We start from the raw sequence: 56,445 nt of genomic DNA on the forward strand, positions 1-56,445 counted from the left end.
TCCATATGAGCGTTCGATGTCAGGAAAATAGCCCCACCCGCACACGATGTGGCGATGGGGCAGGAAGGCATCTGCTCTGGCACGAGGAAGATGCAGTGCGACGTGAAGCGGCGACGCAGCATGGTCAAATACAGAGCCATAGCGGTGAGCATTGCGCGCGATTGCTTCCATTTCGGATGCATTCGCGAGCCGGCCCCGCGGCAATGGCCGCCGCCGATACGCACGGATGTACTGCGAAGCCCGCGACAGCGGGCTTTTTTTTTATCCGTGCGTCCGATCGTCGTCCGATCAGGCTTCGGCGGGCTGGCCGAGCGGGCCGGTCGCGTCGCTGCCGAGGGCCTGCCGCGCATCGACCAGCCCCTTCGCGAGTTCCAGCGCCTGCCGCTCGAACAGCCGGCGATAGATGCCGCCGTCGATCCGGATCAGCGCGTCGTGGTCGCCTTCCTCGATCACCTTGCCGCGATCGAGCACCAGCAGCCGGTCGAGCGAGCGTACCGTCGACAGCCGGTGCGCGACCACGAGCGTGGTACGGCCGACCATCAGCCGTTCCATCGCCTGCTGGATCAGCACCTCGCTTTCGCTGTCGAGGCTCGACGTCGCTTCGTCGAGGATCAGGATCGGCGCATCGGCGAGGAACGCGCGCGCGATCGCGACGCGCTGGCGCTCGCCGCCCGACAGCTTGATCCCGCGTTCGCCGACGAGCGTGTCATAGCCGTCCGGCAGCGCGGCGATGAAGTCGTGCGCGCTGGCCAGACGCGCGGCGCGCTCGATCTCGGCGCGGCTCGCGCCGGGGCGCGCATACGCGATGTTCTCCGCGAGCGTGCGGTGGAACAGCACGGGCTCCTGCTGGACGATCGCGATCTGGCTGCGCAGCGAATCCTGCCGCACCTGCGCGATGTCCTGGCCGTCGATCGTGATGCGGCCGCCCGACACGTCGTACAGGCGCTGGATCAGCTTGATGAACGTCGTCTTGCCCGAGCCCGAATGGCCGACGAGGCCCACGCGTTCGCCCGGCGCGATCCGCATCGAGAAATCCTCGTACAGCGACACCGGATGGTTGCCGTAGCGGAACGTCACGTGCTCGAAGCGGATCTCGCCTTGCCGGATCCGGATGGCCGGCGCGCCGGGGCGATCGTCGATGCCGAGCGGCTGGCGTTCGAGCGCGACGAGTTCTTCCATGTCGTTCACCGAGCGCTGCAGGTTGCGGATGTGCATGCCGACGTCGCGCAGATAGCCCTGCAGCATGAAGAACATCGTCAGCGCGAACGCGATGTCGCCGACGCTCGCTTCGTCATTCACCCACAGCCGCAGCGCGACGCCGATCATCGCGGCCTGCATCGCGACGAGCATCGCACCCTGCAGCCCGCCGTTGAACGTGCCGCGCACCCACGTGCGGCGCGTACGCTGCCGCCACTTGCCGATCACGCGCGCGAGCCGCGCTTCCTCGCGCGCTTCCGCGCCGAACGCCTTGACGACCGCGTTGCAGCTCACGGCGTCGGCGAGCGCGCCGCCCATGCGCGTATCCCACAGATTGCCGAGCCGGGCGGCCGGCGCGACGATGCCGAGCGACACCGCGACCGTCACCGCGATGTACAGCAGCGAACCCGCGCCGACGACGAGCCCCATCACGGGCCAGTGCGTGCCGAGCAGCACGGTCGCGCCGACCAGCATCGTGACCGACGGCAGCAGCGCGATCAGCACGGTGTCGTTGAGCAGGTCGAGCGCCCAGATCCCGCGCGTGATCTTGCGCACGGTCGAACCCGCGAAGCTGTTCGCGTGCCAGTCGGTCGAGAAGCGCTGCACGCGGTGGAACGACGCGGCGGCGATCTCGCTCATCATGGTCAGCGTGAGCGTGATGATGTTCAGGTAGACGCCCTGGCGCAGCACGGTCGCGCCGATGCCGAGCGCGGCGAGCGTGCCGAACGCGACGAGGGCCGAATGCCAGGCGGCCGCGCGGTCGGTCAGGCCGGCCGACAGCGCGTCGACGAGGCGGCCGGCGAACAGCGGCGTGAGGACGTCGGCGAGCGCGGCGAGCAGCGCGAAGCACGCGACCGTGGCGATGCGCGCCGGCTGCTTGCGCCAGTAACGGGAGGTGAAGCCGAAGACGGCCTGGAACGCGTGGCCGCCCGGACGGGAGGTTTTTCTGGTCATGTATCGTTGCCCGGCGCATCGCGCGACGGGACTTTCCGGTTCGGAGAACGTCGAAAACGCAACAGCCGGGCCGCGCGAAACACGCGGGCGGAACGAAACGGGCTGTCGGGAAAAGCGCGGCTGACGGGTTAGCGGAAAACTCGGGAGCCGGCGCGGACGGCGGGCTGGATCAACTGCGCCGTGAGACCACGTTCGGGAAGGTTGCTGGCATTCGGAACATCTGCACCTCCCTGAAGTGAACGGTTGAAGAAAGGACGCCGAAAAGACGTGCTGGGATTTTATCAGGACAGTCGCGCCCGCCGCAACGTCTGACGAATGCGGCGTTGCAGCGTCGATACGGTTAGTATTCAGGGTTTTGGCCCCTTTTCGCGTACGTTCCGCGACGACGGGCACGGGCCGGCGGGCGCATCGATTACACTTGCGCGTCCGCGGCGCGCGACGAAGCGGCCCGCCAGATTCACTCCGAACCATTCCCGAGGAAACGATGAGCGACGTTCAGCAAGGCATCCTGGCTCCGATCGATACGGCAGCCCGATACCTCACTTTCACGATGTCGAACGACGGCAATGCCGCGGCGGCGCTGGCCGCGCTGCGCGAGATCGTCGACGGACGCGACACGATCGTGGGTGTCGGGCACGCGTTGGCCGCCTATCTCGGGCATCCGGTGCCGGGCCTGACCGAGTATCCGGCGTTCGCGGTGAACGACCGCACGCTGCCGATGACGCCGGCCGACGTGTGGGTCTGGCTGCGCTCGGACGATCGCGGCGAGATCGTGCTGCGCGCGCGGGCGATCGAACGCGCGCTCGCGCCGGCATTCGCGCTGCAGGACGCCGTCGACGGCTTCCGCTATTCGAACGATCGCGACCTGTCCGGCTACGAGGACGGCACCGAGAACCCGGAAGGCGACGACGCGCTGGCCGCGGCGATCGTGACGGGGCAGGGCGCGGGGCTCGACGGTTCGAGCTTCGTCGCGGTGCAGCAGTGGCTGCACGACTTCGACCGGATGGAGCGCATCGCGTCGGGCGACATGGATCACATCATCGGGCGACGCCGGTCGGACAACGAGGAACTCGACGACGCGCCCGAATTCGCGCACGTGAAGCGCACCGCGCAGGAAAGCTTCGCGCCCGAGGCGTTCATGCTGCGTCGTTCGTCGCCGTGGTCGGACGCGCGCCGTGCGGGCCTCTACTTCGTCGCGTTCGGCTGCTCGTTCCGCGCGTTCGACGTGCAGATGCGCCGGATGAGCGGCGCGGAAGACGGGATCGTCGACGGCCTGTTCCGCTTCACGCGGCCGCTGACGGGCGCGTATTTCTGGTGCCCGCCGATGAAGGACGGCAAGCTGGACTTGTCCGCGCTGGGACTGTAAGCGCCGCGCGGGATCGACGAACGGGCGGGCCGCGCCGGATGCGCGGCCCGCCCGTTTCGTTTTTCAAGGGCAGACCGTACGGCTTGCCAAGTGCGTCAGTTCAACGTCGTGTCGATCCGCGTGCCGCGCTTGATGAACTGCGTCACCGGGGTTTTCTCGCAGATTTCCGCGAGACGCTGGCGCTGCGCGTCGTCGAGCGGGCCGTCGAGCGTCACGACGCGGCGCACGTATTGCACGCCTTCCCGATCGGCATGCAGCTCGGTGCGCACCGCAATGCGTACCGCCGGCCACGTCTTGCGCTGCATGTACATCCGCAGCGTCGCGGCCGTGCATTGCGCGAGCCCGGCCAGCACGAACTCGTACGGCGCCGGCCCGCGATCCTGGCCGCCTTCGCGCGGCGCTTCGTCGCCGGTCAGCGCATGCGTGCCGGCCTGCAACTGGACGACGTAGTCGGGCGCGTCGGCTTCGAGGACGGCGGCGGCGTGGATGAGCGACATGGCAGGTCTCCGGTAAGCGGGTAAAGGAAAGCGGGCGCCGCGTGGCGGCGTGCAGCCGTCAGCATACCGTCCCGGTCGCGCAAGCGTGCGCCGTGCCGCTACGCGTGGGCGACGCCGGCGCTGCTGCGCACGAGCGCGGCGATGCGCTCGCGCACCCACTGATGCGCGCGATCGGTGTCGCGCGATTCGTGCCAGTACGCGAGCAGCGGGAACGGCTTGAGCCGCAGCGGCAGCGACCGCACGGCGATCGGCAGCAGCGCGGCCATGCGCACCGCATACGTGTGCGGCAGCGTGACCAGCAGGTTGCCGGCCGCGGCGATCTGGCACGCGGCGAAATAGTGCTGGCAGGTGAGCCGGATATCGCGGAAGCGTCCGTCGTTGCCGAGCAGGACGTCGAGCGATTGCGGCTCGCCGAGCGACGACACGGCGATATGCTGCGCCGCGAAATAGTCGCTGCGTCGCAGCGGATCGTGCGCGAGCGGATGATCGCGGCGCAGCGCGACGACGAGCGAATCGTCGAGCAGGTGGTCGGTGGCGATGCGCGGGCCCGTCTGCACGCGACGGTCGACGACGAGGTCGAGGTTGCCCGACGCGAGTTCGCGTTCGATGTCCGACACCGCGACGCGGCGGCTGACGAGCCGCAGGCCCGGCGCTTCGTCGGCGAACGCGGCGACGATGCGCGGCAAGGCGATGGATTCGAGCACGTCGCGAATGCCGACCGCGATGCTCAGGTCGAGCGTCGCCGGATCGAACGCGGACGGGTCGCGCGCGGTGCCTTGCAGGCCCTTCAGGTGCAGTTGCACGTCCGCGATGATCGATCGCGTGCGCTCGGTCGGCACGACGCGGTTGCCCTGACGCACGAACAGCGGATCGTCGAAATGCGCGCGCAGCCGGTTGAGCGCATGCGTGACGGCCGGCTGCGTGAGATGCAGCGCGCGGGCGGCCGCGCCGATGCCGCCGTGCACGTAGACGGCGTCGAGCACGCGAAACAGGTTCAGGTCGAGGCGATGATCGGCGGGCACGGAGCGCGGGCGGTGTGGTGGAGGAACGGATCGATTCTAAAGGATGCGCAGGCAACGGATGCGCCGGTTGGGATGCGCGGCGATCGTGCGCGTTCGATGTATATCGATGGCGTTCGGCCGACGCGCAATGCAATCGAACACGCACGTCATGGTGCATGACGGCCGCAACAATCGGCCGCATCGCATACGCGTTTCTGTGCCGGCATACCAGCGGTGCGCGGCAGCCTGTAGTAATCCGCCATCATGCTGTCCCCGTCGGCCATTTCGCGCCAAAGGCGCTACCCGTTCGGCTAAGATGCCGTCGCTTCATATTCGGGATAGCCGTCCTGTCGCACGCATTCAAACCAAATATAAGCCTGACAGTTCGACGGTATTAGAAGAAGTCGAACAAGTCGGGGGCTTGGCCAGTGAATGCAGCAGATCAGCAGTGGGTCGTTATCTATTTGAGTACGGGGTTTTCGTTGGCCCAGGCCGCACGCCTTGGCGAAGCCTTCAACCTGGCGAATCGCCTGCATGCGTACAGCGCGGATTATCAGTTGAAGTACGTGTCCGAAAGCGGGGGGCTGTTGCAGTCGTCGTCCGGCGTGCGCATCGCGGCCGAGCCGCTCGGCGACGAACACGGCCGTCGCGCGCTCGCGTTCTTTCATCTTCATGGCGAGCGCGCGACCGTCAACTGGGACGACGCATTGCAGCGGCGCCTGGCCGACATTCGCCAGCATGCGCGCTGGATCGTCGACGCGATGGATCTGCCCGCGCTCGCCGCCGCGCGGCGGCCGTCGTCGTCGACCGACGTGCGGCCGGGCAGGGCAGGGCGCCGCGCCACCGAGACGATCGAATTGCAGGCCGGCGAGACCGACGTGTTCGCCGCCGCGCTCGACATGTTCCGTGCCGACCTCGGCGACAGTGCCGCGCAGGAAATCGCCAGCAACATGATGCGGCCGGTCGAGCAGCGCTATGCGCAGTCGATGTGGGCGTTTCGCGAACTGAGCGCGAGCCCGTCGATCCGGATGTCCGCGCAGCGGCTGCGCGCGCAGAGCGTGAACCGCATCTCGATCGCGGACGCCGCGCGGGCGGCCGCGATGAGCGAGCGCAATTTCCTGCGGCGTTTCAAGAAGGAAATCGGCGTGACGCCGACCGAGTTCGTCCAGAACGTACGGCTCGAGCGCGCGTGTCACATGCTGATCCATACGACGCTGCCGGCCGACAAGGTGGCGCGGCGCACCGGCTTCGGCAGCGGCGAACGGCTCGCGAAGCTGTTTCGCCAGCGCCTGTTGATGTCGCCGACCGAATTCCGCATGGCCGAGCGGGAAAAGATCCTCGCGCACGGCGCGGCGTCGACCGATCCGGACGAAGGGCTCGCCGCCGCATGTTGCGACGGCGACGGCGAAGATGACGGGGCGGGTTGCGACGCGTGCGTGGCCACACGCGAGAAACCGGGACGGATACCCGTAAAATCGTCATGTCGCGATCTCGATTCCCGGTTTCCATGCCCTTCCTCCCCTCTACCGCCACCGCCCCTTTCTGCCCGTCGGAAGTAAAGGGCAGCATCACGATCGACGCCGCCGCGCCGCGCTGGCAGAAGCTCAGGCGTTTCTTCGGCCCCGGCCTCCTGGTCGCGATCGGCTACATGGATCCCGGCAACTGGGCGACCGATATCCAGGCCGGCTCGCAGTTCGGCTATTCGCTGCTGTGGGTCGTCGCGTTCTCGAGCCTCGCGGCGATCTTCCTGCAGATGCTCGCGGCGCGGCTCGGCCTCGTCGCGGGCAAGGATCTCGCGCAGGCCAGCTACGACCGCTATGGCCGGTTCGGCCGCGTCGTGCAGTGGATCACCGCCGAAGTGTCGATCATCGCGTGCGACATCGCGGAAGTGCTCGGCTGCGCGCTCGCGTTCAAGCTGCTGCTCGGCGTGCCGCTCGCGTGGGGCGTCGTGCTGACCGCGCTCGACACGGTGATCGTGCTCGGCCTGCAGGGCAAGGGATTCCGGCAGATCGAGGCGATCGTGCTCGGGCTGATCGCGACGATGGCGTTCTGCTTCGTCGCGCAGGTGGCGATCACGCCGCCCGACTGGCATGCGGTGGTCGGCGGGCTCGTGCCGGGCGACCCCGGCCACGACCGCAAGGATGCGATCGTGCTCGCGCTCGGCATCGTCGGCGCGACGATCATGCCGCACAACCTGTACCTGCATTCGTCGGTCGTGCAGACGCGGCACGTGGTCGGCGGCACGCGCGGCGTGATCCGCGACACGCTGGCGCTCGTGCGCATCGATACCTGCGTGTCGCTGTTCGTCGCGATGCTCGTCAACGCGGCGATCCTCGTCGTCGCGGGCGCGGCGTTTCATGCGACGGGCCGGCACGACGTGACCGACATCGAACAGGCGTACCGGCTGATCGCGCCGATCGCGGGCGGCGCGGCCGCGCTGTTGTTCGGCATCGCGCTGCTCGCGTCGGGGCAAAGCTCGACGCTGACCGGCACAATCGCCGGCCAGGTGATCATGGACGGCTTCCTGCATACGAAGATCCCGTGCTATCAGCGCCGCCTGATCACGCGCGGGCTCGCGCTCGTGCCGGCGCTGATCGGCGTGCTGTGGCTCGGCGACGGCTCGGTCGGGCAGTTGCTCGTATGGAGCCAGGTATTGTTGAGCCTGCAGTTGCCGTTCGCGATGTGGCCCCTGATCCGCTCGGTCAGCGATCGCGGCACGATGGGCGAACATGCGATCGGGCGCGGGATGCAGGTGGCCGCGTGGGCGCTGTTCGCCGTGATCACCGGCACGAACCTGCTGTTGATTACCGGTGTCGTGGGCTGATACAGCCTGTCACAGGCTGACACAGGCACGCTGCATGCATGCGGTAAACTGCGCTCTTTCGATCGTCTCCGAAGTGCCCTATGTGGAGTGAAATCAGCAACATCGGCGATGCCGCGCTCACCCTGCCGATCGCGTTGACCTGCGCGGCGTGGTTCGCGTTGACCGACTGGCGTCTTGCCGCCCGTTGGGGCGTGCTGCTGGCCGCCGGCATGGGCGTCGTCGGCGCGACGAAGATCCTGTATGCCGGCTGCGGCATCGAGCTGCCGCAGTTCGATTTCCGCGTGATCAGCGGCCACACGATGCTGTCGACGTCCGTGTGGACGGTCGCGCTCGCGATGCTGTGGCAGGCGTTCCGGTCGGGCAAGGCGCCCGGTATCGCGGCCGGGCTGGCTGTCGGCGCGATCACGGCCGTCGCGCGCGTGTTCGATCACTCGCACACGGTGCCCGAAGTCGTCGCCGGCTGGATGCTCGGCGCGCTGGTCGCGCTGGTGTTCCTGCGCGGCTACGACGGCGCGCGGCAGCGCGCATTCTCGCCGCGCGTCGCCGCGGTCTGCCTGCTGCTCGTGTCGGGCATCGCGTACGGGCACCGTGCGCCGTTCCAGCAGATGATCGACACGCATTCGCCGCAGTTCTGCGCGTTCATGCGCGCGCCGTCGGGCGACGGCTTCTGACGGGTGCCGATGGCGGGCGCCTCGGCGCCGCCTTCTTGCCGCCGGCGCTCCTCCGGCGTGTTTCGGCGGGGGCATGATGCCACGCCGGTTCATCTTCCCGATCGCGTGATCCCCGGTGCGGAACACACCGCCCGTTATCCCGGCCATTGCCTGGCCGGCCAGCCCGCCCGACCGGCCGCGCCGGCCTGTTTGCGCGTCGGCGCCGGTACGCGCAAGTCATGAACGGCGCCTATGACCGGGCATAACGAATATTCATTTCATCGATTGGCGGCATTCGCGTACGCTGGCTGTCGTTCGAGCGCGGGCAGGCCGCTCGGCCGGTCCGGCGTGCCCCGCATTCATCTCGATATACTCCCGGAAACCGTGCGATGCGTCGTCATGTCGGCGCACCGGCAGCCGGCACACGTCGGCTGGAAGAGGCACGGCAACTCCGTCGCGGCAGCGTTCCGTGACGACGATTCACGACAGGAGCAGGTCACATGACAATCGTTTCTCCGCGCCTCGCCGGCAAGTGCGCGTACATCACGGGCGCCGCGGGCGGTCTCGGCCGCGCGATCGCGCGCCGGATGGTCGAGCAGGGCGCTCGCGTGTTCCTGACCGACGTCGCGGAAGCGGCGGTGCTCGATGCGTTCGCACAGGAACTCAACGCGGGCCACGCGACGCCGGTTGCGTTCGCCGCGACCCAGGATGTACGCGACGAAGCGCGCTGGCAGGCGCTGCTCGCGCAGGCGACCGATGCGATGGGCGGGCTGTCGGTGCTCGTCAACAACGCGGGCGTCGGCTCTATCGGCTCGCCCGCGCAAATCGAGCTGGACGAATGGCGGCGCGTGATGGCGATCAACGTCGAGAGCATCGTGCTCGGCTGCAAGCATGCGCTGTCGTATCTGGCCGAGAGCCATCCCGCGTCGATCATCAACATCTCGTCGGTCGCCGCTTTCAAGGTCGAACCGGATTTCACCGCGTACAACGCGTCGAAGGCGGCGGTCGCGTCGCTGACGAAGTCGGTCGCGATCGATTGCGCGCGCCGCGAGATCGACGTGCGCTGCAATTCGATTCACCCGGCGTTCATCCGCACGGGGATCGTCGAGCCGTTGTTCCAGTCGCTCGGCGAACGCGACGCGACGCGCAAGCTCGCGCGCGGCATTCCGCTGCGCCGGCTCGGCGAGCCGGACGACGTCGCGCACGCGGCCGTGTATCTCGCGTCCGACGAGAGCCGCTTCGTGACGGCCGCCGAACTCGTGATCGACGGCGGCATGTGCGCGGTCTGACACGGATCCCGAACCACAACGATTGGAGGAGAACAGCATGTCGACACCCGTGAACCGCCAACTGCTGCTGAAGACGCGCCCGGAAGGGCGGGTCGGCCGCGAACATTTTTCGCTCGTCGAGACGCCGGTGCCGGCGCTCGCCGACGGCGAAGTGCTCGTGCGCGTGCTGTACCTGTCGATGGACCCGACCAACCGCGTGTGGATGAGCGACGTGCCGCAGTACCTGCCGCCCGTCGCGATCGGCGAGGTGATGCGCGCGCTCGGGATCGGGCGCGTGGTCGCGTCGCGCCATGCGGGGTTCGCGGAGGGCGACCTCGTGCAGGGGCTGGTCGGCTGGCAGGACTACGCGGTCGTGCCGGCCGAGCAGGCCGCGCAGCTCGTGAAGCTGCCCGCGCAGTCGGGCCTGCCGCTGCCGACGCTGCTCGGCGCGTGCGGAATGAGCGGGCTGACCGCGTACTACGGGCTGACCGACATCGCGCCGGTGCAGCCGGGCGAAACGCTCGTCGTGTCGGCGGCGGCCGGCTCGGTCGGCTCGATCGCCGGACAGATCGGCAAGATCCACGGCGCACGCGTGGTCGGCATCGCGGGCGGCGCGGACAAGTGCCGCTACCTGACCGAGACGCTCGGCTTCGACGCGGCCGTCGACTACAAGGCCGACGATTTCCGCCAGCAACTGAAGGCGGCGACGCCGGACGGCGTGCATGTGAACTTCGAGAACGTCGGCGGGGAGGTGATGCGCGCGGTGCTGTCGCGGATGGTGATCGGCGGGCGCGTCGCGCTGTGCGGCGTGATCTCGAACTACAACAGCGCCCGCGCGGCCGACGACGTCGGCGTGCTGATCTCGAAGCGGCTGACGATGCGCGGCTTCCTGATCCTCGACTACCGCAAGAGCCGCGAAGCCGTGCAGACGCTCGCGGGCTGGCTGCGCGACGGCCGGCTCAAGGCCGAGGAAACCGTGGCAGACGGTCTCGAAAACGCCCCCGACGTGCTGAACCGCCTGTTCGACGGCGACCATCGCGGCAAGCTCGTGCTGCGGGTCGATCCGGACGCGTGACGGGCGTGCAACGCCGGTCGCAGCGGGCCGCGGGGCCGCGTCGACGGCGCTGAGTTCGATCGATCCGGCCGCAGTTTAGGACTTGTCCCATATATTGTCCGGGCCGCTCTCCCTACAGTGATGGCCAGTACACAGGCCGCGTGACCGACGCGTCGCGCCGCCTGTTTTTCTGGTGACGCGGCAGAGGAGAGGGAAACATGCGGAACAACGCGAAGCGGTCGATATCGGCAACGGCAGTGGGCGCGGGCGGCATGCGCAAGCTGGGGTTCGGGCTCGGTGTCGTACTCGCGATGTCGGCTGTCGTGTCGAACGCGATCGCGGCCGGACAGCCCGCTTCGGATGGCGTCGTGCGCTTCACCGGTTCGCTCGTCGATCTCTACGACGTGACGCTCGATGCCCCGGCGGGCGTGCGTGTCGACACGAGGGAGGCGGCCGGCGGCGGGGCAGTCGCCACGCTCCGGTTCGATGCGCACGGCCGGCACCTGCCGGGCGCGCAGGTGGCGCTGGTCGGGCCCGACGGCGCGCCGTTCGAGCCGGACGGCGGCGCGGCGGTGCGTGCAACGTGGCGCGATGCGCGCGACGGACGAAGCGTGCGGCTGGCACCCGGCCAGGTTCATCGCGTCGGCCCGCACGGCGGCGTGATGACGCTCGCGGCGGATGAAACGACGGGCGCCGCGGCGCCCGTCGTGATCCATATCCGTCATCCTTGACCGGCGCTTTCCGCACGCGTGCGGAGCGCCGGTGGCCGGACGGGCGTCATTCGCCCTGTTCGGCGCGCGCGTAGATGTCCCAGCTCGCCATGAACAGCGCGGCGACGAGCGGCCCGATCACGAAACCGTTGATGCCGAACAGCGCCATCCCGCCGAGCGTCGAGATCAGCACGACCCAGTCGGGCATCTTCGTATCCTTGCCGACGAGAATCGGGCGCAGCAGGTTGTCGACGAGGCCGATCACGCCGACGCAGAACGCGACGAGGATCACGCATTTCCAGACCGCGCCGATCATCAGGAAGTAGAGCGCGGCCGGCACCCAGACGAGGCTCGCGCCGATCGCGGGCAGCAGCGACAGGAACGCCATCAGCGCGCCCCACAGCACCACGCCCTCGATCCCGAGGATCCAGAAGATCAGGCCGCCGAGCGCACCCTGCACGAGCGCGACCGCGATGTTGCCCTTCACGGTGGCGCGCACGACCGTCGTGAATTTCGCGAGCAGCAGGTTCTTGTGCTCTTCGTCGAGCGGCAGCGCGCGGCGCACGCGGCGGCCGATCTCGCCGCCGTCGCGCAGCAGGAAGAACACCATGTACAGCATCACGCCGAAGCTCACGACGAACTGGAACGTGTTCTGGCCGATGCTGAGCGCCTGGGTGGCCGCGAACTGGCTGATCTGCGCGGCGCCGTCGGTCAGCTTCTTCTGGATGCCCGGGATGTTGGTCAGCCCGTACTTCTGCAGCAGGTTCTGGATCGACGTCGGCAGCGCGTGAATGATGTCGTGGAAATACTGCGAATAGTTCGGCTGGGCGTCCTTGAGCTCCTGGTACACGTACGCGATTTCCTGCACGAGCGTGGCCGCGACGAACACGAGCGGCAGGATCACGATCAGGATGATCAGCGACATCGTGACGAGCGCGGCGAGGTTGCGCCGCTTGCCGAAGCGTGCGGCGAGCCAGCGCTGCACGGGCTGGAACAGGATCGCGAGAATGGTGCCCCAGAAGACGGCGCCGGAGAATGGCGCGAGGATCCAGCAGAGTCCGACGGTGACCGCGAACAGCAGGAAGTAGAAGAATTTTTGGTGATCGTGTCCGCTATCCATGGGTGACATTCGCGCAGATTGATGCGTGGTTTGATTGAATCTCGTTGTCCCGTGCGCGATCGGTTCGCGAACGTCATGGGTTCGCGCCGCAACGCGCCGCCGGGCGGCCCATGCGGAGTATGCCCGCAAAGGTGCCGCCATCATAGCCGCTGCGTGAGACGCATGCGAAAACGCCGCGGCCGGGGCCGCGGCGCTGCCGGGAAGCGAACGCGGCGCGAGGCCGCGTGCCGCGTCGTCAGATGTTGAGCTTGGTGACCTTCGTGCCGTTCACCGACAGGTCGCCCATCAGGCCCGCGTTGGTCAGCACCAGCACTTCCACCGGTGCGGTAGCCGTGTTGGAGTCGACCGCGCCGTTCGCGCCGACCTTCACGACCGCGACCGATGCGTCGGCGCCGGCCGACCAGCCGTCCGACTTGCGGAACGAGTCGAGCGCATCCTGCGTCATGAACAGGAACACGATCGCCTTCGACTGCGCGCCGGCCTGCAGGCCGACCGACAGCGACGACGTGTTGTAGTAGCCGACGGTGCTGCCGCCGACGCGCAGCGCGCCGTTGCCGGACTGGCCGCCGACGATGAAGCCGGCCTGCAGCACGTTCGGGAACACGAGGACGCCGCGGGCTTTCGAGACGAGGTCGCGCGAACCCGGTACCGTCGAATACAGGCGCGACAGCGTCGCGTTCACGCTGGCGTCGATCGACTCGCGCTTCGACGCGCTGGCCGCGGCGCTATCGGGTTTGCCGGACGTGGTCGTGCAGCCGGCGAGGGCAAGGCTGCCGAGCATCACGGCAGCGGCGGCTTTCATGGCGAGGGATTTCTGCATGGCGTTTCTCCTTCGTTGTCTGGTGGATGACGGGCGGGGCGGGCGGCGGTGCATGCCGCCCCGTTCAACGGCGGGAAAGGAGCAGGCCCGCGACGAACGCGAGGCCCGCGACGACGCCGGCGGTTTGCCACGGGTTGTCGTGCACGGCCTGCGACACGCGTTCGGCCGATTCGCGCAGCCGGGCGGCCGCGCTGCCCGACGCGTAATCGAGCGCGCCGCGCGCTTCATCGAGCCGGGATTGCACGCGCTTGCGCAGCGCGGCGATATCGCCATCGCCATCGTTTTTCAGCAGATCTTCCAGTTCGTCGACCAGCCCGCGCAGATCGTCGGTCACGTCGGCATGCAGGTCGCGGGCAGCCGAGCGCGTCGTGCGGCCCACGCGCCGGCCGGTGCGACGAATGTCGGACAGGCCGCGGTCCAGCTTGTGTTCGATCGAGTCGGTAAGCGCCATGGTGTTTATCCTCCTTCGATTCCAGGCAATTTGAAGATAAGACGAGTCGCAGCAACTGATGTGATTCACTTGATCCGCTTGAGTTTCGAGACAAATTTTCAATTCGTCGGCAGGATCGCCGGGAAGTCCCGTTGCGCGGGGCGGCGCAGCGGTTGAAAAAATTTCGCGTCTCGGGGCGGTACAGCATGTCGAGCAGCGGGTCGCAGTGAAGGTCCGGTCAATATGACGTCGCGACGGGCATCAGGTAAATAGTGCCGTTGCAGGTTGGATGCTGATGCAAATGCACTACTCGACGCCCGGTCGATGCGCACGATTCGTGCCCGATGCCGATTGCGTGGCGCCGCCGTCCAGCGCGACGTCGACGACGACGGGATCGTGGTCCGACGAGCGGTACGCGTCGGGTGCGTAATAAGCCGACCGTTGCGCGGCCGTTTTGTAATCGGGCACGGATTGCAAGGCGACCGGTTCGTCCGCGTTGATGTGCCAGAACTGCACGGCCCTCACGCGTGCCGCGAGCGGCCGCGTGGCAAGCGCATGGTCGAGATTGCCGGCTTCGCCGCGAAATACGTAGCTGTACGCAGCATCGCCGACGAAGCGTGCGACCAGGTTCGCGTAGCCGCGTGCTTCCAGCATGCGAATCGGGTCTTCCTTCGCATAACTGTTCAGATCGCCGATCAGCAGTACGCCGTCGGCCGCGATGCCCGTCGGCGCAGCGGCGAGCCAGTCGGCGAGGCGCGCGGCCGCGCGCGTGCGCGCCGCATTCCAGCAACCCTGTCCGTCGGACTGGTCGAGGTTGCCGCCGCTCGCATGCGGGCAGTTCTTCGACTTCAGGTGATTGACCGCGACCGTGAACGCGCGGGCGCCGCCGATGCGCCGGAACGTCTGCGCGAGCGGCGGCCGGTGCCGACGACCGAGTGAGACCGTGGCGGCGCGCCCGACCGGTTCGACCGTGCGGCTGTCGTACAGCAGCGCGACCGCGATCGCGTCGCGGCCCAGCCGCGCGGTGCCGGGATCGACCGCGCGCCAGCCGCCGCCGAGTTGCGTGGCGAGGCGACGGATGGCGCTCGCGTCGCCGTGGCCGTTGTTCGCGATTTCCATCAGCCCGATCACGTCGGCGCGCAGCGCGCGCAACGCCGCGACGAGCTTCGCTTCCTGTCGCGCGAACGCCGCGGGTGTCTTCGCGCCGCGGTTGGCCGGCGCGTCGAATCCGCCGTCATGGCCGTCACCGTTGAAATAGTTGAAGACGTTGAACGACACGACGCGCACGTCGGCATCGGGATGCCGGGCCGGTGCCGCTGTGCGCGGGTTCGTGGCGGTATCGAATACGGGCGCCGTGCCGGCCGCCGGTTGCAGCCGCCATGTGCCGTAGCGCCACTCGAGCACGCCTTCGACGTCGCGAACCGTGTAGCCCGCGCGCAGCGTGTTGGCGGCGCTCAGCGCGGGCGGCGGATAGCGGACGGTTGCGGGGTCGCGGCGGCTCGAACCGTCGTCGAGCACGATGCGGTTCAGTGCGTTGGCCGCGGCCTGCGCGGCAGCATCGCCCGGCAGCGCGACCTGGGTCGGCGTGCGCAGCCGGCCGTTGCTCAGCACGATGCTGCCGTAGCGCCCGAGTTCATGGGTATCGCTGACCGTCAGCGTTTGCGGCAGGCGTACGCGCATGGCTTCGTGCGCGGCCAGGACGGCCGGCGACGCGACCGGCAGCGTGAGCGTCGCCGGCGTGACCGTCTGCCCGCGTGCGCAAACGGCGACGTCGCTCGTCAGCGTGAATTGCGTCCGGCCGTATTTCTCGTCGACCTTGCCGGTCAGGCGCACGAGATCGCCGGGCGTCGCTCGCGCGTTCGGCGCATGGACGAACAAGCCTTCCGGGACGCCCGCCCGGCGTTGCCGCTGCGCGTCGGCCTGCTGGACGAAGAAGCCGCCCAGGCCGTCGGCGCCGCCGAACGCCGCGGTGACGACCGCTTCGATCGACGTCGTGCGCCCGGCGAGCGGCGACGGACCGCCGGCGCGCCGGATCTCGGCAATCGGCGTGGTTGCGCCGCCGCAGCCGTTGGCGACCGGCGGCGCGCCGGCAGCCGGCCGGGCGAGGAACGCCCTGGGCAGCATGACGGACAGCACGACGAACAGCACAACGGCAAACAGGGAGAGCGGGCGTGACATGAGACGGTCCACAGGATGAGAATCCGACAGTTCGGAGCCGCATCTTGAAGGCAAAATGTCAGGCTGCGGCGGAAATGGCCGTCCGGCCAGTGCCGATTGGCCAACGATGCGGCAAGCCGCTCCGCGGCTGTTACGCTTTCGCACCGGGCATCGTGTGCCGCTCGCCCGGCGCATCCCGCCGTGCCCCGTCCCCACAGGAGAGATTCATGTCTTACATGCTGTTGATTGTCGAACCGACCGAACAGCGCGCCGAGCGCACGCTCGACGAAGGTCAGGCGCTGTATGCGCGGATGGTCGAGTTCGCCGAGTCGCTGAAGGCGCGCGGCGTGCTGCGCGGCGTCGAGTCGCTGGAGCGGTCCGAGCGCGGCACGCGCGTGCAGGTGCGCGACGGCGAGACGCGGCTGCTCGACGGCCCGTTCGCCGAAGCGAAGGAGATGGTCGGCGGCTTCTTCCTGGTCGACGTGGACACGCGCGAAGAAGCGATCGAGATCGCGCGCCAGTGCCCGGCCGCGCAATGGTGCACGGTCGAGGTGCGCGCGGTCGGCCCGTGCTTCCTGTGAGCGTCGCGACTCGGTATTTACCCTGATTTGTCGTGGCGCGTGTCGATCCGGCCGTCTTTCGTCCGTCGTCCGGATAAGGCGCCGCACGACGGGCGCCGCCTTTCCACCGACGACAAGGAGTCAAACGATGCGATTCATGATCATGATCCGGGCAAACGCCGTCAGCGAATCCGACGCGTTGCCGGACAACCGGCTGGTCGAGGCCATGACGGTCTATCACGAGGAGCTGGCGAAAGCCGGCGTGCTGCTCGACGCCAACGGCCTGAGGCCGAGCGCCCAAGGCTGGCGCGTGCGCTACACGGGCGGCAAGGGCACGGTGATCGACGGCCCGTTCGCCGAAACGAAGGAGCTGATCGCCGGCTATACGCTGATCCAGGTGCGCTCGCGCGACGAGGCGCTGGAATGGACGCGCCGGTTTCCCGCGCCGTTCGGCGCCGAGCTCGATTGCGAGATCGAGGTGCGGCCGCTGTTCGAGCTCGACGACCTCACGCCGAGCGACGCGGTCGAGCGGTTCCGCGAGCTGCACGTCGGCCGCGGCCACGCCTGAATCCAACCTCACCGGGAGCACCCGTCATGCACAAGATGGTTTTCATCAACCTGCCGGTAGCCGACCTGCCGCGCGCGAAGACGTTCTACCAGGCGCTCGGCTTCGAGGTCGTGCCGGCCTATACCAACGAGCAGGCCGCCTGTATCAAGATCAGCGACACGATCTTCGCGATGCTGCTCGTGCGGCCGTTTTTCCAGACCTTCACCGACAAGACCATCATCGATCCGGCGACGCACATCCAGGTGCTGTCGTGCCTGTCGTGCGACAGCCGCGCCGAAGTCGACGGGCTCGTCGCGAAGGCGCTGGCCGCCGGCGGGGCCGCGCCGCAGGCGCCGCGCGAATACCCGAACATGTACGGCCACGGGTTCACCGACCCGGACGGCCATACATGGGAACTGATGGCCATGCCGCTCGATGCGTCCGCCCAGGGGCAGGCGTCGTGACGCATGAGGCGACGCATCGTGCGATCGAAGCGGTCTGGCGAATCGAGGCGCCGAAGATCATCGCGCGCGCCGCGCGCGTGGTGCGCGACGTCGGCGTGGCCGAGGAGCTGGCGCAGGACACGCTCGTCGCGGCGCTCGAGCACTGGCCCGTCGACGGCGTGCCCGACAACCCGGCCGCCTGGCTGATGACGGCCGTGAAGCGTCGCGCGCTCGACCGGGTCCGGCAGGAGTCGCTGCATGCGGCGAAGCGCGACCAGCTCGGTCACGAGATGGACGCGCTCGAAGCGCACGTCGTCCCCGACATCGCGGACGCGCTCGCCGACGCGCGCGACGACGACATCGGCGACGACCTGCTGCGGCTGATCTTCACGTCGTGCCACCCGGTGCTGTCGACCGACGCGCGCGTCGCGCTGACGCTGCGGCTGCTCGGCGGGCTGACGACGGGCGAGATCGCGCGCGCGTTCCTGACGCCCGAGCCGACGATCGCGCAGCGGATCGTGCGCGCGAAGCGCACGCTCGCGGCCGCGCACGTGCCGTTCGAGGTGCCGGCTGCCGATGCGCGGCCCGCGCGGCTCGCCTCGGTGCTCGAAGTGATCTATCTCGTGTTCAACGAAGGCCATGCGGCGACGGCGGGCGACGACTGGATGCGTCCGGCGCTGTGCGACGAGGCGTTGCGGCTCGGCCGCGTGCTGGCCGGGCTCGCGCCGGACGAAAGCGAAGTGCTCGGGCTCGTCGCGCTGATGGAGCTGCAGGCGTCGCGCATGCATGCGCGCGTGGATGCGCAGGGCCGGCCCGTGCTGCTGCTCGACCAGGACCGCAGCCGCTGGGATCCGCTGCTGATCCGGCGCGGCCTCGCGGCGCTGGAACGCGCGACGAAGCTCGGCGGCGTGCGCGGGCCGTATGCGCTGCAGGCCGCGCTCGCCGCGTGCCACGCGCGTGCGCGGCAGGCGGCGGACACCGACTGGGCGCAGATCGTCGCGCTGTACGACGCGCTCGCCGAAGTCGCGCCGTCGCCGGTCGTCGAGCTCAATCGCGCGGTGGCGGTGGGGATGGCGTTCGGGCCGGCCGCGGCGCTCGAACTCGTCGACGTGCTGCGCGACGATCCGGCGCTCGCGCGCTATCACTGGCTGCCGAGCGTGCGCGGCGATCTGCTCGCGAAGCTCGGCCGCGCCGACGAGGCGAAGCTGGAGTTCCGCCGCGCGGCCGAACTGACGCGCAACGAGCGTGAGCGCGAATTGCTGCTCAAGCGCGCGATGGATGCGTGACGCCGCGGGAACATGCGGCGGCATGCAGCGGCCGTCTTCCCGGCCATCCGGCGCGCCGCCCGACGCTATCGCCCGCATTGAAAAAGCCTATTGGGTGATGCGAACGCGAGCGCCTAGATTGAAGAGCACGATGCGCGCCCGGCGCATGCATCGTTCCCCACATATCTGATCGGCCCGGCGTCGCACGCGGCCGCGCCGACTCGAACGGAGGCGCAAATGGCTCAACTCAAGGGCAGCAAGACCGAAGAGAACCTGAAGGCCGCATTCGCGGGCGAATCGCAGGCGAATCGGCGCTATCTGTATTTCGCTTCGAAGGCCGACGTCGAGGGGCAGAACGACGTCGCCGCGCTGTTCCGCTCGACCGCCGAAGGCGAAACCGGCCATGCGCACGGCCATCTGGAATACCTGGAAGCGGTCGGCGATCCGGCCACCGGCTTGCCGTTCGGCTCGTCGCGGCTGAATCTCGAATCGGCGATCGCCGGCGAAACGCACGAATACACCGACATGTATCCGGGCATGGCGAAGACCGCGCGCGACGAAGGTTTCGACGAAATCGCGAACTGGTTCGAGACGCTCGCGAAGGCCGAACGCAGCCACGCGAACCGCTACACGAAGGCGCTGGACAGTCTCGTCGACTGACGGGCCGCCCGCCGCGGGCCGCGCGGCGTCGCCGTGCGACCGGCACGCGGCCGGCGGTTCGTTCATCGCCGCCCGCACCGCGCGGGCGGTGCGCTTGCGCACATGCGCGCCACGCGGGAGCGCCCCATGCCCCACCAGGAAGGCAGTCTCGAAGCCCCGACCCGGCATCCGCTCGACTGGCAGTCCGAAGCGTTCTACGACCAGGCCGCGATCGACGCGGAAATGACGCGCGTATTCGACATCTGCGCCGGCTGCCGGCGCTGCGTGTCGCTGTGCGGCGCGTTTCCGGCGCTGTTCGACCTCGTCGACGACACGCCGATGGGCGACATCGAGGAAGTGCCGAAGGCCGCGTTCGGCAAGGTCGTCGACCAGTGCTATCTGTGCGACCTCTGCTACATGACGAAATGCCCGTACGTGCCGCCGCACGCATGGAACGTCGACTTCCCGCACCTGATGCTGCGTGCCAAGGCCGCGCGTTACAAACGCGGCGAAGCGCCGCTGCGCGACAAGGTGCTGTCGAATACCGATGCGCTCGGTCATTTCGCGGGCATTCCGGTCGTCACGCAGACGATCAACGCGGTGAACCGGACGCCGCCCGCGCGCCACGCGCTCGAAGCGGCGCTCGGCGTCGATCGCCGCGCGTGGCTGCCGGAATTCGCGCCGCGCACGTTCCGGCGTGCCGCCAGGCGCTCGGACGATCCGCCCGTGCGCGACGGCGAACGCACGCCCGGCAAGGTCGCGATCTACGCGACGTGCTACGTGAATTTCAACGAGCCGGGGATCGGCCATGACCTGCTCGCGATCCTCGCGCACAACGAGATCCCGTACGAACTCGTCACGCGCGAGGCGTGCTGCGGGATGCCGCTGCTCGAGCAGGGCAATCTCGACGGCGTCGCCGCGAAGCGGGCCGTCAACATCCCGGTGCTCGAGCGTTATGCGCGCGAAGGCTATGCGCTGATCGGCGCGATTCCGAGCTGCGTGCTGATGTACAAGAGCGAGCTGCCGCTGATGTTCCCCGGCGACGCAGCCGTGCGCGCGGTGGCCGATGCGTTCTGGGACCCGTTCGAATACGTGATCGCGCGGCATCGCGACGGGCTGCTGAAGACCGATTTCAAGTCCGGCCTCGGCACCGTGTCGTATCACGTGCCGTGCCATGCGCGCGTGCAGAACATCGGCCGCAAGACGGCCGACGTTCTGTCGCTCGTGCCGGAGACCCGCGTGAACGTCGTCGAGCGCTGCTCGGGCCACGCGGGCACGTTCGGCGTGAAGAAGGCATTTCATGCGGACGCGATGCGGATCGGCGCGCCCGTGTTCAAGGCGATGGCCGAGCCGCGGCCGGACGTCGTGTCGTCCGACTGCGCGCTCGCCGGCCATCACATCGCGCAGGGCATCGACGAGAACGGCTTGCCGCAGGCGCCGCTCGCACATCCGCTGACGCTGCTGCGCCGCGCGTACGGCATCTGAGGCGCTGGCGGCCATCCACGAGGACTTCCCATGACGCTGACCCGCGACTCCCTGCTGACGCTCGAAGCGTACGCGAAGATCCGCAAGGCCGAACACGCGCGGCTCGTGGCATACAAGCGGCGCCGCGCGGTGGCGCTCGGCAACCATCTGCGGTTCCTGTTCGAGGACGAGACGACGATTCGCTACCAGATCCAGGAGATGCTGCACATCGAGAAGATTTTCGACGAGGCCGGCATCGAAGCGGAACTCGACGCGTATCTGCCGCTGGTGCCCGACGGCACCAACCTGAAGGCGACGATGCAGATCGAGTACGAGCATGAAGCCGAACGGCGCGCGGCGCTCGCACGGCTGATCGGTGTCGAGGATCGCGTGTACCTGCAGGTCGACGGGCACGCGCGCGTCTACGCGATCGCCGACGAGGACCTCGAGCGCGACAACGCCGACAAGACGTCGGCCGTGCACTTCGTCCGCTTCGAGTTCGATGCGCCGATGCGCGCGGCGCTCAAGGGCGGGGCGGCGCTGTCGATCGGCTGCGATCACCCGGCCTATGCGATGCCGCCGCAGCGCGTCGACGCGGACGTGACCGCATCGCTCGCCCGCGATCTGCGCTAACGCCGCCGCCGCGGGCCGCGGCCGCGCACGTCGGCTTATTCCATTCGGTTCCGACCCGAAACACGCGCGCCGCACGGCGTGCGGCGCGGCCGCCTGCCGGTCGCCGCGAAGATGTAACAAGCGTGACGGATTTGCATGCGGGGACACATCGGGCGCGATGCGTCAGCGTGTTTTCATTACTCGCCGAGAAACAATAAAGAGATTGTGCATGAAGATAATTTGATTCAAGGCAAATTGAATGATTTACCGATTCGTGAATGTCTTGTTACGAATTTTTCCCTGATTTACCGATTTCGGGAGACAGTCCCCGGCGAGGTGCCGGCAGGCGCCGAAATCGCCCGAAAAAGCCGGTTTCCACGCATTCTTCAGACGCTGCGGAGCCCCGCCGGACGGGCCTTTGCAGCCGTCGGCATAAAGATCCCGCAAAAAAATTCAAGCGTAAATGGATTGCTCGCCCATGGCAGGTTGTTTCAGTGCGTAACATTAAGTCATTGTCATATTGAGATAAACCCTAAGGATGGTATGCTTCGTGCACAAAAATTCCCACATTGGAGTGAGACCGCGATTTGTGCGCCATTGCCGGGAATCGCGGCACCGTGAAAGTGCGGTGTCGCCCGGTATGCACAACGCCGGATAACCATAATGTGCAACCTGGCCGCCCCGCGACGCGATGTGTCGCGACGGCGCCGCCAATCGCAGCCCCGGCCTGGCTGCGTGGAGAGATCGACTATGTTCTTCGATGAGCTTAACGATGAAGAGTGGTTTCGCCTTTCAGCGCTGATCGCCGATGAACCGATCCGGCTGAACCGTCGTGGGCGTCCACGCGCCGAACCGCGCGTCGTCGCCAACGCGGTGCTCTGGATCCTCACGACCGGGGAAGCCTGGTCAAAGCTGCCCGGCCGCTATCCGTCGGGGCCGACGTGCCGTCGCCGCTACGAAGAATGGCTCGCGAACGGCACGCTGCTGAAGATGATCGACGTGCTGACCCAGTTCAGCGGGCGCACGTTCGCGTATATTCCGCCGCCGCCGGAGGCGGTCGTGCCGGCTCGGCGCGCGGAGCCCGCGCCCGACAACGACCGTCTGCGCGGCGTGTTCTGGCAGAACCCCGAGTCGTGGCAATTGCCGGTTGCGCAGGCAAACGTTTGGCAGGGCGAAGGTGCGTCGTCGTTGAGCGCGATGCGGGACGACCAGGTGGATGGCCGCTCCGGCGTGCCGTTCACGGTGCCCGGCGCGCCGGCCGCGGAGTTGCGCCATGCCCGGCCGTCGTCGGCGAGCTTCGCCGCGGCCGAGCCGCAGATCGACGAGTATCGCGGCTATACGATCAGCGGCATCGCGCAGCCGGTGCAGAACCTGATGTATCGCGCGTGGGCCGAGATCTCGCAGGACGACCGGCGCGTCGAACGGTCGGGCCTGATCGGCCCGCGTTTCACCGATGCCGAGGAAGCCGAACAGTACGCGCTCGACTGGGCGCGCCAGTGGATCGATCGCCACGGTGCGAGCGACGCGCCGGCGCGCGAGCCGCAAGGCGAAGTGCTGGCCGGCTTGTCGGCGCTGGCGCGCGCGGAATCGGACATCAAGCGCTTCATCGCCGAGCGCCGCGCGGGCGCGTTGTCGGAAAGCCGCAACGATCCCGTGCAGTCGGAGCGTCGCGAATACGCGTACCGCGTGGGTTGATCGTCTTTGCCGTGCAACGCGCGGGCCGTCGTGTGCCACGACACCCGCGCGGAACCGCAGTGTCTGCCTGTCTGCCTCGCCCGGGCGCCGCCGTCGAAGCGGCGCCCTTCGGTGCATGGCGTTACTGTCGGCCGTAGGTATCGTCGAAGCGGACGATGTCGTCCTCGCCGAGATACGCGCCCGACTGCACCTCGATCAGTTCGAGCGGCATCTTGCCCGGGTTCTCCAGGCGATGCGAGACGCCGAGCGGAATGTACGTCGATTCGTTTTCGGACAGCAGGAACGTTTCGTCGCCGCGCGTGATGCGCGCGGTGCCGCGCACGACGATCCAGTGTTCGGCGCGATGGTGGTGCATTTGCAGCGACAGTTGCGCGCCCGGCTTCACGACGATGCGTTTCACCTGGAAGCGCTCGCCCATGTCGACCGAGTCGTAGTGGCCCCACGGACGATGCACCTTGCGGTGATCGGTCGCTTCCGTGCCCTGTCGCGCCTTGATGTGCGCGACGATCTTCTTCACGTCCTGCACGCGCGATTTGTCCGCGACGAGCACCGCGTCGGGCGTTTCGACGACGACCAGGTTCTGCGTGCCGACGCACGCGACGAGCCGGCTTTCCGAATGCGCGAACGTCGAGTCGGCGCCTTCGAACAGCACGTGGCCGCGGCCGACGTTTCCGGCGTCGTCCTTCGGCGAGATCTGCCAGATCGCATCCCACGAGCCGACGTCCGACCAGCCCGCGTCGAGCGGCACGACGACGCTCTCGCACAGTTGCGGCTGGCTCGCGAGCGGCTCCATCACCGCGTAGTCGATCGAGTTCGACGGCGACGCGGCGAAAGCGTCGCGATCGACGCGGAAGAAATCGCCGTCGTCCCGGCCCTGTGCGACGGCCTGCTCGCAGGCCGCATGGATCGCCGGTTCGAGCTGCCGGATCGCCTTCAGCCAGACCGACGCGCGCACGATGAAGATCCCGCTGTTCCACCAGTATTCGCCCGATGCGACGTACTGCTGCGCGAGTTCGAGGTGCGGCTTCTCGACGAAACGGTCGAGGCGGCGTACGTCGAGGGCGCCCGTTCCGGCGTCGCCGAGCGGGGCGCCGACGCGGATGTAGCCGTAGCCGGTTTCCGCGCGCGTGGGCACGATGCCCATCGTCGCGATCTTGCCTTGCGCCGCGCACTGCACGCCGGCCGCGACGGCCGCGTGAAAGCGCGGCAGGTCGGCGACCGCATGGTCGGCCGGCATCACGGTCATCACCGCGTCGTTGCCGTTCGCGACGAGCCGCAGCGCGGCGAGCGTCAGCGCGGGCGCGGTGTCGCGGCCGAGCGGCTCGAGCATGATGGTCGCCCGCTTGGCCGTCAGGCGCAGTTGTTCGGCGGTCGTGAAGCGGTGATCCTCGCCGCACACGATCAGCACGTCGTCGTTCAGCGGGTGGTCGGCCGTCAGGCCATCGAGGCGCAGCGCAGTGGACTGCAGCAGCGAATGCTCGCCGAGCAGGCCGATCAGCTGCTTCGGAAAACGCTCGCGCGACATCGGCCACAGGCGCGTGCCGGAACCGCCGGCGAGAATCACGGGCTGCACGGCCAGACGTGTGCCGGCGGTGGGCGTACCGGCGGCCGGTGCGGCGGAAGAGGAATGGCGCGTTTCGGCGACCACTGCCGGAGCATTCATGATGACACTCTCCACGGTTGAAGTCAGTGCCTGTCGTTGTAGCATGAAGTAAATCGACAATAAAACCGGACCCAATGCCGGATATCCGTCGCGCATTCGTCCGGCAGAATTTTCAGCGCCCGCATCGGCCGACAATAAAAAAGTAAAAAATAATTCCGGTCGTCGGTCGGACACGACCGCCCATCAAGGGTAAGCGGAAGGCGTAAGGAAGCCGAAAAAATCCCCGTTCCCGCCCGATTCGGGAAAACCTGCCGATTTAAATAAAAAAGATCGCGGCAAGAATTTCCGATTATTTTTCGAAATACTTGTGCGCTTGAGGCGGAATTTTCTTGTCGCTTCAATAGCGTCATGCAACGTTTGATTCGAATGTGCGGCACGGGCTGCACAAGGCGCTGTTCGGCAAACGCCTGTTCAAAGAAGAGGAAACAGACATGTTGAGCGTGCTGGCGAGAGTCATCGATATCGCGATGGTCGTGACGGGCGCGTTGATCGCGGCCGCGCTGCACGACGGCAGCATCGGGCTCAGCGACCTGCAGCGCACGACGGTGCTGTTCGACTGCCTGCTGGTCGTCGTGTTCTTTCCGGCCGTCGGCATCTACCAGTCGTGGCGCGGCAAGCGTCTCGTCGGGCTGGTGGTCCGCGTGGCGTTCGCGTGGCTCGTGGTGGAGCTCGCGGGCATCCTGCTGAGCTTCAGCTTTCACCAGTCGGGCGACCTGTCGCGGCTCTGGCTGGGTTACTGGGCGCTCGTGACGATGGCGCTGCTCGCCGGCTCGAAGGCCTGCGTGCACGTGGTGCTGCGGCAGTTGCGCCGCGGCGGGTACAACCTGAAGGCGGTCGCGATCGTCGGCGGCACGCCGGCGGCGCGGCGGCTGATCGCGCAGATGCGGGCGCGGCCGGAAGCCGGCTTCAACCCGGTGTGCGTGTACGACGAAAGCGAGGCGCCGGGCGAAGTCGCGCTCGACGACGTGCGCATCGAGCGGCAGTTCGACTCGCTGGTGTGGCTGGTGCGCAGTCGTGCGATCAGCGAGCTGTGGCTCACGCTGCCGATCACGGAGGAGCGCCGGATTCACCAGATCGTGACGGTGTTCCGCCACGACTTCGTGAACATCCGCTTCATTCCGGACGTGCGCACGCTGTCGTTCTTCAACCAGGAAGTGGTCGAGGTGCTCGGCGTGCCGGCGATCAACCTCGCGGCGTCGCCGATTACCGACGTGCGGATCCTGCCGAAGTTCGTGTTCGACCGGCTGTTCGCGCTGGCGGCGCTCACCGCGCTCGCGCCGGTGATGGTGCTGATCGCGGTCCTGATCAAGCTGACCTCGCGCGGGCCGGTGTTCTTTCGGCAGAAGCGCAAGGGCATCGACGGGCACGAGTTCGAGATCTACAAGTTTCGCTCGATGAAGGTGCACCAGGAAGTGGCCGGGCAGGTCACGCAGGCGACGAAGAACGACGCGCGCGTGACGCCGGTCGGCCGGTTCCTGCGCCGCACGAGCCTCGACGAGTTGCCGCAGTTCATCAACGTGCTGAAGGGCGAGATGTCGGTGGTGGGCCCGCGCCCGCATGCGCTCGCGCACGACGACATCTACAAGGATCTGGTCAAGGGCTACATGTTCCGCTACCGGATCAAGCCCGGCATCACCGGGTGGGCGCAGATCAACGGCTATCGCGGCGAGACCGACCAGATCGAGAAGATGATGGGCCGCGTGAAGCTCGACCTGTACTACATGCAGAACTGGTCGTTCTGGCTCGACATCAAGATCGTCGTGCTGACGCTGTGGAAAGGCTTCACCGGCAGCAACGCGTACTGACACCGACGCGCCGCGTCGCGCAGGCATTCCGGTTTTCCGAATTTCGAATCATTGGTCAAGGGGTCCGACACATCATGAATCTGACTATCATCGGCAGCGGTTACGTAGGGCTCGTCACCGGCGCCTGTCTCGCCGACATCGGGCACGACGTGTTCTGTCTCGACGTCGACCAGGCAAAGATCGACATCCTGAACGCCGGCGGCGTGCCGATCCACGAGCCGGGCCTGAAGGAAGTCATCGCGCGCAACCGCTCGGCCGGCCGCCTGCGCTTCTCGACCGACGTCGAGGCCGCGGTCGCGCACGGCGACGTGCAGTTCATCGCGGTCGGCACGCCGCCCGACGAGGACGGCTCGGCCGACCTCCAGTACGTGCTCGCGGCGGCGCGCAACATCGGCCGCTACATGACGGGCTTCAAGGTGATCGTCGACAAGTCGACGGTGCCGGTCGGCACGGCCGAGCGCGTGCGCGCGGCGGTCGCCGAGGAGCTCGCGAAGCGCGGCGGCGACCAGATGTTCTCGGTCGTGTCGAACCCGGAATTCCTGAAGGAAGGCGCGGCCGTCGACGATTTCACGCGGCCGGACCGCATCGTGATCGGCTGCGACGACGACGTGCCGGGCGAGCGCGCCCGCGAGCTGATGAAGAAGCTCTACGCACCGTTCAACCGCAATCACGAGCGCACGCTGTACATGGACGTGCGCTCGGCCGAGTTCACGAAATACGCGGCGAACGCGATGCTCGCGACGCGCATCTCGTTCATGAACGAGCTGGCGAACCTCGCCGACCGCTTCGGCGCCGACATCGAGGCCGTGCGCCGCGGGATCGGCTCCGACCCGCGCATCGGCTACCACTTCCTGTACGCGGGTTGCGGCTACGGCGGCTCGTGCTTCCCGAAGGACGTCGAGGCGCTGATCCGCACGGCCGACGAGCACGGCCAGTCGCTGCAGATCCTGAAGGCCGTGTCGTCGGTCAACGCGACGCAAAAGCGCGTGCTCGCCGAGAAGATCGTCGCGCGCTTCGGCGAGGACCTGTCCGGCCGCACGTTCGCGCTGTGGGGGCTCGCGTTCAAGCCGAACACGGACGACATGCGCGAGGCGCCGAGCCGCGAGCTGATCGCCGAGCTGCTGTCGCGCGGCGCGCGCGTCGCGGCGTACGACCCGGTCGCGCAGCAGGAAGCGCGTCGCGTGCTCGCGCTCGATCTCGCCGATCACCCGAGCTGGCTCGAGCGCCTGACGTTCGTCGACGACGAGGCGCAGGCCGCGCGCGACGCCGACGCGCTCGTGATCGTCACCGAATGGAAGGCGTTCAAGAGCCCCGATTTCGTCGCGCTCGGCCGCCTGTGGAAGTCGCCCGTGATCTTCGACGGCCGCAACCTGTACGAGCCGGAGACGATGAGCGAGCAGGGCATCGAGTACCACCCGATCGGCCGGCCGGGCTCGCGCCAGGCGGTCGCCGCTCGCGTGCCGGGCGCCGCGCGCGCCAGCGCGTAACCCGTTTTCCGTCACTCGTTACGAGACGCCATGTTCCGGAACATCCTGATCGTCTGCCACGCGAACGTCTGCCGCAGCCCGGCGGCGGAAATGCTGTTCAAGTCGCACGCCGCGTCGCGCGGCGGCCCGCGTCCGACATTCCATTCGGCCGGCGTCCACGCGAACGACGGCGACGGCATCGATCCGGTGATGCGGCAACTGCTCGCCGAGCGGGGCGTCGATGCGACGACCCATCGCTCGCGGCGGCTGTCGCGCCGGATCGTGCGCGACGCCGACCTGATTCTCGTCAGCGAGCGCCGACAGATCGCGGCCGTCGAGGCGGTCGATCCGTTCGCGCGCGGCAAGGTTCACCTGCTCGGCAAGTGGGAAGGGGCCGAGATTGCGGACCCGCATGGCGGCCCCGAGGCCGACTACCGCGAGAGCTACTCACTGATCGAACGTCTGGTTCAAGGATGGCTACAGAAACTATGCTGAAACGCCCGATGCGCCCGGTGGCGCTTGCCGTCGCGCTGACGACTTTCCTGTCGGCCTGTGCGACCGCGCCCGGCAACTACCTCGATTCGTCGAACCTGAAGGACGAAGGCCGGCAGGAAGCGGCCGAAACCTATCCGGTTCATTACATCGACGCCAAAGTGGTGATGGACCAGCTGCAGAAAGCGCAGGTCGACCATCCGCTGCCGCCGGGACGTTACACCGATCCGTCGCAGTACACGTATCGCGTCGGCCCGCAGGACATCCTCGGCGTCACCGTGTGGGATCACCCGGAACTGACGACGCCGCAGGGCCAGTCGTTCTCGAGCGGCGGCAACACGACGCAATCGGTCGCGGGCGCGTTGCAGCAGCCGTATACGACCGCGCTGCCGGGCCAGGCCGATCCGTACGGCCAGACGGTCGCCGCCGACGGCACGATCTTCTTCCCGTTCGTCGGCCGCATCCGCGTGGCGGGCAAGACGGTCGCGCAGATCCGCGACGAGATGGCGTCCAGCCTCGCGCGCTACGTGAAGAATCCGCAGCTCGACGTGCGCGTGCTGTCGTTCCGCAGCCAGAAGGTGCAGGTGACGGGCGAGGTGAAGCAGCCGGGCCCGCTCGCGGTGAGCGACGTGCCGCTCACGCTCGTCGACGCGATCTCGCGCTCGGGCGGCTCGACCGCCGAGGCCGACCTGCAGCGCGTGCGCCTGACGCGCGACGGCAAGCTGTACACGCTCGATGCGAACGGCGTGCTCGATCGCGGCGAAGTGAAGCAGAACGTGATGCTGCAGCCGGGCGACATCGTCAACGTGCCGGATCGCAGCGACAGCCGCGTGTTCATCATGGGCGAGGTCAAGACGCCGGTCACGGTGCCGATGCTCAAGGGCAGGCTGACCATCGCCGATGCGCTCACCGCGGGCGGCGGGATCCTCGACACCGACGCGAACCCGCGCAAGATCTACGTGATGCGCGGAATGCGCGACAACCCGACGAAGCCTGAAGTGTTCCGTCTCGACATGACGCAGCCCGATGCGCTGATGCTGTCGAGCCGCTTCCCGCTTCAACCGCTCGACGTCGTCTACGTCAGCACGGCCAGCTCGGTGCAGTTCAACCGCGTGCTGCAGCAGGTGCTGCCGACGATCCAGACGATCTTCTACATGCGGCAAATCACGCGCTGATAGCCCGCCGGGGCGGCGTCCGCCCCCCGGCACCACTCAAGCGGGAACGAATGGTGAACACGCAAGCGAAACACTCCTACGCGGACCTGGCCGCGAAAACCGAGGAAGAGGACGTCGTTCTCGGCCAGTTGCTCCAGGTCATCATGGACGACATCTGGCTGCTGCTCGGCATCGCGGTGATGGTGGTCGCGCTCGCCGGCCTCTACTGCTTCGTCGCGAAGCCGGTCTACCAGGCGGACGTGCACGTGCGGGTCGAGGGCAACGACAACACGACGCAGGCGCTCACGCAGACGCAGACGGGCGCGATGATCAACAGCGGGCCGCAGCAGGCGCCGACCGATGCGGAAATCGAGATCATCAAGAGCCGCGGCGTCGTCGCGCCGGTCGTCGACCAGTTCAAGCTGAACTTCTCGGTCGCGCCGAAGACGCTGCCGTTGATCGGCAGCCTCGCCGCGCGCCTCGCGACGCCCGGCGAGCCGGCACGGCCGTGGCTCGGCCTGAAGTCGTATGCGTGGGGCGGCGAAATCGCCGACGTCGACTCGATCAGCGTCGTGCCGGCGCTCGAGGGCAAGAAGCTGACGTTGACGGCCGGCCCGAACGGCACCTATTCGCTGGTCGACGAGAACGGCACGCGGCTGCTGGCCGGCCGCGTCGGCGAGTCGGCGCAGGGCGGCGGCGTGACGCTGCTCGTGCAGAAGCTCGTCGCGCGACCCGGCACGCAGTTCACGGTGGTCCGATACAACGATCTCGACGCGATCACCGGCTTTCAGGCGGGCATCTAGGTGACCGAGCAGGGCAAGCAGACGGGCGTCGTGCAGATCTCGCTCGAAGGCAAGGACCCGGACCAGACGGCCGCGATCGCGAACGCGCTCGCGCAGTCGTACCTGAACCAGCACGTGGTCGCGAAGCAGGCCGAAGCGACCAAGATGCTCGACTTCCTGAAGGGCGAGGAGCCGCGCCTGAAGGCCGACCTCGAACGCGCGGAAGCCGCGCTGACGCAGTATCAGCGCACGTCGGGCTCGATCAACGCGAGCGACGAGGCGAAGGTCTATCTCGAAGGCAGCGTGCAGTACGAGCAGCAGATCGCCGCGCAGCGCCTGCAGCTCGCGTCGCTCGCGCAGCGCTTCACCGATTCGCACCCGATGGTGATCGCCGCGAAGCAGCAGCTCGCCGAGCTGCAGGGCGAGAAGGACAAGTTCAGCAACCGCTTCCGCAGCCTGCCGGCAACCGAGGTGAAGGCCGTCCAGCTGCAGCGCGACGCGAAGGTCGCCGAGGACATCTACGTGCTGCTGCTGAACCGCGTGCAGGAACTGTCGGTGCAGAAGGCCGGCACGGGCGGCAACATCCACCTAGTCGATTCGGCGCTGCGTCCGGGCGCGCCGGTCAAGCCGAAGAAGGTGCTGATCCTGTCGGCCGCCGTGTTCCTCGGGCTGATCCTCGGCACGGGCATCGTGTTCCTGCGCCGCAACTTGTTCCAGGGCATCGAGGATCCGGACCGCATCGAGCGCGCGTTCAACCTGCCGCTGTACGGGCTGGTGCCGCAAAGCGCCGAGCAGGTGAAGCTCGACGCGGCGGCGGAGAAGGGCGGCAGCCGCGCGCGGCCGATCCTCGCGAGCCTGCGTCCGAAGGACCTGAGCGTCGAAAGCATGCGCAGCCTGCGTACCGCGATGCAGTTCGCGATGATGGATGCGAAGAACCGCGTGATCGTGCTGACCGGCCCGACGCCGGGCATCGGCAAGAGCTTCCTGACGGTGAACCTCGCGGTGCTGCTCGCGCATTCGGGCAAGCGCGTGCTGCTGATCGACGCCGACATGCGTCGCGGGATGCTCGATCGCTACTTCGGCCTCACCGTGCAGCCGGGCCTGTCCGAGCTGCTGAGCGATCAGTCGCCGCTCGAGGAAGCGATCCGCGAGACGCCGGTGCAGGGCCTGTCGTTCATCGCGGCCGGCACGCGTCCGCCGAACCCGTCGGAGCTGCTGATGTCGACGCGCCTGCCGCAATACCTCGAAGGGCTCGGCAAGCGCTACGACGTGGTGCTGATCGATTCGCCGCCGGTGCTGGCGGTGACCGACGCGACCATCATCGGCCGCATGGCCGGCTCGACGTTCCTCGTGCTGCGCTCGGGCATGCACACCGAAGGCGAGATCGCCGATGCGATCAAGCGCCTGCGCACCGCGGGCGTCGATCTGGAAGGCGGGATCTTCAACGGCGTGCCGCCGAAGGCGCGCGGCTACGGCCGCGGCTATGCGGCCGTGCACGAATACCTGAGCGCTTGACCGCATTGCACGACACCGGGCCGGCGCGAGCGGCGCCTGCCCGGCCGACTGGAGAACCCTCGATGAAAATTTCCGTGCTCGTTCCGACTTACCGGCGCCCCGCCGACCTCGCGCGCTGCCTGCTGGCGCTGCAGCGGCAGCAGCGGCTGCCCGACGAGGTGATCGTCGTCGCGCGCCCGGAGGACGACGCCACGCACGAACGGCTCGCCGATCCGGCGGTCGGCGGCGCGCTGCCGCTGCGCATCGTGCCGGTCGACGTGCCGGGGCAGGTGGCCGCGCTGAACAAGGGGCTCGACTCGGCGAACGGCGACATCGTCGCGATCACCGACGACGATGCGGCGCCGCGTCCCGACTGGCTCGCGCGCATCGAGGCCGTATTCCGGGCCGACGCGCGCGTCGGCGCGGTCGGCGGACGCGACTGGGTGCACGAGAAAGGCCGCGTGCTGGACGAATCGAGAGAGCGGGTGGGCCAGCTCACGCTGTCCGGCAAGATCGTCGGCAACCATCATCTCGGCGTCGGCGGCGCGCGCGAAGTCGACATGCTCAAGGGCGCGAACATGAGCTACCGGCGCGCCGCGATCGAGCGGCTGCGCTTCGATACGCGGCTGCGCGGCGCGGGCGCGCAAGTGCACAACGACATGGGCTTCAGCATGCACGTGCGGCGCGAAGGCTGGAAGCTCGTCTACGACCCGGCGATCGCCGTCGATCACTTCCCGGCCGAGCGCTTCGACGACGACCGGCGCGATGCCGCGTCGCTGAACGCGATCAGCAACGGCGCGTACAACCTGCATCTGATCCTGCGCGAGCATCTGCCGCCGCTGCGGCGCGAGATCGCGTGGTGGTGGTGGACGCTGGTCGGTACGCGCGTCTATCCCGGCTTCGCGCACGTGCTGCTGTCGCTGCCTGGCGCCCGGCGCGAGCGTGTGCTCGCGCACTGGCGCGCGGTGCGCCGCGGCGCGCGCGATGCGCGCCGCACGAATCTCGCCCCCCACCGTGCGGCGATGCCGCCGGTGACGTCTTGAACGGCCCGCGCGCACCGCGCGCGGCCACCTCCGGAGGGCTCGCATGACGACCAAGGCTGCAACGAAAGTCCACGTCCATCTGTTCTACGGCGCCGATCCGCGTACCTACCGGAAAGGCGACGATATCGGCTGCCTGTACGGCTATCACCATGCCGAATCCGACGAATTCCGGCTGACCTATTCGCAGGACGCCGGCGAGAACCGTGTCGTGAGCGTCGCGCGCCGCGCGCTGAAGGCCGCGCTCGGCTTCGATATCGTGCATGCGTGGCGCAACCGCGCGGCGCTGCTCGATACCGACGTGATCTGGACGCACACCGAGCAGGAGCATCTGGCCGCCGCGCTGATCCTGAAGCTCGCCGGCGCGCAGGGCAAGCGTCCGCTGCTGCTCGCGCAGAGCGTGTGGCTGTTCGACAAGTGGGGCAGCTTCGGCGGCCCGCGCCGCTGGCTGTACCGCAAGCTGCTCGCGCGCGCAGACGCCCTGACCACGCTGGCCCGCGACAACGCCGACCTGTGCCGCCGCACCCTCGGGCGCGAGGCCGAGTTCGTCTATTACGGGCTGAACACGAAGGATTTCCCGCCGGTCGAGCCGCAGCAATGGAAACCGAACCGGCCGCTGCGGATCGCGGCGATCGGCAACGACCGCGACCGCGACTGGCGCACGTTCCTCGCCGCGTTCGGCGGGGACGAACGCTACGACGTGCGGCTCGCGACGCGCCGCCGCGTGCCGCGCGAATGGCACGCGCCGAACGTGAAGATCGGCCCGGCGGCGGGGCTCGCGAAGCAGCACGAGCTGTACGCGTGGGCCGACGTGATCGTCGTGCCGCTGCGACCGAATTTTCACGCGTCGGGCATCACCGTGATGCTCGAGGCGGCGGCCGTCGGCAAGCCGATGATCGTGTCCGACGTGGGTGGCCTGAGCGACTATTTCCCGCACGATACGGCCGCCTACGTGCCGGCGTTCGACGCGCAGGCGATGCGTCAGGCCGCCGACCGTTTCGTCGCCGACCCGGCGGCGGCGCTCGACTGCGCGCGGGCGGCCGCCGCGTGCCTGCGCGAGCGCGACCTGACCACGCAGGCGTTCGCCGAGCAGCACGTGCGGATCACGCGCGACATGCTGCGCCGGCGCCGCACGCCCGCGTCGGCCGGCGTCGCGATGCCGCTCGCGGATTCGAGCGCGTCGTCGCAGTGAGTGCGGATCGATGAGCACGATTGCCGCCGAGCGCGCGCCGTCGCGCGCCCGCAGCTGGTTCGCCGAGCCGAAGCACTGGGCCGGGCAGGCCGGGCTGTGGACGTTTACCGCCGCGCTGATCGCCATCCACCAGGGCAAGGTGCTGACGCTCGCGTTCCCGGTGCTGGCGATCGGGGTGGGCATCTGGCTGTATTTCAAGAGCCCGGCGCGCTATGTCGGCTTCATGTGGTGGGTGTGGTTCCTGAGCCCGGAAGTGCGGCGCCTGGCCGACTGGTCGAAGGGCGCGTTCACGCCGACGAGCCTGATCCAGGTCGCGCCGCTCGCGGTGACGATGATCGCCGGCTTCGGGCTGATCAGGCATTACCGCGTGCTCGCGCAGCGGCGCGGCATCCCCGTGCTGCTGATGCTGTTCGGGCTCGTGTACGCGTACCTCGTCGGCATCGTGTCGAGCGGCGTGATGGCCGCGACCTACGATCTCGCGAACTGGCTGTACCCGATCCTGATCGGCTTTCACATCATGGTGAACGCGCGCGACTATCCCGAGTATCGCGACGTGCTGCTGTCCACGTTCATGTGGGGCATGCTCGTGATGGGCCTGTACGGCGTCGTGCAGTATTTCGTGATGCCGCAGTGGGACGTGCTGTGGATGGTCGGCTCGCAGATGGGCTCGCAGGGCGAGCCGGTGCCGTACGGCGTGCGCGTGTTCAGCACGATGAATTCGTCCGGACCGTTCGCGTTCGCGATGATGGGCGCGCTGGTGTTCGTGCTGGTCGCGCCGCAGAAGATCCGCTGGTTCGCGGGCGCCGCCGGTTTCGTGTCGTTCGCGCTGTGTCTCGTGCGCTCGACGTGGGGCGGCTGGGTGATCGCGCTCGCGATCCAGCTCGTGCAATCGAGCAACCGCGTACGGATGCGGATCCTGATCAGCGGCGTCGTGCTGGTCGGGCTGTGCGTGCCGCTCCTGACCGTCGGGCCGGTGGCCGACCGCCTCGGCCAGCGCCTGCAGTCGATCACGAACCTGAAGGACGACCGCAGTTACGACGACCGCAACAAGTTCTACGCGACCTTCGCGCAGACGGCGTTCACCGACGTCGCCGGCGAAGGGATGGGCGCGACCGGCGCGTCCACGAAGCTGTCGAGCGACAGCGGCGAGCTCGGCAAGTACGGCAGCTTCGACAGCGGCGTGATGAACGTGCCGTTCGTGCTCGGCTGGCCGGGCACGCTGCTGTATCTCGCCGGCGTCGTGATGCTGTTCGGCCGCACGCTGCGCGCGGCGTTCAAGCTGCGCCAGGACAAGTTCGTCGGCGCGTGCCTGAGCCTGTGCCTGTCGACCTTCGCGATGCTCGTGTTCACGAACTCGCTGATCGGCACCGGCGGCCTGCTGATGTTCACGGCCATTTTTTCGATACTTGCCGCGGCGCACTGGCAGAAGGCGCAACGCCTGCTGGCCGCCGCGCGTTCACGGGGAGGCGACCATTGAGAATCGCGATCGTCACGCACGTCGTGCGACATAACGACGGGCAGGGCCGCGTCAATTACGAAATCGCGCGCGCGGCGCTGGCCGAACACTACGAGGTCACGCTGGTCGCGTCGCATGTCGCGCCCGAGCTGCTGGCCGACCCGCGCGTGCGCTGGGTGCCGGTGAAGGTCGGCGGCTTCTGGCCGTCGAATCTCGTCAAGCAGCAGGTGTTCGCGCTGAAGAGCGCGGCCTGGCTGCGCGCGCACCGCGGCGAATACGACGTGCTGCACGTGAACGGCTTCATCTCGTGGATCAAGGCCGACGTCAATACCGCGCACTTCGTGCACGGCGGCTGGTTCAAGAGTCCGTACTATCCGTTCGGGCCCACGAAGGGGCTGTGGTCGGCTTACCAGTACGTCTACACACGCGTGAATACCGCGCTCGAGCGCTGGGCGTACAAGCGTTCGCGCGCGATCACCGCCGTGTCGCAGAAGGTGGCCGACGAGATCGCCGGGCTCGGCATCGACAGCCGCAAGATCAGCGTGATCTACAACGGCGTCGACGGCAGCGCGTTCGCGGCCGCGCAGGCCGATCGCGCGGCGTTCAAGCTGCCGGACGACGCGTTCCTGCTGCTGTTCGTCGGCGATCTCCGCACGCCGCGCAAGAATCTCGGCACCGTGCTCAAGGCGCTGACGAAGCTGCCCGCGAACGTGCATCTGGCGGTGGCCGGCTATCTGCCCGGCAGCCCGTATCCCGAGGAGGCGCGTGCGCTCGACATCGATTCGCGCGTGCATTTCCTCGGTCTCGTGAAGAACATGCCGACGCTGATGCGCTCGGTCGACGCGTATGTGTTCCCGTCGCGCTACGAAGCGATGAGCCTGTCGCTGCTGGAGGCGATGGCGGCCGGGCTGCCGGTCGTCACCGCGCGCACGGCGGGCGGCGCGGAAATCATCACGCGCGAATGCGGGATCGTGCTGGAGGACCCGGACGATCCGGCCGCGCTCGCGCAGGCGATCGACGCGCTCGCGGCGTCGCGCGACACCTGCCGCGCGATGGGCGACGCGGCCCGCGAACTGATGACCCGTTTCGGCTGGGCGCACATGGGCGCCCAGTACGTCGCGCTTTACCGGCGCATCGGCCAACCCACGCAGCCGTCCGCGTTCGAGCGGGTCGAGCATGCAATCACGCAGGAGCAACCGTGATGTCCCCATCTTCCCGGCCGATCAAATCGTTGCAGATCGGCATGCACTGGTTTCCCGAACGCGCGGGCGGCCTCGACCGGATGTACTACTCGCTCGTCGGCGCGCTGCCCGGCGCGGGCGTCGAGGTGCGCGGGCTCGTGGCCGGCTCGCCGAAGGTCGCCGACGACACGGGCGGCGCGATCCAGGGCTTCGGGCCCGCGTCGCAGCCGCTCGCGCGCCGGATGCTCGCAGCGCGACGCGCGCTGCGCGACGAGATCCGCAGCGAGCGGCCGGACGTGATTTCGTCGCACTTCGCGCTGTATACGTTCCCGGGGCTCGACGTGACGCGCGGGATTCCGCAGGTGTCGCACTTCCAGGGGCCGTGGGCCGACGAAAGCCAGGTCGAGGGCGCCGCGTCGCTCGGGCAGCGCGCGAAGCGCTATCTCGAACAGGCCGTCTATACGCGCTCGTCGCGGCTGATCGTGCTGTCGCAGGCATTCGGCCAGATCCTGACGAACCGCTACGGAATCGATCCGTCGCGCGTGCGCGTGATTCCCGGCTGCGTCGATACCGCGCAGTTCGACACGCCGCTCACGCCCGCCGAGGCGCGGCACAAGCTGCAACTGCCGCAGGACCGGCCGATCGTGCTGGCCGTGCGCCGGCTCGTGCGGCGCATGGGGCTCGAGGACCTGATCGACGCGATCGGCCTCGTCAAGCGCCGCCACCCGGACGTGCTGCTGCTGATCGCCGGCAAGGGCAAGATCGGCGAGGAGCTGCAGCAGCGCATCGACGACGCCGGGCTGCAGGACAACGTGAAACTGCTCGGCTTCGTGCCCGACCACCATCTCGCGGCGCTGTACCGCGCGGCGACGGTCAGCGTCGTGCCGACGGTCGCGCTGGAAGGCTTCGGGCTGATCACGGTCGAATCGCTGGCGTCCGGCACGCCGGTGCTGGTCACGCCGGTCGGCGGGCTGCCGGAGGCGGTCGCCGGGTTGTCGAACGATCTCGTGCTGCCGTCGACGGGCGCGGATGCAATCGCCGAAGGGCTCGGCGGCGCACTGTCCGGCGCGATCGCGCTACCCGACGAGGCCGCGTGCAAGCGCTATGCGCGCGATCATTTCGACAATGCGGTGATCGCGCGGCGCGTGGCCGGCGTCTACGAAGAGGCGATCCGGGCGGCCGGCTGAGCGCCTGCGGCGCGCACCTCGCGCGCCGGACCGAAGCGGGACCGAAGCGGAACCGAAGCGGGACCGAAGCGGGACCGAAGCGGAACCGAAGCGGAACCGAAGCGGAACCGAAGCGGAACCGAAGCGGAACCGAAGCGGAACCGAAAGCCGGACCGGCACGCGTGCGTGGCCGGTTCGCGTGCCGGCCGCCCGCCGAGGGCGGGCCGGCTTTTCCCGTTGGGTCCTCACGTCCAATGCGCACTACGTGCGCCGCAGCGTCGCGGCCCATACGCCGAGCGCGGCCACGCTCACTCCCGCGCCGAGCACGCAGACGCCCGTCCATCCGGCGCGTGCATACATCATCGTCGACGCAATCGCACCGAGCCCGCTGCCGGCCGAATAGAACAGCATGTAGCAGCCGACGAGGCGCGCCTGCGCGTCGGGCCGCGCGCCGAGAATCATGCTCTGGTTGACGACGTGCACGGCTTGCCCGCCGACGTCGAGCAGCACGATGCCGACGATCAGCAGCGCAATCGACGTATCGCCGAACGCGAGCGGCAGCCACGAGCACGCGAGCAGTGCGAGCGCGGCGCCGGTCGTCGCTTCGCCGCGCCCGCGATCGGCGAGCCGGCCCGCGCGGGCGGCCGCCGCCGCACCGAGTGCGCCGACGAGGCCGAATGCGCCGATCTGCGTGTGCGACATCGCGTGCGGGGGCGCGCTCAGCGGCAGCACGAGCGCGCTCCAGAAGATGCTGAACGCCGCGAACATCAACAGCGCGATCGCGCCGCGCACGCGCAGCACGCGTTCGTCGCGCAGCAGCGACACCATCGAGCGCAGCAGCGCCGCGTAACCGATGCGTTCGCGCGGTTCGCGCATATCCGGCAGCAGCCGCGACAGCGCGACCAGCATCGCGATCGCGAGCGCGCCCGACACGAGATAGACGGCCCGCCACCCCGCGAGGTCGGTGACGACACCGGCCAGCGAGCGTGCGGCCAGCAGCCCGACCACGACGCCGCCCTGCGCGGCGCCCACCACGCGCCCGCGTTCGCCTGCGCCGGCGAGGGCGGCCGAGCATGCGATCAGCCCTTGCGTCATCGCGGTGCCGAGCAGCCCGACCGCGACCATTCCGGCCAGCAGCGCGACGCGTGTCGACGCCGCGGCCACGCCGATGCACGCCGCCGCCAGCAGCAGAAGCTGCACGGCGATCAGACGCCTGCGGTCCAGCAGGTCGCCGAGCGGCACGACGAACAGCAGCGCGAGCGCGCAGCCGAGCTGCGTCGCCGTGATGACGCCGCCGACCGCAGCCTGCGACACGCCGAAATCCCGTGCGATCGAATCGAGCAGCGGCTGCGCGTAGTAGACGTTCGCGACGCTCGCCGCGCAGCAGACGGCCAGCAATGCGACGCGCGCCGACGACAGGCGGCCGTCGTCGGCGGGATCGATCGCATCGGCTGACGCATCCGATGCAACGGTGCCGGAATGACAGGATGATTCCATGGCTTCCTCACGCAATGCAGTTGCAATTTGAAACTGGATTGGAGTGTAGGGAAAGTGGTTTTAAAATGCAACCTGTTGCGGTGGCGGGCATCGGGCCCGCGCACGGATGGCCGGCATGCGCGCGAAGGCGCGCCGGCACGCTTGCGGAGAGGAACATGGCCAGGCAGAAAAGTCTTGCGGATTCACCGTGCCCGGTGGCGCGCGCGACCGATATCGTCGGCGATCGCTGGGCGTTGCTGATCGTGCGCGATGCGTTCGACGGCGTGCGCCGCTTCGGCGATTTCCGCGCGAGCCTCGGCGTCGCGAGCAACATCCTGTCCGACCGGCTGAAGAGGCTGGTGGACGCAGGCGTGTTCGACGTCGTGCCGGCGTCCGACGGCACCGCGTATCAGGAGTACGTGCTGACGAAAAAGGGCGAGGGGCTGTTTCCGGTCATCGTGATGCTGCGGCAGTGGGGCGAGGCGAACCTGTTCGCGCGCGGCGAGCGGCATTCGGTGCTGGTCGATCGCAGCACCGGGCGCGCGGTCCGCAAGCTCGCGCTGCGGCACGACGACGGCCGGCCTTTGAAGGCGGCCGAGACGATCGTGAAAAAGATCGATGACGAAGCAGGCACGACGCGTCGGTGAGCGCGATGCGCGGCAGCCCGTTCGTCGGCCGGCCTGGCGCGACGCGCATCGCGGCGTGCGGCGCGCTCAATCGTGCGCCGGCACGCCCTGACGCGACCGCGACGCGCCGCGATGCGCGTCGGCCCGCACGCGGGTCGCGAGCAGCGCGGCCGCGATCAGCAGCGCAACCGACACGACGGTTTCGATCCGCAGCCCGCTGACGACCTGCGACGCACCGCCGCCGCCGGCGAGCGCACCGAACGCCGCGACGCCGATTGCGCCGCCGGCTTGCCGCGCGGTGTTCAGCACCGCCGACGCGATGCCGGCCCGTTCGTGCGCGACCGATGCGAGCACGGCCGTCGTCATCGCGGGCACCGCGAACCCCATGCCCAACGGAATCAGCAGGAACGGCACCAGCAGCACGCCGAGCGGCGTCGAGGCGTCGACGAAATGCAGCGACCCGTAGCCGAGCGCGGCGACGAGCGCGCCGGCCACCATCGGCACGCGCGGGCCGTGGCGGGCGACGGCCCGTCCGCTCGCGAGATTCGACAGCAGGAAGCCGCCGGTGAGCGGCAGGAACGCGAGCCCGGCCTGCAGCGCCGATTCGCCGCGTGCGCGTTGCAGGTACAGCGCGAGCACGAACACCGTGCCGTAGTACGTGAGGTTCACGCAGATCCCGAACAGCACGGCTGCGCTGAACGTGCGATGGCGGAACAGCGACAGCGGCAGCATCGGCGTGGCCGTGCGCGATTCGGCCGCGACGAACGCGAGCGCGGCCAGCGCCGCCAGCACGAAGCCGCCGGCCACGACCGGATGCGCGAGGCCGAGCGGCCGCCATTCGATCACGGCGCCGGTCAGCGCGGTCAGCATCGCGATCGCGATGAACTGGCCGCGCAGATCGAGCGAACGGGGCGAGCGGGCCGGTGCGGCCTGCTCACGGCGCGCCGGCACCCATGCGAACGTCGCGGCGAGCCCGGCCGCACACAGCGGCAGGTTCACGAGGAAGATGCCGCGCCAGCCCCACGCGGCGATCAGCAGCCCGCCGACGACCGGCCCGGCCGCGATCGAGATCGACCCGGCCGCCGTCCACCCGCCGACCGCGCGGGCGCGCAGGCGCGGGTCGTGCCGGCACGCGTCGTTGAGCAGCGCGAGCGAGTTGGGCAGCATCGCCGCGGCGCCGACGCCTTGCAGCGCGCGGGCCGCGATCAGCATCGCCGGCGCGACGGCCGCGCCGCACGCGAGCGACGCGAGCGCGAACAGCAGCAGCCCCGCGATATACAGGCGGCGGGCGCCGAAGCGGTCGCCGAGCGCGCCGCCCGACAGCATCAGCACCGCGAACGCGAGCGTGTACGCATCGACGACCCATTGCAGGCCGGCGACCGGCAGGTGCAGGTCGGCCGCGAGATGCGCGAGCGCGATGTTGACGATCGTCACGTCGAGCTGCGTGACGACGAAACCGGTGCTGACGGTCGCGACGACGCGCGCGAGCGCGGGCGGGAAAGCCGGGGATGGTGTGGTCGTATCCATGCGTCCATCGTAGGCGGTGACCGGCATGCGATGTTTCAGTGGAACGTGAAGCGTCGATACGGATGCCGACGCATGCCGCTTGCTACGTGCGCCGATGCGTATCCAGCGACGCCGATGCGTTCAGTGCCGTTCGCCGCGCCAGCGCCCCGGCGCCACGCCGAAGCGCTTCGTGAACGCATGCGTGAACGTGCTTTGATCCGCGAAGCCGACGCTGCCCGCGATGTCGACGAGCGCATGCCGGCCGTCGGCGAGCAGCACGACCGCTGCGTCGAGCCGCAGCCGCTGCAGGTAGCGATGGGGCGTTTCGCCGAACGCGTCGACGAACAGTTGATGAAACCGGCGCATCCCGTAGCCGCAGTGCGCGGCGAGATCGGCGATGCGCAGCGGTTCGGCGAGCCGGGCGCGCAGCCAGCGGTCGATGCGCGCGAAATCGAGGCCCGCCGCGGGCGCGGCGATGCCCGCATCGTCGAGCAGCGCGTCGCACAGGCGCGCGGCGGCCTGCCACTGGAAGCGATGCGCGGCGGCCCGCCGTGCGTCGCCGGCCGGCGCGTCGTGTTGCGCGGCGGCCGCCGCGACCTGCGCGACGAGCGCGGTGAGCGCCGGGTCGATCGCCACGGCGCGTGCATGGTCGAACAGCCGCCGCGGTACCGCGAGCGACGCGGCGGGCAGGTCGATCACGAGCTGGCGATTGTCGCCGAGGCCCGCGTAGTCGTGGCGCGCGCCGGCCGGAACCAGCCAGGCCGCGTGCCGGTCGATGCGCCGGCCGATGCCGTCCACCGCCATCACCATCGCGCCATCGAGGCCGAGCACGACCTGATGGAAGTCGTGCACGTCCGACGCTTCGCACGTGTCGTAGCGGCGCAGCGCGATGGCGGGGGAGGCGACGCGTTCCATCGGGAAGGAAACGGCCGGATGCGGGTCAGACGTCGAGCAGTTCGACTTCGAACACGAGCGTCGCATTCGGCGGAATCACGCCGCCTGCGCCGCGCGGGCCGTAGCCGAGTTGCGGCGGGATCGTGAGGCGGCGCACGCCGCCGACCTTCATGCCCTGCACGCCTTCGTCCCAGCCCTTGATGACCATGCCGCCGCCGAGCACGAATGCGAACGGGTCGTTGCGATCCTTGCTCGAATCGAATTTCTGACCGTCGGTCAGCCAGCCCGTGTAGTGGACGCTGACGGTCTTGCCGGCTTGCGCTTGCGCGCCGGTGCCTTCGGTCAGGTCTTCGTACTTGAGGCCCGATTCGGTCGTGATGACGGACATGATTTCTCCTGAAAGAGCGTGACGTAAAACCGCTATTGTAGGCGAGCGGGCAGCGGGCGGGCGCGCGTGGATTTCACGCCGTCGCACGCGTGTCGCGAAGCACGGCGGGGCGCCGCATACGGGATTGCGGAAAACACGATTGGAACGCGCGTTTGAATTGGTCGCGAGCCGTTGGGCCAAGGTTGCACCACGGCAGCGCCCCGCGCGTATGAATCGATGTCATCGGCACACGCCGCCGCCTGCCGCACGACCCCCGCCGGATGCCGCGAAATACCCGCCGCACGGGGCGCGCGAGCCGCCGCCGGGGCGCTGCATCGTGTCCCGCAACTCATCGGCGCGGGAACCGGAGCGTTCGAATCGCGACCCGTTCGCGCATCGTTCGAGCGCCGTTTTTTCCGCCTTTCCGACCGTGCCCCGTTTGGAAGCGCGCATCTACCGCGCGGCTTGCGTGCGCCGGCGCGCACGGCCTATCGTTACATCTGTCGATGTCAGGATTTGGGCGGCGCGCGATACGCCGCCCGGGCGCGCGCCGGCCGCGTCGGACGATGCGCCGGGCCGCGCCGCAACAGGAGAACGATGAACATGAAGTCAGCCGCTTGCGCCACCGCAGCCGGGATCATGCCGGTGCGCCGCGACCTGCGCTTCGACCTGCCGGTCGAACGCGCGAAGGACTGGCATGGCCTCGGGCCGCACGTGACCCATTTCTTCAACGCGCTGTCGCTGCTGTTTCCGGCCGGCGAGCGCTTCTTCATGGATTCGGTGCGCAACTACCGCGACCGGATCGACGATCCCGTGCTGAAGCAGCAGGTGCTCGGCTTCATCGGCCAGGAGGCCATGCATACGCGCGAGCACATCGAATACAACGAACTGATGCAGGCGAACCGCCTGCCCGCGCGCAAGCTCGACCGCCGCGTGTGGGCGGTGCTCGGCTACATGAAGCGCACGCTGCCCCATTCGGTGCAGCTCGCGCACACGGTGGCGGCCGAACACTACACGGCGATGCTCGCCGACTGGCTGCTGCGCGACCCGACGCGCCTCGACGGCTCGGTCGACGGCTACCGGCAGATGTGGATCTGGCACGCGCTGGAGGAAACCGAGCACAAGGCCGTGTCGTTCGACGTGTGGAATGCCGCGATGAAGCCGGGGTTGCGCCGCTACCTGATCCGCATCGGCGTCTATCTGCTGACGACGCTGACGTTCTGGCCGACCGTGTTCCTGATGCACGCGACGCTGCTGTGGCGCGATCGCGGCGCCGGCCATCACGTGCGCGGCATGCTGCGTACGATCGCGTTCCTGTACGGGCCGCGCCGCGGGTTGTTCCCGCGGATCGCCGGCGAATGGCTGAGCTTTTTCCGGCCGGGCTTCCACCCGTGGGACCACGACAATCGCCACCATCTCGCGCGGGTCGACGCGCTGGCCGCCACCTACGGCGAACACGGCGGCACACCGGCCGGCCGCGGCCGCGCGAACGTGCCGGCGCCGCTCGCGTCGGGTCGCTGACCCGGCCATCCGCCGCGCGGCGGGCGCCGCACATGTTGCGCGCGTGCATCAATCGGCTTCTTCCGACGATTGACGAAAATCAACCGGAACCGGCTGCCCGGGCGCCCGCGGGCCCGGCCGACCGGTTGCGCGCGCATGCGCCGGCGTGCCGATCGTGCGTGCGCCGCGCGTCGCTCACGGTCGTCGTGCGCCAGCACCGGCGCGGTTTTACGCGCACCGCGCCGGCCCGTTCCGGTCGCGCGCGGCGTTCGCCACGGGGATAACACCCATCTAGCCGCAGGCCGGCCGCATCGATATACCGTTCATGACAACGTCGACTCCGGCGCGATTCATGCGCAGGGGGATTTTATTCGGACGGAAATACGGCCAATATGTCGGTTCGATCGTGTCCGTCGTACGCGGCGGCGAGCCGGCGCGCGATACCAACGCCAAGCGGGGAACAACGATGGTTGCAAGGTCACCCGACGCAAACGGGCAGGCGGCGCCCGAGATGACGGACGTGTCCGTCACCGCTCCCGAGGCCGGCCGCAAGCTGTTCGTGATCATGCGTACGCCGGACGAGCCGTTGTTGGCGCAACTGCGCGGGCTCGGCTGGGAGATCGCGGTCGCGAAGACGGCCGGCGCCGCGCAGAACATGACGTCCGGCGTGAGCGTGGCCGCCGGGCTGATCGATTTCACCGGGTTCACGGCGCGCGACTATCCCGCGTTGAAGATGTGCCTGAGCCAGCCGGCGATCGGCTGGATTTCCATCGCGCAGGCCGGCATCACGATCGGCCCCGCCGTGCGCGAACTGATTCGCAGTTACTGCTTCGATTACGTGACGCTGCCGCTGCCGTACGAATGGATTTCGCACGTGCTCGGCCATGCGCGCGGGATGGCCGCGCTCGATCGCGTCGACGGCGCGGCCTACGCGGCGTCGATCGGCGAACACGGGATGATCGGCAACTGCGAGGCGATGCAGCAACTGTTCAGCACGATCCGCAAGGTCGCGAAGACCGACGCGAGCGTGTTCATCTCGGGCGAGTCGGGCACCGGCAAGGAGCTGACGGCGCTCGCGATTCACGAGCGCTCCAGCCGAGGCAAGGGGCCGTTCGTCGCGATCAATTGCGGCGCGATTCCGCATCACCTGCTGCAGTCGGAGCTGTTCGGCTATGAGCGCGGTGCGTTCACCGGCGCGAACCAGCGGCGCGCGGGCCGGATCGAATCGGCGAACGGCGGCACGCTGTTTCTCGACGAGATCGGCGACATGCCGGTCGAAAGCCAGGCGAGCCTGTTGCGCTTCCTGCAGGAAGGGAAGATCGAGCGGCTCGGCGGGCAGGAGTCGATCGCGGTCGACGTGCGGATCATCTCGGCCACGCACGTGGATCTCGACGGCGCGGTCGAGGCCGGGCGCTTCCGCGCCGATCTCTATCACCGGCTGTGCGTGCTGCGCATCCACGAGCCGCCGCTGCGCGCACGCGGCAAGGACATCGACATCCTCGCGCACTACGTGCTGCAGAAATTCAAGGCCGATAGCGGCCGCAAGATCAGCGGCTTCACGTCGGCCGCGCTCGACGCGATGCGGCGCTACGAGTGGCCCGGCAATGTGCGCGAGCTGATCAACCGCGTGCGGCGCGCGATCGTGATGGCCGAGAGCCGGCTGTTGACGCCGCACGATCTCGGGCTCGACACGCCCGGCGAAACCGAACCCGTCACGCTCGAGCAGGCGCGGGCGCTGGCCGAGCGCACCGCGATCGAGAACGCGTTGCTGCGCAACGATCACCGGATCAACAAGGCCGCCGCCGAACTCGGCATTTCACGCGTGACGCTCTACCGGATGATGATCGAGCACGGGCTGAACGATCACGACAACAACGGCGGCAGCGGCGGGAATGGCGGGAATGGCGACAGCGGCGGGCACGACGGCGCACCGTCGGGTGACGCGGGGCATCAGCGGGTCGGCTGAGCGGCGTGCGTGGCCGGCGTCGCCATGTAAAGCGCATGAAACATTTCGCGTCGGCCGCCGCGCGAATTTTCGCGCCGAAGCGGGCCGATGGGCCGGTGCGCCGCCGGTAAAAATTCCGCGCGCCATTGTTCAGCCTTATTCCGCAAGGCCCTGCCGTTGCAGGGCTCGCGCGTGCTGCGACCCCGATGTTTCAGTTTCGTAACTTCCGGCATGCCGCGCCCGTTCCGGCCGCCAGCCGGCTCGACCACAGCCTTGTTCGGCCGGGCTCGCGCAGCGCTGGCCCGGTCCTTGCGGAGACAGGCGTGCGAGCGTCGACGACACGAGGTCCGTCCGGTCGGGCAGCACCCGTCTTCGGTACCGGCCGGAATGCAGTCCGCGGGGATGCGGCGGCCGCGCGCGGGGCAGCAGCCGCGTCGCGGCGAGCACGGAACGTCGTCGCCTGATCGCCGGGGCATCGGCATCGTCCGGTTGCCGGAACAAACATCAGACAGCAAACGGGGTAGAAAAATGATCGATCGTCACACGCCGCGGTCCGCAGGCCGCGATCGCAGTGATTCGGGACATCGCCGCTCGAACGTCGCGCTTGCGGCCGACCGGCATGCGTCGACAGGCCATCTCTCCGCGCCCGGTGCGAGGCGGATCCGGCTGGTTGCCGGTCATCCGCGCCGGGTCGGCACTTTCCTGCACGCGAACCCGATCCGCATGGGCATGTGCACACGGGCGCCGGTGCCGCGACGCCCGGTCTTCGCCTATTGATTCGAGCGGCACGAGATCCGTTCGTATCGCCCGTCGTTGCCGCGGGCGATTGATTGGCGATCCGAACGATGTCGTTGCGTCGTGCCGCTTGCCGCGGACGACGCAACATGCGAAAAGCATTCGACGCAACGGCGAACCGCGCGATGCCGTTGCCATCCGGTTGCAAGGGGAGGGGCGGTCGGACGCGCGCGACGGAAAGCAGTCCTCCGTACGCGCGCGACGCCGTTCTCAACTGCCGTAGATGTCGAAGTCGAAGTACTTCGACGCGAGCCGCTTGTAGGTGCCGTCCTTGACCATGTCGGCGATCGCGCGATCGATCTTCGCCTTCAGGTCGGTGTCCTCCCGGCGCAAGCCGATGCCGGCGCCGATACCGAGCACCTTTTCGTCGACGAGTTCGGGCCCGACGAACGTGTAGTTCGCGCCGCGCGGCGATTTCAGGAACCCGATCGCGGCCTGCACTTCGTCCTGGAGCGCCGCGTCGAGGCGGCCGGCGATCAGGTCGGCATACACGCCGTCCTGGTTCTGGTACGACACGACGTTCGCGCCTTGCTTGCCCCAGTACGCCTTCGCATACGTCTCCTGCGTCGTCCCCTGCTCGACGCCGATCGATTTGCCCTTCAGCGAGTCGGCCGTCGGCAGCAGCGACGAGCCCTTCTTCACGACGAGCCGCGTCGGCTGGTTGTAGATCTTCGTCGTGAAGCCGATCTGCTGCGCGCGCTGCGGCGTGATCGACATCGACGACAGCACCGCGTCGAACTTCTTCGCCTTCAGCGCCGGAATCATGCCGTCGAAATCGTTCTCGAGCCACACGCATTTCGCCTTCAGGCGCGCGCAGATCTCGTTGCCGAGGTCGATGTCGAAGCCGATGAGCTTGCCGTCGGGCGCCTTCGACTCGAACGGCGCGTAGCTGGCGTCGGTGCCGAAGCGGATCGTGGTCCAGTCCTTCGCGACGGCGGAGCCTGCGGATACCGCGAGCAGGGCGAACGAAACGGCGGCAATCAGTCTTTTCATGGTGCGTTCCTTGGCGTGGTGCATCCGGTTTCCGTGCGACACGGTCTCCACGGACACGACCCGCGCCGTGACGCGGTGTCCGCCCGGCCATTAACGCAGAAAATAAAATCAGAGTCCAGAATGGACAAAAAATATCGATTTGTCGGATGTCCGCGCGCGAGTGCTGGATGCGACCCTTGCAAAAATACGATAATGGACTAATCTTGTTAGTAAATTCGTTTCGAGACTAACGATCATGTCACAGCCCGCCTATGAATCGCATTCCGCCGTGCCGCACGCCTCGGTCGCGCAGATGTCGGCCGCCGGGCTACGCGCGTTTTTCAACATCGCGCGCGACTGGGAGCTGACGATCGACGAGCAGATCGTGCTGCTCGGGTCGCCCGGCCGCTCGACGTTCTTCAAGTGGAAGGCCGCACCGGAATCGGCGCGCCTGCCGCGCGACACGCTCGAGCGGCTATCGCTCCTGCTCGGCATCTACAAGGGGTTGCAGATCCTGCTGCCGCAGCCCGCCGCGGCCGATGCGTGGGTCAAGCGGCCCAACGATGCGGCGCCGTTCGGCGGCAAGCGCGCGCTCGACCGGATGCTGGCCGGCAACGTCGGCGATCTGGTGGCCGTCCGGCAATATCTCGACGCGATGCGGGGCGGCTGGGCGTGACGAGACCGATCGACGTCGCCCGGTGGCCCACGACGACTCTCGACTGGGCACCGGCCTATCGCGTGATTCCCACCCGTTTCCCGGCCATCAACCTGTTCGACCGCGTCGCGTCGGCGGACGATTTCGACGCGCTCTACGCACTCGAATCGCTGACCAACGACCGCATCCGCAACGAAGTCGGCACGCTCGACCTCGTGCCGCCCGCCGAGCGCCGCTACGGGCAGGGCTGGGGGCCGATCATGGCCGCGTTCACGCACCTGAACCCGCTGGGCAGCCGTTTTTCCGACGGCAGCTACGGCGTGTTCTACTGCACCCGCTCGCGCGACACGGCGATCGCCGAAACGCGTTATCACAGCGGGCTGTTCCTCGCCGCGACGAAGGAGCCGCCGATGCGCCAGCAGATGCGGCTCTATACCGTGTTCGCGCACGGCGAAGTGGCCGACGTACGCACGTGGCCGCAGCGCGATCCCGCGTTGCTGGATCCGGTCGACTACGGCGCGGGGCAGGCATTCGGCCGCGCGGTGCGCAATGCCGGCGGCGCGGGGATCGTCTATCCGTCGGTGCGCGACCCGCGCGGCGAGTGTCTTGCCGCGTTTCGCACGACGCTGCTGCGCGACTGCCAGCACGCGGCCTATCTCGAATACAACTGGAACGGCTCGGCCGTCGATGCGGTGTTCGAACTGAATCAGGTCGGCTAGCGTTCGCCTGGCCGGCGCGTCAGGGCAGCGGCCAGTCGCCTGCGTGGCGCTCGCGCGCTTCGGCCTGTGTCATCGACCACGTGCGGCCGGTGCGCGGTTCGGCGAGCGTGAGGCGCCCGGCCGGCGCGAACGCACCCGTGTCGATGAACCATTGCGCGCCGATTCGCTGCGGCGCCCGCACCGGCGTGTGCCCGGTGCAGGTCAGCGACAGTCCGGCCTGCCGTGCCGGATCGGCGAGCCCCTGGACGAGATCGCGCCCCCAGATCAGCCGCTCGCGCACCTCGTGCGGATAGCTGCCGGTATCGAGATCCGCATCCGAGCCGAAGAATTCCGCATGCAGCACGTTGAAGCGCGCCGGGCCGTCGCCGACCACGCGCACGAGCGGCAACGCGTCGACGCGCGCCGCATGCGCGTGCAGCCGTTCCGGCGGCAGGTCGGCGCCCCAGTCGCCGCCGATGCCGCGCCACGCGTCGGGCGGCAGCTTGCCGCGTGCGACGAGGCTCAGCACTTCCTCGTGATTGCCGCGCACGACGTGGCACCACGGCCGGTCGAGCAGGTCGAGCGCGGCTTCGGAGGCCGGGCCGCGGTCGACGAGATCGCCGACCGAGAACAGCCGGTCGCGCGCCGGATCGAAGCGGACGTCGTGCAGCAGTGCGCGCAGCACGTCCACGCAGCCGTGCAGGTCGCCGACGACGAAGTCGCGGCCGGCCGTGTTCGCGGGATGGCGGCAGAGCAGGGCAGTGGCAGTCATCCCCTTATCTTAGGCGCTCGCGCCCATCGCCACGTCACGATGGAATGGCGATAATCGGGGCACGGTACGCGCCGGCGCGGCGCATCGGCCGAACCCTTTCCATCCGCTTTCGGAACCCTACGATGACGCTTTATCCGCAGGTATTACGCAACCGGCCGCGCATGGTCGCGGCGTTCATCGCCGGCCTGTTGTGCGCGGTGCTGCTGCCGTTTCCGCTGCGTCCGACCGTACGGGCGTTGATCGGCTGGGATTGCGCGGTCTGGCTGTACCTCGTGCTGATGTGGGTGCGCATGGTCACCGCGCATCATCACAAGGTGCGCGAAATCGCGATCCGCGAGGACGAAAACGCGACCACCGTGCTGACCGTCGTGTGCCTCGCGACCGTCGCGAGCGTGGCGGCGATCGCGATCGAACTCGCGACCGCCAAGAGCGTCGGCTTCAGCGCGGGGCTCAGCCACTACGCGATCACGGGCGCGACGCTGTTCGGCGCGTGGTTCCTGATCCCGACGATCTTCACGCTGCACTATGCGCGGCTCTATTACGGCTCGCCGAGCAGCGATCGGGCGCTCCGTTTCCCGGACCAGCACCCCGAGCCCGACTACTGGGATTTCCTGTATTTCGCGTTCACGCTCGCGGTCGCGTCGCAGACGGCCGACGTGTCGCTCGCGAACCGCTCCGCGCGACGCTCGGTGCTCGCGCAGTCGATCCTGTCGTTCTACTTCAACATGGCCGTGCTCGGCTTGTCGATCAACGTCGCGGCCGGGTTGCTGAGCTGACGCCGGTTACTTGAGCAGGTCGTACCGGCCGCCGCGCTCCAGTGCGCGCCGGTACGCGGGCCGTGCATGGATCGTGTCGAGAAAGCGCGCGATCGCCGGATATGCGCCGCCGCCGCCGCGCGCGGCCGCGGCTTCGAGCGGAAAGCTCATCTGGATGTCGGCCGCGCTGAAGCCGTCGCCAGCGAACCAGCCGGTGCGCGCCAGCGCGCCGTCGACATGGCCGAGATGCAGCGCGATCTGCGGATCGACGAAACCCGACTGCAGCGTCGCGGCGATCTTGCGCGCGATCGGTCGCGCGAAGAACGGCATCGGCGCATGCGCGATCCGCAGCGCGACGAGCTTGAGCAGCAGCGGCGGCATCGCCGACCCTTCCGCGTAGTGAAGCCAGTACGTGTAGTCGTGCCGCTCGGGCGAGCCGGGCGGCGGCGCGAGGCGTCCGTTGCCGTAGCGTTCGACCAGGTATTCGATGATCGCGCCCGATTCCGCGAACGTGCGGCCGTCGTCGGTCACGACGGGCGACTTGCCGAGCGGATGGATCGCGCGCAATTCGGCCGGCGCGAGCATCGTTTTCGGATCGCGCTCGTAGCGCACGATCGCGTACGGTACATCCAGTTCTTCGAGCAGCCAGAGCACACGTTGCGAACGCGAGTTGTTCAGGTGATGGACGGTAAGCATGTCGAGGCCGGGAGGGGGCGGGAACGACATCATACCGAGCGCGTGCGACGCATTCGCGAATCGCGTGGCGCGGCTGGCCGCGGGCCGCATCGAGCCGTCATGCGCGCCGCACCGCGATCCACGCGCCCCAGAACAGGCTCGCGAAAAAGCGCAGCGGCGCATCGAAGCCCGCGTCGCGCAGCAGCGCGAACACGGCTTCCTCGGATGCGGGCGGATCGGCGCCCTGCAGGATTTTCGCGAGTTGCGCGCGCACGGCCTCGGGCGTGGCGCCCTTCATGCGCCAGCGCTGCTGCCATGCGTCGAGCAGACGAGGGTGGTCCGCGTAGCGGCGATGGTTGCCGGCGAGCACGAGCGGCGCGCCGGGCTTCAGGCGCCGCGCGATCGCGTGCAGCAGCGCGGCCTTCGCGTCGTCGCCCGGCACATGATGCAGCACGCCGATCAGCGTCGCGCCGTCGAACGCGGGTGCATCGGGCAACGCGTCGACGCCATCCTCGACGAAGGCGGTACGCGCGCCGAAACCCGCGGCTTCGACGTTCGAGCGCGCGAGCGCGAGCATCGGCGCGGACGGGTCGACGGCCGTGAATTGCCAGCCCGGTTCGAGCGCGGCCGCGACGGAGATTTCCTGGCCCGTGCCGCCCGCGCCCGCGACGAGAATCCGGGCATCGGTCGCACCGATCGCCGAGGCGAGCACGCAAGCGGCGAGTTCGTGACAGGCATCGTAGCCGGCGAGCGCGATGCGCGATTGCTCGGCGTATTCATGCGCGCGTGACGGGTCGAATTTCGCGGCGCTGGCGGGAAGCGACATGGCGGAGTCCTCGGGTAGGGGGCGGGCGACGTGCCCGCGAACGTGACGCAGAGCGTAGGGGCGGGCGGCCGGCGCAACAAGGCGAGCGGTCATTCCGGTATGCCGACTACCCGGCTCGTCGACGCGTGCCGGCCGCCGGTTTGCGGGGCGGGCTGCCGGGGTCGATTCGCATTTAAAAATGTCTGACCACGGTGCATCGCGATGGCGAATCCGGCGCATACTCGTTTCTCTCCCCTAGCCTGGCCGTCGCATGCCGGGCCCGATGCGCTGCGCCATTGGCGCGGCCATGCCGCTCGGTACGCACGAGGAGCGCATGATGTCCGATTGTCCGCACGATCCGTACGCGCAGCACTACATCCATTGTTTGCCGTTTGGCGCGCAGCCTTGCGGCGCGCTCTGCACGACGCCGCGCACGCATTTCCGCGTATGGGCGCCCGGCACCACGTACGTCCAGCTCGAACTCGATACCGGCTACGGCCCGATGCTTGTCCCGATGACGAGCGCCGGCCCGAACTGGTTCGAAGTCTTCGTCGACTGCGGCGCGGGTGCGCGTTACCGCTATCGTCTCGACGATACCGTGTCGATTCCCGATCCCGCGTCGCGCTCGCAACCCGAAGGGCTCGACGGCCCGAGCGAAGTCGTCGATCCGCGCGCATTCACGTGGCGCAATACGTTCTGGCGCGGGCGCGCGTGGGAGGACATCGCGCTCTACGCGATCCGCCCGCACGCGGTAGGCGGTTTCGACGCCGTGCGCCGCCGCCTGCCGCAGCTCGCGCGCCTCGGCGTGACCGCGCTGGAGCTGCTCGCGTCGCCGCACGACAGCCTGCCGTTCGCACCGCTCGCGGCCGAAGGCGGCCCCGACGCGCTGAAGGCGCTGATCGACGATGCGCACGGCTACGGTCTCGCGGTGCTGCTGGAACTCGACTACGCGCGCTTCGGCAGCGGCACCGATGCGCTGCGCCACTACGCGGGGCCGTTCTTCCATACGCGCGACGATCCGCTGCAGGCGGCGCCGCTCGCGCTCGATCATCCGGAAGTCTGCGATTTCTTCTGCGACAACGCGCTGTACTGGATCGACGAATACCGTTGCGACGGGCTGCGCCTGCGCGAAGCCGACCGGATCGGCGTGTCGTGGTTGCGGGAGATCGCGGATCGCGTGCGCGCCGCCGTGCCGGCCGACCGGCTGATTCACCTCGTGCTCGGCAGCGAGCGGCATCCGGCGCATCTCGCCGATACCCATTTCGATGCGCAGTGGAACGGTTGCGGCGAACGCGCGCTGCACCGGCTCACGGGGCGCGACACGTCGGCGCATGAAGGCATTTCCACGCACCAGTCGATCCATACGCTCGCCCGCGCGCTGACCGCGGCCGGCGCGGCCTACCAGCCGGCCGCGTCGGTGGACGGGATGACCGCCGACGGCGGACTGTCGCTGACGTCGCTCGTGCTGTCCGATGGCGCATGGCGCGACGGCGGCCCCGGCGATCACGGGCAGGCGGCCGGCCTGGCCGCGCTCGCGCTGTCGCTGCTCACGCCGCAGATCCCGCTGATCTTCGATGAAACCGCGCGCGACCTCGATCGTGCGCATTTCGTGCAATCGGCGCTCGCCGTGCGCGCGAAGCTGATCGCGCCAAGGCTGTCCGATTGCCGGCCGCAGGACGCGCGCGCGCTGAAGGCGGACGGCGACGGCGATGCCGACGCGCTGTGCGCATCATGGCGGCTCGCCGACGACGAGACGCTGACGATCGCGTTGAACCTGTCGCCCGAGACGGTGCGGTTCGACGCACCGGTCGGGCGGGTGGTGTTCGAGACGCCGGCGCGTGCACGCGACCGGGTCGATGAAGGGGAGCTGCCGCCGTATTCGCTCGTCGCGTGGCTGACGGGCGACGTCAACCGCTACGCGCTGACGCACGACGCGCGTCGCGTCGACGACGGTGCGTGGCGCGGGATGCGAACCTGAACGCATGAGCCGATGCGCGCGTGAAGCGCCGGCGCCGGGCGCGATCGTGCGCGGCCGCGCTGTCGGCAGGCACCGAATTACCAGAACCCGCGAATGCCCGCGACGCCATGCGCGCCGTGACGGCGCGCGTCGTCGAGGTGCGCACGCGTCATGCCGCCGAGCGCGAACACCGGCATCGCGGCCTGCGCGGCCAGCGCGTCGAATCGCGCCCAGCCGAGCGTCGGCGCACCGGGGTGGCTGAGCGTCGGCAGCACCGGCGACAGCGTGACGAAATCCGCGCCGGCGCGCGCGGCCAGCAGCAGGTCGTCCTGCGAGTGGCACGCGGCGGATACCCATCGGCCGGCCGGCAGCGGCCGCCGCGCGGCGGCGCGCAACGCGGCGCCGTCGAGATGCCAGCCGGCGCCGTCGAGCCGCATCACGCCGGCTGCATCGATCGGGCCGTTCAGCATCAGGTGTGCGCCGGCCGCGTCGCAGCGCGCGAGCGCCGCGGCGGCCAGTGCCGCGAACGCGGTCGCGTCGAGCGATTTCACGCGCAGTTGCACGAGCGTTTCGCCGCGCGCGAGCACGGCCGACAGCCGGTCGAGGAACGCCACCCGATCGGCCGCCGACGCGGACGCCGGTTCCGGCGTGATCACGCAGCAGCGCGGCAGCGGCGCGCTCATCGCGCGACGCGGCGAACGGCCGTCATTCGTCGGCCTCTTTCGCGATCTTCGGATAGACGCGCACGAGCACGATGCGCGGCCCGTTCATCTTCTTCACGACGACGTCGAAGCGATCGAACGACACGCGCTGCCCTTCGGTCGGCAGGTCGCTCAACGCCTGGATCACGAGGCCGCCGACCGATTCCGCGCGGCCTTCGTCGATGTCGATGCCGAGCGCCTGCTCGAGCGACACGACGGGCAGGCTGCCCTTGCCCATCAGCGTGCCGTCGTCGAGGCGGCTCCAGTCGGCGTCTCCCTGGCGGAACTCGTCGTGGATCTGGCCGACCAGCGCGCCGAGCAGGTTGTCGAGCGTCAGGAAGCCGATCGGCTTCTCGCCCTTGTTGCCGACCAGCGCGAAGTGCGGCGCGCCCTTGCGGAAGCGGCGGAACAGCTCCAGCGCCGGCGTGTCGGGCTTCACGTACTGCACCGGGCGCACGTAGTCGGAGAGATCGTCGAGCGCGGCGCCCGCGTGACGCGCGAGCAGCAGGTCCTTCAGGTGGATCAGCCCGCTCACCTGTTCGCGCGACGCATCCTCGAACAGCGGATAGCGGCTGAAGCGGTGCCGCGCAACGATCTCCATGTTGTCGGGTAGCGGCAGGTCGCGGCGCAGGCCGATCATTTCATGGGCCGGCCGCATCAGGTCCGACACGGTCATCGACGAAAAATCGAGCGAATGCGCGAGCGTGTTCCACTCGTCGTTGCTGTACGTGCCGCGCGCCGGCTGGGCCGCATTGCCGGCCGCGCTGCGGCGGCTGCGCAGGATCAGCTTCAGCTCGTCGGTCGAATAGTGCGCATCGCCGCCGTGGTCGGCCGACAGCCCCGCGAGCCGCAGCACCGCGTTCGCGCTGGTGTTGAGCACCCAGATCGCCGGATACATCGCCCAGTAGAACGCATACAGCGGCAGCGCGACCCACAGGCCGACCTTCTCCGACTGGCGGATCGCCATCGATTTCGGCGCCAGTTCGCCGACGACGATGTGCAGGAACGAGATCAGCGAGAACGCGAACACGAGCGAGATCAGGTGCACGACACGCTCGGACTCGACGCCGATCAGGTCGAGCAGCGGGCCGATCAGTTGCGCGAACGCCGGTTCGCCGACCCAGCCGAGGCCGAGCGACGCGAGCGTGATGCCGAGCTGGCACGCGGAAAGATACGCGTCCA

At 68.7% G+C, this 56,445-nt stretch carries 52 protein-coding genes and 1 pseudogene (2 of these 53 cut by a window edge); 34 read left to right on the top strand and 19 right to left on the bottom strand.

Annotated elements, in window-relative coordinates; all coding sequences use genetic code 11:
- Together HWX62_RS07035 and HWX62_RS07040 are read right to left on the bottom strand one after the other, a co-directional pair.
- A protein-coding gene (locus tag HWX62_RS07035) for a hypothetical protein (RefSeq protein WP_175932326.1) crosses the window boundary here: on the bottom strand, positions 1-171 show its 5' portion. It extends 57 nt beyond the left edge of the window; the window shows 171 of its 228 coding nt (coding positions 1-171); it begins with the start codon at positions 169-171; its stop codon lies off the left edge, out of view.
- Positions 172-288: 117 nt separating this feature from the next.
- The gene (locus HWX62_RS07040) at positions 289-2,151 is read right to left on the bottom strand and encodes an ABC transporter ATP-binding protein (protein ID WP_175932327.1); all 1,863 of its coding nucleotides are present in this window, start codon (positions 2,149-2,151) and stop codon (positions 289-291) included.
- A gap of 484 nt (positions 2,152-2,635) precedes the next feature.
- Here HWX62_RS07040 and HWX62_RS07045 point away from each other — a divergent pair, with 484 nt between their 5' ends.
- On the top strand, positions 2,636-3,517 hold the full coding sequence (locus tag HWX62_RS07045; RefSeq protein ID WP_175932328.1) for a Dyp-type peroxidase: 882 nt from the start codon (positions 2,636-2,638) through the stop codon (positions 3,515-3,517).
- A 95-nt stretch (positions 3,518-3,612) separates the two neighbouring features.
- Here the strand turns inward: HWX62_RS07045 and HWX62_RS07050 are convergent, their stop codons facing one another.
- Complete coding sequence (locus HWX62_RS07050) at positions 3,613-4,014, bottom strand: OsmC family protein (RefSeq protein ID WP_175932329.1); 402 nt, start codon at positions 4,012-4,014, stop codon at positions 3,613-3,615.
- Positions 4,015-4,112: 98 nt separating this feature from the next.
- Entirely contained in the window at positions 4,113-5,036 is a 924-nt protein-coding gene (locus HWX62_RS07055; RefSeq protein WP_175932330.1) for a LysR family transcriptional regulator, read from the bottom strand.
- A gap of 461 nt (positions 5,037-5,497) precedes the next feature.
- Here HWX62_RS07055 and HWX62_RS07060 point away from each other — a divergent pair, with 461 nt between their 5' ends.
- The 6 genes from HWX62_RS07060 (at position 5,498) to HWX62_RS07085 (ending at position 11,542) form a co-directional block, all read left to right on the top strand.
- Positions 5,498-6,574, top strand: coding sequence for a helix-turn-helix domain-containing protein (locus tag HWX62_RS07060; protein WP_175932331.1), 1,077 nt, complete (start codon positions 5,498-5,500; stop codon positions 6,572-6,574).
- The gene (locus HWX62_RS07065; RefSeq protein ID WP_175932332.1) at positions 6,523-7,839 is read left to right on the top strand and encodes an Nramp family divalent metal transporter; all 1,317 of its coding nucleotides are present in this window, start codon (positions 6,523-6,525) and stop codon (positions 7,837-7,839) included. Before HWX62_RS07060 ends, HWX62_RS07065 begins: the two co-directional genes overlap by 52 nt.
- An 80-nt stretch (positions 7,840-7,919) precedes the next feature.
- Positions 7,920-8,510, top strand: a complete 591-nt coding sequence (locus tag HWX62_RS07070) for a phosphatase PAP2 family protein (protein ID WP_175932333.1) — start codon at positions 7,920-7,922, stop codon at positions 8,508-8,510.
- A gap of 479 nt (positions 8,511-8,989) precedes the next feature.
- A complete protein-coding gene (locus tag HWX62_RS07075; RefSeq protein ID WP_175932334.1) occupies positions 8,990-9,778 on the top strand; it encodes an SDR family oxidoreductase in 789 nt (262 codons plus the stop codon).
- Between the two features lie 37 nt (positions 9,779-9,815).
- A complete protein-coding gene (locus HWX62_RS07080) occupies positions 9,816-10,832 on the top strand; it encodes an NADP-dependent oxidoreductase (protein WP_175932335.1) in 1,017 nt (338 codons plus the stop codon).
- Between the two features lie 197 nt (positions 10,833-11,029).
- On the top strand, positions 11,030-11,542 hold the full coding sequence (locus HWX62_RS07085) for a thioesterase (RefSeq protein WP_175932336.1): 513 nt from the start codon (positions 11,030-11,032) through the stop codon (positions 11,540-11,542).
- 46 nt (positions 11,543-11,588) lie between these two features.
- Here HWX62_RS07085 and HWX62_RS07090 read toward each other — a convergent pair whose 3' ends face one another.
- From HWX62_RS07090 to HWX62_RS07105, 4 genes are all read right to left on the bottom strand, one after another.
- A complete protein-coding gene (locus tag HWX62_RS07090) occupies positions 11,589-12,641 on the bottom strand; it encodes an AI-2E family transporter (RefSeq protein ID WP_175932337.1) in 1,053 nt (350 codons plus the stop codon).
- A gap of 235 nt (positions 12,642-12,876) precedes the next feature.
- The gene (locus HWX62_RS07095) at positions 12,877-13,461 is read right to left on the bottom strand and encodes a YSC84-related protein (RefSeq protein WP_175932338.1); all 585 of its coding nucleotides are present in this window, start codon (positions 13,459-13,461) and stop codon (positions 12,877-12,879) included.
- Between the two features lie 64 nt (positions 13,462-13,525).
- Positions 13,526-13,912, bottom strand: coding sequence for a DUF883 family protein (locus tag HWX62_RS07100; protein WP_175932394.1), 387 nt, complete (start codon positions 13,910-13,912; stop codon positions 13,526-13,528).
- Between the two features lie 285 nt (positions 13,913-14,197).
- Positions 14,198-16,069, bottom strand: a complete 1,872-nt coding sequence (locus HWX62_RS07105) for an ExeM/NucH family extracellular endonuclease (RefSeq protein WP_175932339.1) — start codon at positions 16,067-16,069, stop codon at positions 14,198-14,200.
- Between the two features lie 206 nt (positions 16,070-16,275).
- Here HWX62_RS07105 and HWX62_RS07110 point away from each other — a divergent pair, with 206 nt between their 5' ends.
- The 9 genes from HWX62_RS07110 to HWX62_RS07150 all read left to right on the top strand — a co-directional run bounded on the left by HWX62_RS07110 (position 16,276) and on the right by HWX62_RS07150 (position 23,273).
- A complete protein-coding gene (locus tag HWX62_RS07110; protein WP_059573772.1) occupies positions 16,276-16,629 on the top strand; it encodes a YciI family protein in 354 nt (117 codons plus the stop codon).
- A gap of 127 nt (positions 16,630-16,756) precedes the next feature.
- Positions 16,757-17,176 (top strand): YciI family protein, encoded by a 420-nt coding sequence (locus HWX62_RS07115; protein WP_175932340.1) that lies wholly within the window; start codon positions 16,757-16,759, stop codon positions 17,174-17,176.
- A gap of 26 nt (positions 17,177-17,202) precedes the next feature.
- Positions 17,203-17,619 carry a VOC family protein gene (locus HWX62_RS07120; protein WP_006482943.1) on the top strand — a complete coding sequence of 139 codons (417 nt, stop codon included), beginning with the start codon at positions 17,203-17,205 and terminating at the stop codon, positions 17,617-17,619.
- Positions 17,616-18,884: an RNA polymerase sigma factor gene (locus tag HWX62_RS07125; protein WP_175932341.1), complete on the top strand. Its 1,269-nt coding sequence runs from the start codon at positions 17,616-17,618 to the stop codon at positions 18,882-18,884. Before HWX62_RS07120 ends, HWX62_RS07125 begins: the two co-directional genes overlap by 4 nt.
- Positions 18,885-19,100: 216 nt before the next feature.
- The gene (locus tag HWX62_RS07130; RefSeq protein WP_006497294.1) at positions 19,101-19,523 is read left to right on the top strand and encodes a rubrerythrin family protein; all 423 of its coding nucleotides are present in this window, start codon (positions 19,101-19,103) and stop codon (positions 19,521-19,523) included.
- 126 nt (positions 19,524-19,649) lie between these two features.
- Positions 19,650-20,987: a heterodisulfide reductase-related iron-sulfur binding cluster gene (locus HWX62_RS07135; RefSeq protein WP_175932342.1), complete on the top strand. Its 1,338-nt coding sequence runs from the start codon at positions 19,650-19,652 to the stop codon at positions 20,985-20,987.
- Positions 20,988-21,017: 30 nt separating this feature from the next.
- Entirely contained in the window at positions 21,018-21,599 is a 582-nt protein-coding gene (locus HWX62_RS07140) for a DUF3501 family protein (protein WP_175932343.1), read from the top strand.
- Between the two features lie 135 nt (positions 21,600-21,734).
- A complete protein-coding gene (locus HWX62_RS07145) occupies positions 21,735-22,199 on the top strand; it encodes a hypothetical protein (RefSeq protein WP_175932344.1) in 465 nt (154 codons plus the stop codon).
- Between the two features lie 129 nt (positions 22,200-22,328).
- On the top strand, positions 22,329-23,273 hold the full coding sequence (locus HWX62_RS07150) for a DUF6566 family protein (RefSeq protein ID WP_175932345.1): 945 nt from the start codon (positions 22,329-22,331) through the stop codon (positions 23,271-23,273).
- A gap of 121 nt (positions 23,274-23,394) precedes the next feature.
- On the opposite strand, the gene HWX62_RS07155 is transcribed toward HWX62_RS07150, so the two are convergent.
- Positions 23,395-24,936, bottom strand: a complete 1,542-nt coding sequence (locus HWX62_RS07155; RefSeq protein ID WP_175932346.1) for a mannose-1-phosphate guanylyltransferase/mannose-6-phosphate isomerase — start codon at positions 24,934-24,936, stop codon at positions 23,395-23,397.
- 431 nt (positions 24,937-25,367) lie between these two features.
- On the opposite strand from HWX62_RS07155, the gene HWX62_RS07160 reads away from it, so the two are divergent.
- The 10 genes and pseudogenes from HWX62_RS07160 to HWX62_RS07205 all read left to right on the top strand — a co-directional run bounded on the left by HWX62_RS07160 (position 25,368) and on the right by HWX62_RS07205 (position 38,185).
- Entirely contained in the window at positions 25,368-26,741 is a 1,374-nt protein-coding gene (locus HWX62_RS07160; RefSeq protein ID WP_175932347.1) for an undecaprenyl-phosphate glucose phosphotransferase, read from the top strand.
- Positions 26,742-26,815: 74 nt separating this feature from the next.
- Positions 26,816-28,228 (top strand): UDP-glucose/GDP-mannose dehydrogenase family protein, encoded by a 1,413-nt coding sequence (locus HWX62_RS07165; protein ID WP_175932348.1) that lies wholly within the window; start codon positions 26,816-26,818, stop codon positions 28,226-28,228.
- A 30-nt stretch (positions 28,229-28,258) separates the two neighbouring features.
- Positions 28,259-28,702: a low molecular weight protein-tyrosine-phosphatase gene (locus tag HWX62_RS07170; protein ID WP_006482944.1), complete on the top strand. Its 444-nt coding sequence runs from the start codon at positions 28,259-28,261 to the stop codon at positions 28,700-28,702.
- A complete protein-coding gene (locus HWX62_RS07175) occupies positions 28,696-29,874 on the top strand; it encodes a polysaccharide biosynthesis/export family protein (protein ID WP_006482941.1) in 1,179 nt (392 codons plus the stop codon). Before HWX62_RS07170 ends, HWX62_RS07175 begins: the two co-directional genes overlap by 7 nt.
- 50 nt (positions 29,875-29,924) lie before the next feature.
- Positions 29,925-32,150, top strand: a pseudogene (locus HWX62_RS07180) (polysaccharide biosynthesis tyrosine autokinase).
- A 62-nt stretch (positions 32,151-32,212) separates the two neighbouring features.
- Complete coding sequence (locus HWX62_RS07185) at positions 32,213-33,172, top strand: glycosyltransferase (RefSeq protein ID WP_175932349.1); 960 nt, start codon at positions 32,213-32,215, stop codon at positions 33,170-33,172.
- A gap of 43 nt (positions 33,173-33,215) precedes the next feature.
- Positions 33,216-34,361 carry a glycosyltransferase family 4 protein gene (locus HWX62_RS07190; protein ID WP_175932350.1) on the top strand — a complete coding sequence of 382 codons (1,146 nt, stop codon included), beginning with the start codon at positions 33,216-33,218 and terminating at the stop codon, positions 34,359-34,361.
- Between the two features lie 10 nt (positions 34,362-34,371).
- Positions 34,372-35,838, top strand: a complete 1,467-nt coding sequence (locus tag HWX62_RS07195; protein WP_175932351.1) for a glucose-6-phosphate isomerase — start codon at positions 34,372-34,374, stop codon at positions 35,836-35,838.
- A complete protein-coding gene (locus tag HWX62_RS07200) occupies positions 35,835-37,019 on the top strand; it encodes a glycosyltransferase family 4 protein (protein ID WP_175932352.1) in 1,185 nt (394 codons plus the stop codon). Before HWX62_RS07195 ends, HWX62_RS07200 begins: the two co-directional genes overlap by 4 nt.
- Positions 37,019-38,185, top strand: a complete 1,167-nt coding sequence (locus HWX62_RS07205; RefSeq protein WP_175932353.1) for a glycosyltransferase family 4 protein — start codon at positions 37,019-37,021, stop codon at positions 38,183-38,185. The genes HWX62_RS07200 and HWX62_RS07205 overlap by 1 nt, the downstream gene beginning before the upstream one ends.
- A 240-nt stretch (positions 38,186-38,425) precedes the next feature.
- On the opposite strand, the gene HWX62_RS07210 is transcribed toward HWX62_RS07205, so the two are convergent.
- Complete coding sequence (locus tag HWX62_RS07210; protein ID WP_175932354.1) at positions 38,426-39,661, bottom strand: MFS transporter; 1,236 nt, start codon at positions 39,659-39,661, stop codon at positions 38,426-38,428.
- Between the two features lie 155 nt (positions 39,662-39,816).
- On the opposite strand from HWX62_RS07210, the gene HWX62_RS07215 reads away from it, so the two are divergent.
- A complete protein-coding gene (locus tag HWX62_RS07215) occupies positions 39,817-40,287 on the top strand; it encodes a helix-turn-helix domain-containing protein (protein WP_175932395.1) in 471 nt (156 codons plus the stop codon).
- A gap of 66 nt (positions 40,288-40,353) precedes the next feature.
- On the opposite strand, the gene HWX62_RS07220 is transcribed toward HWX62_RS07215, so the two are convergent.
- The 3 genes from HWX62_RS07220 to HWX62_RS07230 form a co-directional block, all read right to left on the bottom strand.
- Positions 40,354-41,793, bottom strand: a complete 1,440-nt coding sequence (locus HWX62_RS07220; protein ID WP_175932355.1) for an MFS transporter — start codon at positions 41,791-41,793, stop codon at positions 40,354-40,356.
- A gap of 120 nt (positions 41,794-41,913) precedes the next feature.
- Positions 41,914-42,687, bottom strand: coding sequence for an AraC family transcriptional regulator (locus tag HWX62_RS07225; protein WP_175932356.1), 774 nt, complete (start codon positions 42,685-42,687; stop codon positions 41,914-41,916).
- Positions 42,688-42,712: 25 nt separating this feature from the next.
- Positions 42,713-43,054 carry an FKBP-type peptidyl-prolyl cis-trans isomerase gene (locus HWX62_RS07230; protein ID WP_059501234.1) on the bottom strand — a complete coding sequence of 114 codons (342 nt, stop codon included), beginning with the start codon at positions 43,052-43,054 and terminating at the stop codon, positions 42,713-42,715.
- Positions 43,055-43,636: 582 nt separating this feature from the next.
- On the opposite strand from HWX62_RS07230, the gene HWX62_RS07235 reads away from it, so the two are divergent.
- The 3 genes from HWX62_RS07235 to HWX62_RS07245 all read left to right on the top strand — a co-directional run bounded on the left by HWX62_RS07235 (position 43,637) and on the right by HWX62_RS07245 (position 47,255).
- Positions 43,637-44,554, top strand: a complete 918-nt coding sequence (locus tag HWX62_RS07235; RefSeq protein WP_175932357.1) for a metal-dependent hydrolase — start codon at positions 43,637-43,639, stop codon at positions 44,552-44,554.
- Positions 44,555-44,999: 445 nt separating this feature from the next.
- The gene (locus HWX62_RS07240; RefSeq protein ID WP_175932358.1) at positions 45,000-46,499 is read left to right on the top strand and encodes a sigma-54 dependent transcriptional regulator; all 1,500 of its coding nucleotides are present in this window, start codon (positions 45,000-45,002) and stop codon (positions 46,497-46,499) included.
- A gap of 507 nt (positions 46,500-47,006) precedes the next feature.
- The gene (locus HWX62_RS07245; RefSeq protein ID WP_175932359.1) at positions 47,007-47,255 is read left to right on the top strand and encodes a hypothetical protein; all 249 of its coding nucleotides are present in this window, start codon (positions 47,007-47,009) and stop codon (positions 47,253-47,255) included.
- A 228-nt stretch (positions 47,256-47,483) separates the two neighbouring features.
- Here HWX62_RS07245 and HWX62_RS07250 read toward each other — a convergent pair whose 3' ends face one another.
- A complete protein-coding gene (locus tag HWX62_RS07250) occupies positions 47,484-48,266 on the bottom strand; it encodes an ABC transporter substrate-binding protein (protein ID WP_175932360.1) in 783 nt (260 codons plus the stop codon).
- 235 nt (positions 48,267-48,501) lie between these two features.
- Here HWX62_RS07250 and HWX62_RS07255 point away from each other — a divergent pair, with 235 nt between their 5' ends.
- Positions 48,502-48,921: an MbcA/ParS/Xre antitoxin family protein gene (locus HWX62_RS07255; RefSeq protein WP_175786452.1), complete on the top strand. Its 420-nt coding sequence runs from the start codon at positions 48,502-48,504 to the stop codon at positions 48,919-48,921.
- Positions 48,918-49,619: an RES family NAD+ phosphorylase gene (locus HWX62_RS07260; RefSeq protein ID WP_175932361.1), complete on the top strand. Its 702-nt coding sequence runs from the start codon at positions 48,918-48,920 to the stop codon at positions 49,617-49,619. The genes HWX62_RS07255 and HWX62_RS07260 overlap by 4 nt, the downstream gene beginning before the upstream one ends.
- Positions 49,620-49,638: 19 nt before the next feature.
- Here HWX62_RS07260 and HWX62_RS07265 read toward each other — a convergent pair whose 3' ends face one another.
- Entirely contained in the window at positions 49,639-50,370 is a 732-nt protein-coding gene (locus HWX62_RS07265; protein WP_175932362.1) for a metallophosphoesterase, read from the bottom strand.
- Positions 50,371-50,492: 122 nt separating this feature from the next.
- Here HWX62_RS07265 and HWX62_RS07270 point away from each other — a divergent pair, with 122 nt between their 5' ends.
- Complete coding sequence (locus HWX62_RS07270) at positions 50,493-51,146, top strand: DUF1345 domain-containing protein (RefSeq protein ID WP_175932363.1); 654 nt, start codon at positions 50,493-50,495, stop codon at positions 51,144-51,146.
- 6 nt (positions 51,147-51,152) lie between these two features.
- On the opposite strand, the gene HWX62_RS07275 is transcribed toward HWX62_RS07270, so the two are convergent.
- Positions 51,153-51,821 (bottom strand): glutathione S-transferase, encoded by a 669-nt coding sequence (locus HWX62_RS07275; protein ID WP_175932396.1) that lies wholly within the window; start codon positions 51,819-51,821, stop codon positions 51,153-51,155.
- Between the two features lie 97 nt (positions 51,822-51,918).
- Positions 51,919-52,626 carry a class I SAM-dependent methyltransferase gene (locus HWX62_RS07280; RefSeq protein WP_175932364.1) on the bottom strand — a complete coding sequence of 236 codons (708 nt, stop codon included), beginning with the start codon at positions 52,624-52,626 and terminating at the stop codon, positions 51,919-51,921.
- 316 nt (positions 52,627-52,942) lie between these two features.
- Here HWX62_RS07280 and HWX62_RS07285 point away from each other — a divergent pair, with 316 nt between their 5' ends.
- Entirely contained in the window at positions 52,943-54,583 is a 1,641-nt protein-coding gene (locus tag HWX62_RS07285) for a DUF3459 domain-containing protein (protein ID WP_175932397.1), read from the top strand.
- A 77-nt stretch (positions 54,584-54,660) separates the two neighbouring features.
- Here HWX62_RS07285 and HWX62_RS07290 read toward each other — a convergent pair whose 3' ends face one another.
- A complete protein-coding gene (locus HWX62_RS07290) occupies positions 54,661-55,245 on the bottom strand; it encodes a thiamine phosphate synthase (RefSeq protein WP_175932365.1) in 585 nt (194 codons plus the stop codon).
- 22 nt (positions 55,246-55,267) lie between these two features.
- Positions 55,268-56,445, bottom strand: the 3' portion of a protein-coding gene (locus HWX62_RS07295) for a hemolysin family protein (RefSeq protein WP_175932366.1). 166 nt of this gene lie beyond the right edge of the window; the window shows 1,178 of its 1,344 coding nt (coding positions 167-1,344); the start codon falls outside the window, past its right edge; its stop codon occupies positions 55,268-55,270.

It is taken from the genome of Burkholderia sp. BCC0506, assembly GCF_902833145.1.
In the GTDB taxonomy this organism is placed as follows: Bacteria; Pseudomonadota; Gammaproteobacteria; order Burkholderiales; family Burkholderiaceae; genus Burkholderia.

What these genes read in the sequence shown, in the direction of transcription:
- HWX62_RS07165 (WP_175932348.1), top strand. Translation starts at nt 26,816, where the DNA reads ATGAATCTGACTATCATCGGCAGCGGTTACGTAGGGCTCGTCACCGGC.
- HWX62_RS07070 (WP_175932333.1), top strand. Translation starts at nt 7,920, where the DNA reads ATGTGGAGTGAAATCAGCAACATCGGCGATGCCGCGCTCACCCTGCCG.
- HWX62_RS07135 (WP_175932342.1), top strand. Translation starts at nt 19,650, where the DNA reads ATGCCCCACCAGGAAGGCAGTCTCGAAGCCCCGACCCGGCATCCGCTC.
- HWX62_RS07175 (WP_006482941.1), top strand. Translation starts at nt 28,696, where the DNA reads ATGCTGAAACGCCCGATGCGCCCGGTGGCGCTTGCCGTCGCGCTGACG.
- HWX62_RS07115 (WP_175932340.1), top strand. Translation starts at nt 16,757, where the DNA reads ATGCGATTCATGATCATGATCCGGGCAAACGCCGTCAGCGAATCCGAC.
- HWX62_RS07290 (WP_175932365.1), bottom strand. Translation starts at nt 55,245, where the DNA reads ATGAGCGCGCCGCTGCCGCGCTGCTGCGTGATCACGCCGGAACCGGCG.
- HWX62_RS07240 (WP_175932358.1), top strand. Translation starts at nt 45,000, where the DNA reads ATGGTTGCAAGGTCACCCGACGCAAACGGGCAGGCGGCGCCCGAGATG.
- HWX62_RS07140 (WP_175932343.1), top strand. Translation starts at nt 21,018, where the DNA reads ATGACGCTGACCCGCGACTCCCTGCTGACGCTCGAAGCGTACGCGAAG.
- HWX62_RS07045 (WP_175932328.1), top strand. Translation starts at nt 2,636, where the DNA reads ATGAGCGACGTTCAGCAAGGCATCCTGGCTCCGATCGATACGGCAGCC.
- HWX62_RS07215 (WP_175932395.1), top strand. Translation starts at nt 39,817, where the DNA reads ATGGCCAGGCAGAAAAGTCTTGCGGATTCACCGTGCCCGGTGGCGCGC.
- HWX62_RS07040 (WP_175932327.1), bottom strand. Translation starts at nt 2,151, where the DNA reads ATGACCAGAAAAACCTCCCGTCCGGGCGGCCACGCGTTCCAGGCCGTC.
- HWX62_RS07205 (WP_175932353.1), top strand. Translation starts at nt 37,019, where the DNA reads ATGTCCCCATCTTCCCGGCCGATCAAATCGTTGCAGATCGGCATGCAC.
- HWX62_RS07255 (WP_175786452.1), top strand. Translation starts at nt 48,502, where the DNA reads ATGTCACAGCCCGCCTATGAATCGCATTCCGCCGTGCCGCACGCCTCG.
- HWX62_RS07210 (WP_175932354.1), bottom strand. Translation starts at nt 39,661, where the DNA reads ATGGAATCATCCTGTCATTCCGGCACCGTTGCATCGGATGCGTCAGCC.
- HWX62_RS07095 (WP_175932338.1), bottom strand. Translation starts at nt 13,461, where the DNA reads ATGCAGAAATCCCTCGCCATGAAAGCCGCCGCTGCCGTGATGCTCGGC.
- HWX62_RS07085 (WP_175932336.1), top strand. Translation starts at nt 11,030, where the DNA reads ATGCGGAACAACGCGAAGCGGTCGATATCGGCAACGGCAGTGGGCGCG.
- HWX62_RS07050 (WP_175932329.1), bottom strand. Translation starts at nt 4,014, where the DNA reads ATGTCGCTCATCCACGCCGCCGCCGTCCTCGAAGCCGACGCGCCCGAC.
- HWX62_RS07220 (WP_175932355.1), bottom strand. Translation starts at nt 41,793, where the DNA reads ATGGATACGACCACACCATCCCCGGCTTTCCCGCCCGCGCTCGCGCGC.
- HWX62_RS07280 (WP_175932364.1), bottom strand. Translation starts at nt 52,626, where the DNA reads ATGTCGCTTCCCGCCAGCGCCGCGAAATTCGACCCGTCACGCGCGCAT.
- HWX62_RS07120 (WP_006482943.1), top strand. Translation starts at nt 17,203, where the DNA reads ATGCACAAGATGGTTTTCATCAACCTGCCGGTAGCCGACCTGCCGCGC.
- HWX62_RS07100 (WP_175932394.1), bottom strand. Translation starts at nt 13,912, where the DNA reads ATGGCGCTTACCGACTCGATCGAACACAAGCTGGACCGCGGCCTGTCC.
- HWX62_RS07270 (WP_175932363.1), top strand. Translation starts at nt 50,493, where the DNA reads ATGACGCTTTATCCGCAGGTATTACGCAACCGGCCGCGCATGGTCGCG.
- HWX62_RS07080 (WP_175932335.1), top strand. Translation starts at nt 9,816, where the DNA reads ATGTCGACACCCGTGAACCGCCAACTGCTGCTGAAGACGCGCCCGGAA.
- HWX62_RS07110 (WP_059573772.1), top strand. Translation starts at nt 16,276, where the DNA reads ATGTCTTACATGCTGTTGATTGTCGAACCGACCGAACAGCGCGCCGAG.
- HWX62_RS07170 (WP_006482944.1), top strand. Translation starts at nt 28,259, where the DNA reads ATGTTCCGGAACATCCTGATCGTCTGCCACGCGAACGTCTGCCGCAGC.
- HWX62_RS07190 (WP_175932350.1), top strand. Translation starts at nt 33,216, where the DNA reads ATGACGACCAAGGCTGCAACGAAAGTCCACGTCCATCTGTTCTACGGC.
- HWX62_RS07250 (WP_175932360.1), bottom strand. Translation starts at nt 48,266, where the DNA reads ATGAAAAGACTGATTGCCGCCGTTTCGTTCGCCCTGCTCGCGGTATCC.
- HWX62_RS07230 (WP_059501234.1), bottom strand. Translation starts at nt 43,054, where the DNA reads ATGTCCGTCATCACGACCGAATCGGGCCTCAAGTACGAAGACCTGACC.
- HWX62_RS07090 (WP_175932337.1), bottom strand. Translation starts at nt 12,641, where the DNA reads ATGGATAGCGGACACGATCACCAAAAATTCTTCTACTTCCTGCTGTTC.
- HWX62_RS07195 (WP_175932351.1), top strand. Translation starts at nt 34,372, where the DNA reads ATGAGCACGATTGCCGCCGAGCGCGCGCCGTCGCGCGCCCGCAGCTGG.
- HWX62_RS07285 (WP_175932397.1), top strand. Translation starts at nt 52,943, where the DNA reads ATGTCCGATTGTCCGCACGATCCGTACGCGCAGCACTACATCCATTGT.
- HWX62_RS07265 (WP_175932362.1), bottom strand. Translation starts at nt 50,370, where the DNA reads ATGACTGCCACTGCCCTGCTCTGCCGCCATCCCGCGAACACGGCCGGC.
- HWX62_RS07065 (WP_175932332.1), top strand. Translation starts at nt 6,523, where the DNA reads ATGCCCTTCCTCCCCTCTACCGCCACCGCCCCTTTCTGCCCGTCGGAA.
- HWX62_RS07225 (WP_175932356.1), bottom strand. Translation starts at nt 42,687, where the DNA reads ATGGAACGCGTCGCCTCCCCCGCCATCGCGCTGCGCCGCTACGACACG.
- HWX62_RS07130 (WP_006497294.1), top strand. Translation starts at nt 19,101, where the DNA reads ATGGCTCAACTCAAGGGCAGCAAGACCGAAGAGAACCTGAAGGCCGCA.
- HWX62_RS07245 (WP_175932359.1), top strand. Translation starts at nt 47,007, where the DNA reads ATGATCGATCGTCACACGCCGCGGTCCGCAGGCCGCGATCGCAGTGAT.
- HWX62_RS07155 (WP_175932346.1), bottom strand. Translation starts at nt 24,936, where the DNA reads ATGAATGCTCCGGCAGTGGTCGCCGAAACGCGCCATTCCTCTTCCGCC.
- HWX62_RS07150 (WP_175932345.1), top strand. Translation starts at nt 22,329, where the DNA reads ATGTTCTTCGATGAGCTTAACGATGAAGAGTGGTTTCGCCTTTCAGCG.
- HWX62_RS07235 (WP_175932357.1), top strand. Translation starts at nt 43,637, where the DNA reads ATGAAGTCAGCCGCTTGCGCCACCGCAGCCGGGATCATGCCGGTGCGC.
- HWX62_RS07105 (WP_175932339.1), bottom strand. Translation starts at nt 16,069, where the DNA reads ATGTCACGCCCGCTCTCCCTGTTTGCCGTTGTGCTGTTCGTCGTGCTG.
- HWX62_RS07075 (WP_175932334.1), top strand. Translation starts at nt 8,990, where the DNA reads ATGACAATCGTTTCTCCGCGCCTCGCCGGCAAGTGCGCGTACATCACG.
- HWX62_RS07185 (WP_175932349.1), top strand. Translation starts at nt 32,213, where the DNA reads ATGAAAATTTCCGTGCTCGTTCCGACTTACCGGCGCCCCGCCGACCTC.
- HWX62_RS07160 (WP_175932347.1), top strand. Translation starts at nt 25,368, where the DNA reads ATGTTGAGCGTGCTGGCGAGAGTCATCGATATCGCGATGGTCGTGACG.
- HWX62_RS07145 (WP_175932344.1), top strand. Translation starts at nt 21,735, where the DNA reads ATGCGGGGACACATCGGGCGCGATGCGTCAGCGTGTTTTCATTACTCG.
- HWX62_RS07275 (WP_175932396.1), bottom strand. Translation starts at nt 51,821, where the DNA reads ATGCTTACCGTCCATCACCTGAACAACTCGCGTTCGCAACGTGTGCTC.